50 protein-coding genes (2 of these 50 only partly in view) are annotated in these 57,671 nt (G+C 50.4%); 41 read left to right on the top strand and 9 right to left on the bottom strand.

What is annotated here, in order from left to right; translation table 11 throughout:
• Both tgt and yajC read left to right on the top strand, forming a co-directional pair.
• Window positions 1-234 carry the end of a tRNA guanosine(34) transglycosylase Tgt gene (gene tgt / locus ACX93W_RS08065; protein ID WP_459391779.1) on the top strand. Its footprint begins 900 nt before the window's first position, so only the last 234 of its 1,134 coding nucleotides appear in the window; its start codon lies off the left edge, out of view; it ends in the stop codon at window positions 232-234.
• Window positions 235-248: 14 nt separating this feature from the next.
• A complete protein-coding gene (yajC, locus tag ACX93W_RS08060) occupies window positions 249-566 on the top strand; it encodes a preprotein translocase subunit YajC (protein ID WP_459391778.1) in 318 nt (105 codons plus the stop codon).
• A gap of 145 nt (window positions 567-711) precedes the next feature.
• Here yajC and ACX93W_RS08055 read toward each other — a convergent pair whose 3' ends face one another.
• Entirely contained in the window at window positions 712-1,104 is a 393-nt protein-coding gene (locus ACX93W_RS08055) for a TIGR04086 family membrane protein (protein WP_459391777.1), read from the bottom strand.
• 452 nt (window positions 1,105-1,556) lie between these two features.
• On the opposite strand from ACX93W_RS08055, the gene ACX93W_RS08050 reads away from it, so the two are divergent.
• On the top strand, window positions 1,557-2,252 hold the full coding sequence (locus ACX93W_RS08050; RefSeq protein ID WP_459392032.1) for a YetF domain-containing protein: 696 nt from the start codon (window positions 1,557-1,559) through the stop codon (window positions 2,250-2,252).
• A gap of 102 nt (window positions 2,253-2,354) precedes the next feature.
• On the opposite strand, the gene spoVB is transcribed toward ACX93W_RS08050, so the two are convergent.
• The gene (spoVB, locus tag ACX93W_RS08045; protein WP_459391776.1) at window positions 2,355-3,944 is read right to left on the bottom strand and encodes a stage V sporulation protein B; all 1,590 of its coding nucleotides are present in this window, start codon (window positions 3,942-3,944) and stop codon (window positions 2,355-2,357) included.
• Between the two features lie 165 nt (window positions 3,945-4,109).
• Here spoVB and ACX93W_RS08040 point away from each other — a divergent pair, with 165 nt between their 5' ends.
• The 13 genes from ACX93W_RS08040 to ACX93W_RS07980 all read left to right on the top strand — a co-directional run bounded on the left by ACX93W_RS08040 (window position 4,110) and on the right by ACX93W_RS07980 (window position 19,039).
• The gene (locus ACX93W_RS08040; protein WP_459391775.1) at window positions 4,110-4,352 is read left to right on the top strand and encodes a post-transcriptional regulator; all 243 of its coding nucleotides are present in this window, start codon (window positions 4,110-4,112) and stop codon (window positions 4,350-4,352) included.
• Between the two features lie 81 nt (window positions 4,353-4,433).
• Window positions 4,434-5,675, top strand: coding sequence for a protein translocase subunit SecD (gene secD / locus ACX93W_RS08035; RefSeq protein ID WP_459391774.1), 1,242 nt, complete (start codon window positions 4,434-4,436; stop codon window positions 5,673-5,675).
• Window positions 5,665-6,579, top strand: coding sequence for a protein translocase subunit SecF (gene secF, locus ACX93W_RS08030; RefSeq protein ID WP_459391773.1), 915 nt, complete (start codon window positions 5,665-5,667; stop codon window positions 6,577-6,579). Before secD ends, secF begins: the two co-directional genes overlap by 11 nt.
• A gap of 21 nt (window positions 6,580-6,600) precedes the next feature.
• Complete coding sequence (locus ACX93W_RS08025; RefSeq protein ID WP_459391772.1) at window positions 6,601-7,020, top strand: cation transporter dimerization domain-containing protein; 420 nt, start codon at window positions 6,601-6,603, stop codon at window positions 7,018-7,020.
• Between the two features lie 33 nt (window positions 7,021-7,053).
• On the top strand, window positions 7,054-9,072 hold the full coding sequence (recJ, locus tag ACX93W_RS08020; RefSeq protein WP_459391771.1) for a single-stranded-DNA-specific exonuclease RecJ: 2,019 nt from the start codon (window positions 7,054-7,056) through the stop codon (window positions 9,070-9,072).
• Window positions 9,073-9,124: 52 nt separating this feature from the next.
• Window positions 9,125-9,655 (top strand): adenine phosphoribosyltransferase, encoded by a 531-nt coding sequence (locus tag ACX93W_RS08015; RefSeq protein WP_459391770.1) that lies wholly within the window; start codon window positions 9,125-9,127, stop codon window positions 9,653-9,655.
• Window positions 9,656-9,832: 177 nt separating this feature from the next.
• Window positions 9,833-12,016, top strand: coding sequence for a RelA/SpoT family protein (locus ACX93W_RS08010; protein ID WP_459391769.1), 2,184 nt, complete (start codon window positions 9,833-9,835; stop codon window positions 12,014-12,016).
• A gap of 11 nt (window positions 12,017-12,027) precedes the next feature.
• The gene (gene dtd / locus ACX93W_RS08005) at window positions 12,028-12,471 is read left to right on the top strand and encodes a D-aminoacyl-tRNA deacylase (protein ID WP_459391768.1); all 444 of its coding nucleotides are present in this window, start codon (window positions 12,028-12,030) and stop codon (window positions 12,469-12,471) included.
• 137 nt (window positions 12,472-12,608) lie between these two features.
• Window positions 12,609-12,770, top strand: coding sequence for a hypothetical protein (locus tag ACX93W_RS08000; RefSeq protein WP_459391767.1), 162 nt, complete (start codon window positions 12,609-12,611; stop codon window positions 12,768-12,770).
• 642 nt (window positions 12,771-13,412) lie between these two features.
• Window positions 13,413-14,669: a histidine--tRNA ligase gene (gene hisS / locus ACX93W_RS07995; RefSeq protein WP_459391766.1), complete on the top strand. Its 1,257-nt coding sequence runs from the start codon at window positions 13,413-13,415 to the stop codon at window positions 14,667-14,669.
• A 107-nt stretch (window positions 14,670-14,776) separates the two neighbouring features.
• On the top strand, window positions 14,777-16,591 hold the full coding sequence (aspS, locus tag ACX93W_RS07990) for an aspartate--tRNA ligase (protein ID WP_459391765.1): 1,815 nt from the start codon (window positions 14,777-14,779) through the stop codon (window positions 16,589-16,591).
• A 20-nt stretch (window positions 16,592-16,611) separates the two neighbouring features.
• Entirely contained in the window at window positions 16,612-17,373 is a 762-nt protein-coding gene (locus ACX93W_RS07985; protein ID WP_459391764.1) for a tRNA threonylcarbamoyladenosine dehydratase, read from the top strand.
• A gap of 352 nt (window positions 17,374-17,725) precedes the next feature.
• Window positions 17,726-19,039, top strand: coding sequence for a replication-associated recombination protein A (locus tag ACX93W_RS07980; protein WP_459391763.1), 1,314 nt, complete (start codon window positions 17,726-17,728; stop codon window positions 19,037-19,039).
• Between the two features lie 237 nt (window positions 19,040-19,276).
• Here the strand turns inward: ACX93W_RS07980 and ACX93W_RS07975 are convergent, their stop codons facing one another.
• Window positions 19,277-20,365 carry a copper resistance D family protein gene (locus ACX93W_RS07975; protein WP_459391762.1) on the bottom strand — a complete coding sequence of 363 codons (1,089 nt, stop codon included), beginning with the start codon at window positions 20,363-20,365 and terminating at the stop codon, window positions 19,277-19,279.
• On the bottom strand, window positions 20,362-20,982 hold the full coding sequence (locus ACX93W_RS07970; protein ID WP_459391761.1) for a copper resistance CopC family protein: 621 nt from the start codon (window positions 20,980-20,982) through the stop codon (window positions 20,362-20,364). The genes ACX93W_RS07975 and ACX93W_RS07970 overlap by 4 nt, the downstream gene beginning before the upstream one ends.
• 283 nt (window positions 20,983-21,265) lie before the next feature.
• On the opposite strand from ACX93W_RS07970, the gene ACX93W_RS07965 reads away from it, so the two are divergent.
• Window positions 21,266-22,675: a hemolysin family protein gene (locus tag ACX93W_RS07965; RefSeq protein WP_459391760.1), complete on the top strand. Its 1,410-nt coding sequence runs from the start codon at window positions 21,266-21,268 to the stop codon at window positions 22,673-22,675.
• 24 nt (window positions 22,676-22,699) lie between these two features.
• On the opposite strand, the gene mnmA is transcribed toward ACX93W_RS07965, so the two are convergent.
• Entirely contained in the window at window positions 22,700-23,827 is a 1,128-nt protein-coding gene (gene mnmA / locus ACX93W_RS07960; RefSeq protein WP_459391759.1) for a tRNA 2-thiouridine(34) synthase MnmA, read from the bottom strand.
• Window positions 23,828-23,980: 153 nt separating this feature from the next.
• Between mnmA and cymR the strand changes: the two genes are divergently transcribed.
• From cymR to ACX93W_RS07940, 4 genes are read left to right on the top strand one after another with little or no spacing between them, the layout of a single operon-like run.
• The gene (cymR, locus tag ACX93W_RS07955) at window positions 23,981-24,400 is read left to right on the top strand and encodes a cysteine metabolism transcriptional regulator CymR (protein ID WP_459391758.1); all 420 of its coding nucleotides are present in this window, start codon (window positions 23,981-23,983) and stop codon (window positions 24,398-24,400) included.
• A gap of 12 nt (window positions 24,401-24,412) precedes the next feature.
• Window positions 24,413-25,570 (top strand): cysteine desulfurase family protein, encoded by a 1,158-nt coding sequence (locus tag ACX93W_RS07950; protein ID WP_459391757.1) that lies wholly within the window; start codon window positions 24,413-24,415, stop codon window positions 25,568-25,570.
• A 14-nt stretch (window positions 25,571-25,584) separates the two neighbouring features.
• On the top strand, window positions 25,585-26,121 hold the full coding sequence (locus ACX93W_RS07945) for a PRC-barrel domain-containing protein (protein WP_459391756.1): 537 nt from the start codon (window positions 25,585-25,587) through the stop codon (window positions 26,119-26,121).
• A gap of 12 nt (window positions 26,122-26,133) precedes the next feature.
• On the top strand, window positions 26,134-26,343 hold the full coding sequence (locus ACX93W_RS07940) for a hypothetical protein (protein WP_459391755.1): 210 nt from the start codon (window positions 26,134-26,136) through the stop codon (window positions 26,341-26,343).
• A 115-nt stretch (window positions 26,344-26,458) separates the two neighbouring features.
• Here the strand turns inward: ACX93W_RS07940 and ACX93W_RS07935 are convergent, their stop codons facing one another.
• On the bottom strand, window positions 26,459-28,003 hold the full coding sequence (locus ACX93W_RS07935) for a copper amine oxidase N-terminal domain-containing protein (protein ID WP_459391754.1): 1,545 nt from the start codon (window positions 28,001-28,003) through the stop codon (window positions 26,459-26,461).
• A gap of 747 nt (window positions 28,004-28,750) precedes the next feature.
• On the opposite strand from ACX93W_RS07935, the gene ACX93W_RS07930 reads away from it, so the two are divergent.
• A complete protein-coding gene (locus ACX93W_RS07930) occupies window positions 28,751-29,989 on the top strand; it encodes a saccharopine dehydrogenase family protein (protein WP_459391753.1) in 1,239 nt (412 codons plus the stop codon).
• Window position 29,990: 1 nt separating this feature from the next.
• Window positions 29,991-31,118: a carboxynorspermidine decarboxylase gene (gene nspC / locus ACX93W_RS07925; RefSeq protein ID WP_459391752.1), complete on the top strand. Its 1,128-nt coding sequence runs from the start codon at window positions 29,991-29,993 to the stop codon at window positions 31,116-31,118.
• 72 nt (window positions 31,119-31,190) lie between these two features.
• Here nspC and ACX93W_RS07920 read toward each other — a convergent pair whose 3' ends face one another.
• A complete protein-coding gene (locus ACX93W_RS07920; RefSeq protein WP_459391751.1) occupies window positions 31,191-33,185 on the bottom strand; it encodes an acyltransferase family protein in 1,995 nt (664 codons plus the stop codon).
• A gap of 325 nt (window positions 33,186-33,510) precedes the next feature.
• Here ACX93W_RS07920 and ACX93W_RS07915 point away from each other — a divergent pair, with 325 nt between their 5' ends.
• From ACX93W_RS07915 to ACX93W_RS07860, 12 genes are all read left to right on the top strand, one after another.
• Window positions 33,511-34,581, top strand: a complete 1,071-nt coding sequence (locus ACX93W_RS07915) for an AI-2E family transporter (RefSeq protein WP_459391750.1) — start codon at window positions 33,511-33,513, stop codon at window positions 34,579-34,581.
• Window positions 34,582-34,922: 341 nt separating this feature from the next.
• Window positions 34,923-37,556, top strand: a complete 2,634-nt coding sequence (gene alaS / locus ACX93W_RS07910) for an alanine--tRNA ligase (protein ID WP_459391749.1) — start codon at window positions 34,923-34,925, stop codon at window positions 37,554-37,556.
• Between the two features lie 54 nt (window positions 37,557-37,610).
• The gene (locus tag ACX93W_RS07905; RefSeq protein WP_459391748.1) at window positions 37,611-37,880 is read left to right on the top strand and encodes an IreB family regulatory phosphoprotein; all 270 of its coding nucleotides are present in this window, start codon (window positions 37,611-37,613) and stop codon (window positions 37,878-37,880) included.
• A gap of 14 nt (window positions 37,881-37,894) precedes the next feature.
• A complete protein-coding gene (gene ruvX, locus ACX93W_RS07900) occupies window positions 37,895-38,311 on the top strand; it encodes a Holliday junction resolvase RuvX (RefSeq protein WP_459391747.1) in 417 nt (138 codons plus the stop codon).
• Window positions 38,312-38,319: 8 nt separating this feature from the next.
• Window positions 38,320-38,616 carry a DUF1292 domain-containing protein gene (locus ACX93W_RS07895; RefSeq protein WP_459391746.1) on the top strand — a complete coding sequence of 99 codons (297 nt, stop codon included), beginning with the start codon at window positions 38,320-38,322 and terminating at the stop codon, window positions 38,614-38,616.
• A complete protein-coding gene (locus ACX93W_RS07890) occupies window positions 38,616-38,930 on the top strand; it encodes a DUF1292 domain-containing protein (protein ID WP_459391745.1) in 315 nt (104 codons plus the stop codon). Before ACX93W_RS07895 ends, ACX93W_RS07890 begins: the two co-directional genes overlap by 1 nt.
• A gap of 166 nt (window positions 38,931-39,096) precedes the next feature.
• The gene (gene mltG / locus ACX93W_RS07885) at window positions 39,097-40,221 is read left to right on the top strand and encodes an endolytic transglycosylase MltG (protein ID WP_459391744.1); all 1,125 of its coding nucleotides are present in this window, start codon (window positions 39,097-39,099) and stop codon (window positions 40,219-40,221) included.
• A gap of 43 nt (window positions 40,222-40,264) precedes the next feature.
• Window positions 40,265-41,197 carry a peptidase U32 family protein gene (locus ACX93W_RS07880; RefSeq protein WP_459391743.1) on the top strand — a complete coding sequence of 311 codons (933 nt, stop codon included), beginning with the start codon at window positions 40,265-40,267 and terminating at the stop codon, window positions 41,195-41,197.
• A gap of 50 nt (window positions 41,198-41,247) precedes the next feature.
• On the top strand, window positions 41,248-42,504 hold the full coding sequence (locus tag ACX93W_RS07875) for a peptidase U32 family protein (protein ID WP_459391742.1): 1,257 nt from the start codon (window positions 41,248-41,250) through the stop codon (window positions 42,502-42,504).
• A gap of 225 nt (window positions 42,505-42,729) precedes the next feature.
• The gene (locus tag ACX93W_RS07870) at window positions 42,730-44,910 is read left to right on the top strand and encodes a methyl-accepting chemotaxis protein (RefSeq protein WP_459391741.1); all 2,181 of its coding nucleotides are present in this window, start codon (window positions 42,730-42,732) and stop codon (window positions 44,908-44,910) included.
• A 153-nt stretch (window positions 44,911-45,063) separates the two neighbouring features.
• The gene (locus ACX93W_RS07865) at window positions 45,064-47,241 is read left to right on the top strand and encodes a methyl-accepting chemotaxis protein (RefSeq protein ID WP_459391740.1); all 2,178 of its coding nucleotides are present in this window, start codon (window positions 45,064-45,066) and stop codon (window positions 47,239-47,241) included.
• Between the two features lie 151 nt (window positions 47,242-47,392).
• The gene (locus ACX93W_RS07860; protein WP_459391739.1) at window positions 47,393-49,225 is read left to right on the top strand and encodes a peptidoglycan D,D-transpeptidase FtsI family protein; all 1,833 of its coding nucleotides are present in this window, start codon (window positions 47,393-47,395) and stop codon (window positions 49,223-49,225) included.
• 54 nt (window positions 49,226-49,279) lie between these two features.
• Here the strand turns inward: ACX93W_RS07860 and ytvI are convergent, their stop codons facing one another.
• Window positions 49,280-50,518: a sporulation integral membrane protein YtvI gene (ytvI, locus tag ACX93W_RS07855; RefSeq protein WP_459391738.1), complete on the bottom strand. Its 1,239-nt coding sequence runs from the start codon at window positions 50,516-50,518 to the stop codon at window positions 49,280-49,282.
• Window positions 50,519-50,702: 184 nt separating this feature from the next.
• Here ytvI and ACX93W_RS07850 point away from each other — a divergent pair, with 184 nt between their 5' ends.
• The gene (locus ACX93W_RS07850; protein WP_459391737.1) at window positions 50,703-52,097 is read left to right on the top strand and encodes a polysaccharide deacetylase family protein; all 1,395 of its coding nucleotides are present in this window, start codon (window positions 50,703-50,705) and stop codon (window positions 52,095-52,097) included.
• A gap of 159 nt (window positions 52,098-52,256) precedes the next feature.
• On the opposite strand, the gene ilvD is transcribed toward ACX93W_RS07850, so the two are convergent.
• A complete protein-coding gene (gene ilvD, locus ACX93W_RS07845) occupies window positions 52,257-53,942 on the bottom strand; it encodes a dihydroxy-acid dehydratase (RefSeq protein WP_459391736.1) in 1,686 nt (561 codons plus the stop codon).
• 249 nt (window positions 53,943-54,191) lie between these two features.
• Here ilvD and ACX93W_RS07840 point away from each other — a divergent pair, with 249 nt between their 5' ends.
• The 5 genes from ACX93W_RS07840 to ACX93W_RS07820 form a co-directional block, all read left to right on the top strand.
• Window positions 54,192-54,899, top strand: coding sequence for a response regulator transcription factor (locus ACX93W_RS07840; RefSeq protein ID WP_459391735.1), 708 nt, complete (start codon window positions 54,192-54,194; stop codon window positions 54,897-54,899).
• Window positions 54,889-55,995 (top strand): sensor histidine kinase, encoded by a 1,107-nt coding sequence (locus tag ACX93W_RS07835; RefSeq protein WP_459391734.1) that lies wholly within the window; start codon window positions 54,889-54,891, stop codon window positions 55,993-55,995. The genes ACX93W_RS07840 and ACX93W_RS07835 overlap by 11 nt, the downstream gene beginning before the upstream one ends.
• A gap of 100 nt (window positions 55,996-56,095) precedes the next feature.
• On the top strand, window positions 56,096-57,049 hold the full coding sequence (locus ACX93W_RS07830; protein ID WP_459391733.1) for a D-alanyl-D-alanine carboxypeptidase family protein: 954 nt from the start codon (window positions 56,096-56,098) through the stop codon (window positions 57,047-57,049).
• A 116-nt stretch (window positions 57,050-57,165) separates the two neighbouring features.
• Window positions 57,166-57,477, top strand: coding sequence for an urease subunit gamma (gene ureA, locus ACX93W_RS07825; protein ID WP_459391732.1), 312 nt, complete (start codon window positions 57,166-57,168; stop codon window positions 57,475-57,477).
• A gap of 162 nt (window positions 57,478-57,639) precedes the next feature.
• Window positions 57,640-57,671, top strand: the 5' portion of a protein-coding gene (locus ACX93W_RS07820) for a MarR family winged helix-turn-helix transcriptional regulator (protein WP_459391731.1). Its footprint extends 418 nt past the window's final position; 32 of the gene's 450 nt are visible here — the first part of the coding sequence; the start codon lies at window positions 57,640-57,642; its stop codon lies beyond the right edge, outside the window.

Genomic DNA, 57,671 nt, shown 5'->3' with positions numbered 1-57,671 from the left:
CTGGATCCCAATTGCACATGCTACACATGCACCAATTACTCCAGAGCCTATATCCGCCATCTGCTGAAAGCGGATGAAACGTTCGGCATCAGACTGACTACGTATCATAATTTGCACTTTTTGCTTCAACTTATGCGGGATGTGCGACAAGCGATTATGGAAGACCGGCTGCTTGATTTCCGTGATTCCTTTTTCGAGTCGTACGGACTGCATAATAATGATAGAGGCTTTTGAAAGGGGTGAAAGATATGACAATCTTTACAGCAGCTGGGGCAGGAGAGCCGGTGGGCATCTTCAATATGATATGGCCGTTTCTTCTTATGTTCGCCGTATTCTATTTCTTCCTAATTCGTCCACAGCAGAAGAAGCAAAAACAGCGTACTTCCATGCTTAATCAAATCAAAAAAGGCGATAAAATTACGACAATTGGCGGTCTGCATGGCACTGTCGTTGAACTGACCGACGATACCGTCGTTATTCGCGTAAACGACACAACCAAGATGACGTTTGAGCGCAGCGCAGTCAACACGATTGTAAGCTCCGCGCCAACTGCGGCAACTGAGTAATAACGCAAGAAATACATACGGAAGCCTTCCTCTGCAACGGCACATGCGCTTTTAAGGCGTATGCAAGCCGATTAACGAAGAAGGCTTCTGTTTTTTCTCCACTTGCAGACTTTGACTGAGAAAGTTGTTCTGTTTGTTCTGCCCTTCAACGGCGAAGGTTAACCCCTACCATTCCGCCGAGCGCCCCCGTGAGCAGCGCCGTTCCCAGCATAATCAGGCTATCCCACGAAAATCCGCCGTTTGCAGCAAGAAAACTGACGATGATGACAACAATACCGTACAACAGCCCCAGCATGCCCCCGTTATACCAGCCCTTTTTCTCCGAGCGTTTTCCTGAAGCAAATCCGCCCGCAAGCGAACACAAGCCGTGAACAATAAGCGCATAGGAGCCAAGCTCGGTTTCCCTCATTGAGGTAAAATGCAGCAGCAGCGAAAGCGTCAAAGCCCCGGCGGCAAGCCAGATCAACGCAAATACGATTCCCGCAAGCAGCGGATAACCGATAACGGGGGCCTTTGGATTGGATTTAACGGAACTCATGTTCATCCTCCTATTCTTGAAACAGCATTTTTGAACGACCTCATCAAATGAGGTTCAAAAAGTTCGGTTTTCAGTGCCAAGAAGATGGAATGAAGCTAGAAATTGAGGACCGGAGCGTAGTGGCAGCTACGTGAGGACCGGAAATTTCGGCTGAATTCCATATTCGACGCCGGTTATGCCGCTAGGCATATTCCGCAAAGGAAAGCGGACTTTTTGAACGACCTCTTAGTAGTACAACTTATGGCATAGCAGGTCCAAATAGTACACGTCCTGGCAGAAATTCGCGCTATTGGTCCTGCATGAGGGAAGCAATGGGGGGTGAGAATAGCCTTACATGGTTGAGCCGGCAATGCAGATGGGCCAACCTGCGATGATGGAGGAGGCGCTGAGCTTTGGAGACATGGAATCTGCTGATTCGGACGGTCGCCATCTATTTTGTCGTATTTCTGATCATGCGGATGATGGGCAAAAGGGAAATTGGCAAGCTGTCCGTGCTTGACCTCATCATTTCGGTCATGGTTGCCGAAATCGCGGTTATTGTCATTGAAGATATAGATCGGTCGATGTGGGACGGGATCGTTCCTATGCTTGTTTTGCTTGTCATACAGGTTGGCACGGCCTTGTTGTCCATGAACAACCGGAAAGTAAGACTGCTGTTTGACGGGACGCCCAGCGTTATTGTGGAGAAGGGAAAGATCAACCGCGATGTTATGCGCAAGCAGCGCTACAATCTGGACGACTTGCTGCTGCAGCTCAGGGAGAATAAAATCACGTCCATTGCCGATGTCGAATTCGCCATTCTGGAAACCAGCGGGAAGCTTTCCGTCATACCGAAGGCGCAGGATGAAGGCTCCGATTCCGATATGAGCGATGACGGCAATGACCAGGCAAACGGTGATGAAGGTAAGGAAGGGACATCCGGCAGCAAGCTCATTCCGCCCGGTTTTCGCTATGAGATATTGCCCATTCCCCTCATTATGGATGGCAAGGTGCAGGACGAAAATTTGCAAAAGATACAAAAAACGCGCTTTTGGCTAAAAAATGCAGTTCAGGAACAAGGCGCTCATGATTTCAAGGAAGTATTCCTGTGTACAATTGATCACAGAGGAAAGCTTTTTGTCGACATTCACCGTAAAAAAAGAGGCTAAGGCGTGTCTGGAAACTCGTTCAAGGGCATCTATCACAGCCTTTGAAGGCAAACTCCGTTGTGCAAAAAGATGATAAAAGACGCCCGCAAGCGGTGTTTGCAATCACGTCTTACGCCTAAACAATGACCCCAGCCACGGAATCCGGGTTAGATCATGCCTGTCGATGAGGCCAACAAGCACCATAAGCAGCAGGTACAGAACAACCCCGGCTAAAGAGGCGGCGATTAGCGATATCCATTCTGCGGAAAGGGACATTGCGCCCATGAGCCAGCGGGAGGCGGCTGCCATGATGACCATGGCGGCTCCGACTTTGAAGAAGTCTGGAAAGCTCATCCTGAAGCCGATATAACGCATCACGCTGTAGGCATGCAGCAAGGTAACGAGCACAATGTTAATACTAATTGCGATAAGCGCCCCATTAATGCCAAGCTCCGGCTTTGAAGCTAACTGAATAATGAGCACCAGCTTAACGACGGCTCCGATAAAAGTATTCAGCAAGGCTGCGCCCGGCTTGTCCAGAGCCTGAAGCGCAGCCTGAAGCGGCGCCTGGAGATAGATGAATATCGCAACGGGAGCGAGCAGCCGCAGCATTGGGGCGTATTCGCCATGATCATAAATGATTTCGCAAAGCGGCTCCGCAAAAATCGCCATAACAACAACAAAGGGCGCGCCGGAGACAAGGGCAATCCGCATGGACTGATGAAGCCGTTTATGAATAAGAGCGTGATCGCCTCGAGCCGCCGCCTCTGACAGAGAAGGAACAAGCGATACGGCTAAAGAATACGTCAATGCAGTGGGAAGAAGCACCAGCGGAATAATCATTCCTTGAAGCGCTCCGTATTGCGCGGTGGCGAGTCCCGTTGCGATACCCGCGATAGCTAGGCTTTTGGCCGTAAAGATGGACTCCAGCAGATAAGATACCGATCCTACCAGCTTGCTGCCCGTTACGGGAATGGAAAGCCTCAAAAGGCGGCGAAGCACAAAGGACGGAGAATAAGCGCGGCCCGCAAGCTTTTCGCCGCCGGAGCCGGCCGGAACATCCGAGTCCCGGTCTTCCCGGGATTTGGCGGATACATATTTCCAGTACAACACCAGAAGGGCGGCTATTTCTCCCGCCACAACGCCAAGCATGGCGCCGGCAGCAGCCCATTCCAGCCCTTTGGGAAGCAGCGCCCAGGCAAACGCCATCGACCCGATAATCCGCACCACCGTTTCAACGGTTTGCGACACGGCGCTCGGAATCATATTTTGTTTTCCCTGGAAATATCCCCGGTAAACAGAGGAGACGCCAATAATTAGGAGCAGCGGCGACATCATTAAGAAAGTGTAGTATACCCGGGTATCCGGCATCAGATGGCGAATAATAAACGGAGCAAACAGCAGCATGCCGATTGTCAGCAAAACAGCCAGCGTAAGAGCCAGTCCCATTGCCGTGCGGAAAATGGATTGAACGCGGCGTTTATCTCCCTGAGACTCCGCTTCCGCGATCCATTTGGCCACCGCGAGCGGTATGCCTCCGGTTATAAAAGTCAGAAGCACGATCAGAAACGGATAGGAGAGCTGATAGATTCCGACTCCTTCCGCGCCGATGATTCTTGGCAGCGCGATTCTCGGCGCAAAACCAAGCAGCCGGTTGATAATTCCGGCGGCCAGCAGGATCATAGCGCCTTTAATAAACGATTGCTTTGTCATGGCGGATTTCTCATCTCCTTGTCCCGGTCCGTCGCAGACTTGTACTATCACTTTATGCGCGGCGGATGACTTTCCATGTCATCCATTTTTGTCCTTCTAGCCGCCAGCAGGAGAATGGCAGGCGCAGAGCGAATAGATAGAGGATGAAATGTCGGGAGGTGCGTCATGACTGAGGAAGAGGAATTAAACGCGGTAATCGAGGAACTGTGCAGAAGCAAGGCGGAAGAATTCCGGCTTCTGGGATACGAGCATGTGGTAGGCAAGGACATTTGGGATTGCATAAGCGCCCGCTACGCCAAAACCGGCCAGCCCGCCCTGCATAGAATCGTCAACGATATTTTGTCGCTGAAATCAACGCAGTTTATGAACGCCTTGACGCTAAACGCGATGAAGGGAACCGGATTCTGACGAAGACGGTTCTTTCTTTTTGACTCGTTTTTAGTGCATCTGTATAATGGGAATATTGAGAACTTAGGAGGGAACAGACATATGTTCGGGAAGAGACTATTTGCCTTCCTCGGTGTAGCGGTTATTTTGTTCGGCGTAATAGCCTGGACAAGCCCTGCGCTTGTGAAAAATGTGAAGTTAGGGCTTGATTTGAAAGGCGGCTTTGAGGTGCTGTATGAAGCAGAACCTTTCGAAGGCGATGCCACGGCCTTGACGCAAGAATCGCTTAAACAGACGGCTAACAGTTTGCTTAAGCGGATCGACGCAAGCGGCATCGAGGAGCCGGAAATTACAACGGAGGGTACCAACCGCATTCGCGTGCGACTGGCAGGCGTTACCAATGAAGAAGAAGTGCGCGATCTTTTGGCCAAACCGATCAATTTGACCTTCCGCGCCCCAGACGGTACGGTAAAGCTTGACGGACGGGATTTTGTGGAAAACGGCGCAGGCATCGGACATGACAGTCTGAATAAGCCGATGGTTACCATCGAGCTGAAGGACGCAAGCAAGTTTGAACAGGTAACAACGGAATTGCTGGGCCAATACCTGGCCATTTATCTGGACGAGGAAGAGATTTCCGCTCCCCAGATTTCGCAGGTAATTGCAAGCAAAAGCGCCACCATTACATTGGGGCAAAATGGCACGATGCAAGAAGCTCGGGAACTGCGCGATCTGATCAACATGGGCGCGCTGCCGCTTAAGCTGACCGAAAAGTACGCGCAAAGCGTTGGCGCCAAGCTGGGCATGGAATCGCTGAAGGACACCGTTACGGCGGGCGTTATCGGCTCTCTGCTCGTTCTGGTGTTTATGGTAGTCATCTACCGTCTGCCGGGCGTCGTGGCGGCGGTAACGATTATTTCCTACGCATGGCTGCTCCTGCTGGTCATGGAATTGCTGAACACAACCTTGACGCTCCCGGGCATCGCGGCCTTTGTACTAGGCGTCGGGATGGCGGTGGACGCCAATATTATTACGGCGGAGAGGATCAAAGAGGAAATCCGCAGCGGCAAAAGCATGTTTTCGTCGCTTAAAACGGGCTCCAAAAACTCTTTCCGTACGATTATGGACGCCAACCTTACCAGCATCATCGCCAGCGCCGTGCTTTATTTTATCGGCGACGGCGCGATCAAAGGGTTTGCTTTAACCCTGATTTTCAGTACGCTCGTCAGTATCTTGACCAATATCTATCTGGCGCGCGCTTTGCTGACCCTCCTTGTACGCAACAACAAGCTGCTCAAGCCGGGATATTTTGGCGTAAAGGAGAGTGACGTTCGTGCGCTTTGAGACGAATATCCGTTATGATTTTATTAAAAACAGAGGGAAGTTCTTTTATTCCTCGCTGGCAGTAACGATAATCGGCATTTTGTCGCTTTTCATTTTTCAGCTGAATCTGGGCGTAGACTTTAAAGCGGGCACCAATATGGATGTCGCTACCGAAAACTCCCTCACAAAAGCGGAAGTGGACGGCGTATTGAATGACGCTGGCTTTCCCCATGCGCAAGCAACGGTTGGCGGAGACAATAACCGGATCACAATCCGCTTCGATAACGTATTGGAGCAGAGCGACACCAAAAAGGTTCAGGATGCTCTGACCGCCAAATTCGGGGAAATCTCCGCCGAAGTTCACGTTGTTTCGCCTGAAATGGCTCAAGAGCTTGGAATTAAAACGATTTGGGCGATTCTGATCGCAAGCTTTGGCATCATGCTTTATGTAATGATTCGCTTTGAATGGCGTTTTGCCCTAGCTGCCAATATATCCATTCTGTATGACAGCTTTTTTGTCATTGCAATGTTCTCGATCTTCAGGCTGGAGGTTGATCTGCCGTTTATTGCCGCGGTATTGACGGTATTGGGTTACTCCATCAATGACAAAATCGTTATTTTTGACCGTGTTCGCGAGAATCTGAGATTTTCGACGATCAAAAACGAAAACCAGCTGGCGGAGCTTGTTAACGCAAGTATCTGGCAAACGATGGCGCGCAACTTGTACACGGTATTGACGGTTGTCCTGATTACCGTATGTATTTTCTTCTGGGGCAGCCCGTCGATCAAGCTATTTTCGCTGGCGCTTCTTATTGGCTTGGTGAGCGGCGCTTATTCCACGGTAGCCATCGCTGGTCCGCTGTGGTTCGTATTTAAACGCAAGCAAAAGATTAAACCGAAGGCAGCCAAAACAACGGCGCCTTGATCTCAAGCACAGGAGGTAACTATGTCAATCGGAAAGCGAGATGCAAACAGTCGTCCCGCGAGTAGGAAAGGTATATGGGAAGGCGTGCTTGATATTTTGTTTCGGAGTGTGGGAAGAGGCCGGAAGGAAGCGGAAGGACAGGAGGAGCCTGCCGAAGAGCTTATGCAGCTTGTCCAGCGTGTCGAAGGCGTCGTAACGGTTCAGTCGCTCAAGGCAAAGGAGCAAGGGCATTATGTCGTTGCCGAAATCGTCATTAGCGTCAATCCCCGGATTACGGTGCTGGAGGGGCAGGAAATCGCCAAACGGGTCAAGCTGCTGCTCATGCATCGCTTTCTCCATTTGTCCGAGGTTTTGATTTACGTTGAGCCTTATGATCCCGGTTATCCTTACAAATCCAATCATGATCCCAATCAGGAGCAGATGCCGACTCTGCTTCAATAACGACAGGCAGATTTTGCCGCGGAAGGGGGCGTCATGGTGATTAACAGAAAAACCCGCTGGGCTGTCGCGCCTTGGAGCGATAACGATGACCACCTGGCGGGCGAGTTGTCGCGGGAGCTTTCGCTCCCGCCTTTGGTTGCCCGTTTGCTGCTGCAAAGGGGCTACAGGGATGTCAAAGCGGCGGAAGCGTTTCTGAATGGAGACGCTTCTCTGCTGCATGATCCCTATTTGCTTTCAGGTATGAAGGAAGCGGTGGAGCGCATTTCCGCCGCAGGAGCAGCGGGAGAGAAGATACGCATCTACGGCGACTATGACGCAGACGGCGTATCCAGCACCTCGCTGCTTTGCCGTGTGTTCCAGCAATTGAACTATCAGTATGATTATTATATTCCACACCGTTCGCTGGAAGGTTATGGCTTGAATGAAAAGGCGATCAAGCTGGCGGCAGAGGAAGGCGTAAAGCTGCTGGTTACGGTTGATACCGGGATTAGCGCTTACGAGGAAGTGGAATACGCTAAGTCCTGTGGGCTGGACGTTGTGGTGACGGATCATCACGAGCCTCCCGAACGTTTGCCGGATGCTTGCGCTGTCGTGAATCCCAAGCAAAAGCATTGCAGCTATCCCTTTAAGGGGCTTGCCGGAGTTGGCGTCGCCTTTAAGCTGGCAACTGCGCTGATGGGCAGGCCTCCGCTGGAGCTATGCGATATCGTCAGCCTTGGGACCATAGCGGATTTAATGCCGCTGCTGGATGAAAACCGCGTTTTCGTGCGATACGGCCTGCAGAGAATGAAAGAGGAGCCGTCTATCGGGTTCAAAGCGCTGGCGGAAGCTGCCGGCATCGAGCTTCCGACGTTAACCTCCACCGGAATTGCCTTTGGCATGGCGCCACGGATTAATGCGGCAGGACGGTTGGATCATGCCAAAAGAGCGGTGGAGCTGCTTGTTTCCGACGATTACGATACCGCCATTTTGGCCGCAATCGGCCTTGACGCTTTGAACAAGGAGCGACAGCGCATTGTGGAAGAAACCGTCAAGGAAGCGGAAGCCAAATGGGCTGCGCGTCTGGAAGCCGCGCGCGAGGCTGACGAGGAAGAACCGTCCGTTATTATGCTTGCCGGCGAAGGCTGGAATGTCGGAGTGATCGGAATTGTTGCTTCCAAGCTGCTGGAGCGTCATTACAAACCGGTTGTTGTTCTGGGCATAGATACCCAAACCGGCATGTGCAAAGGGTCCGCCAGATCGATTGAAGGTTTTGATCTGCATGCAGCGCTCACGGAATGTTGTGAACTGCTGGATCACTACGGCGGGCATCAGGCAGCTGCAGGTATGAGTCTGCACCGCGACCGGCTGGAGGAGTTTGAGGGGAGCATGTCCGCACTTGCAAAAGCTTGGGTAAGCCAGGAGCAATGGATACCCAAATCTCAAGTGGATCTGGAATGCGAACTGGAGGAAGCGACATTAGCGACGATTTCTCAGTTGGCGCTGCTGGAGCCGTTTGGCATTGCCAATCCTTCTCCACGTCTTCTGTTCCGCAATGCGGAAGTCGCGGATAAACGGGCTATCGGCAAAGAAAGCAAACATTTGAAGCTGGCGGTGGGCAAGGGCAACCGGCTGCTTGATGTTATTGCATTTGGCAGGGGCGAAGCCGCTGCTAAGCTTCCCTATGGCTGCCGCTTGGATATGCTGGGCGAGTTGTCCATTAACGAATGGAATGGATTCCGCAAGCCGCAGCTGCAGCTTCATGACATGCACATGGAAGAAGAATTGCCGGAGAAGTTCCCTTCCCGGGAAGAGTTCGGTGCCGTATACAAGCGGCTTCATGCAATTGGCCGGGCGAAGCTCCGCGGTTTGCCTGAACGGCTTGCGGCCGAATCGGGATTAAGCCTTGCGGCGGTGCAGTTTATGCTGGAAGTTTTTCAAGAGCTGAACTTTTTGAGTGTGGCGGACGGCATGTTTACCATGTCGAATTCTCCGCGCAAAAGGGAGTTATCCACTTCCGCCCGGTATCAGAGCGTTTGGGAACACTTTAGCGGCAAAGCCGCCCCTGTATAGAAGAAAATACATCCATAAAATCTATAGCTTCTTTAAGGAAGGGTTGACTACAATGTCAAATCAAACATATAACTTCAAGGATTTTATTCGCGTTATTCCGGATTTCCCGCAGCCCGGCATTCGTTTCAAGGACATCACCACCCTGCTTAAGGATGGAGCTGCCTACCGTGCCGTCATTGCCGAAATGCGCGATGCGGTCAAGCACCTGAACATTGACATCGTGGCAGGACCGGAAGCGCGCGGATTTGTTGTTGGCGCTCCGCTGGCATTGGAACTGGGCGTCGGTTTTGCGCCTATTCGCAAAAGCGGCAAGCTGCCCGGAGAAACCATCACGGCGAGTTACGACCTGGAATACGGCAAAGACGTGTTGGCCATGCACAAGGATGCGATCCAGCCGGGTCAACGAGTGCTTATCGCAGATGATCTACTGGCAACGGGAGGCACTATCGCCAGCTCCATCAATCTGGTCAAACAACTGGGCGGCGAGGTTGTAGGCGCATCCTTCCTAATCGAGCTGTTGTATCTGAATGGCCGCGAGAAGCTGGACGGCGTCGACGTATTTTCCATCATGACTTATGAATAAGGGGGCGTAACGCCTCTTTTGACCACAACAGACCTCTAGACGAGCCGCTTCATTTTGAGTGGCTTCGGTAGAGGTTTTCTCATATTGTGAAGGATTAAAGTTGACGCGACGGCGTTATTAAAGGCATAATATTAGAAAACTCGGTTGCAGACAGAAAAGATTGGAAAGGGACGTACCATGGGCATTGAGCAATTACTTGAGAAGGCATCTCTTTATATGAAAGAGCAGGATCTCATTCGGATCAGGGAAGCCTACGATTTCGCTGAGCAAGCCCATCACGGACAAGTGCGGAAATCGGGAGAGCCGTATATTCTGCATCCGGTCACGGTTGCGGATATTTTGGTGGACATGGGCATGGATGTGCTGTCCATTATCGCAGCTCTGCTTCATGATGTCGTTGAGGATACTACGGTCGATCTGGAGACAGTGCGCGCAAAGTTTGGCGAAACATGCGCAATGCTGGTTGACGGGCTTACGAAGCTGGAAAAAATCCGCTTCCTGTCCAAAGAAGAACAGCAAAACGAAAACTACCGTAAAATGTTCGTTGCCATGGCGCAGGACATTCGCGTTATTCTGATCAAGCTTGCCGACCGTCTTCATAATATGCGAACGCTAAAATACCAGTCGGAAGAATCGCAGCGTAGAATCGCGTATGAAACGCTGGAGATTTTTTGCCCTATCGCGCATCGTCTCGGCATCTCTGCTATCAAGTGGGAGATGGAGGACATCGCGCTTCGTTATTTGAATCCGCAGCAGTATTACCGGATCGCCAATTTGATGAAGAAGAAGCGGGCGGAGCGGGAGCAGTTTATCGATGATGTAATCGGGGCAATCCGCGAAAAACTGGACGAGATGGGAATCGAAGGCGATATTTCCGGACGTCCCAAACATCTTTACAGCATTTACAAAAAAATGACGGAGCGCAACAAGCAGTTCAATGAAATTTACGATCTGCTGGCGATCCGCATTTTGGTTGAAAATATTAAGGATTGTTACGCTACGCTTGGCATTATTCATACGCTTTGGAAGCCGATGCCTGGCCGCTTCAAGGATTATATCGCCATGCCAAAGGCGAATATGTATCAGTCGCTGCATACAACCGTAATTGGTCCAAAGGGCGAACCAACCGAGGTGCAAATCCGTACCTGGGATATGCATCGCACGGCGGAATACGGCATAGCGGCGCATTGGGCGTATAAGGAAGGCATGGTTGTGCCGGACGGCAACTTCGAGGATAAAATGTCGTGGTTCCGCGAAATTTTGGAGTTGCAAAATGAAACCCGCGACGCCTCCGAATTTATGGAATCGCTCAAGATGGACTTTTTTGCCGATCTTGTTTTTGTATTTACGCCAAGCGGCGAGGTTATCGAGCTGCCTGCGGGATCGGTACCGCTCGATTTTGCATACCGGATTCATACGGAAGTCGGCAACCGGACGATTGGCGCCAAAGTGAATGGCAGAATCGTGCCGTTGGACCATAAGCTGAAAACCGGCGATATCGTTGAGATTTTAACGTCGAAGCATTCGTACGGCCCAAGCCAGGACTGGATTAAAATAGCCAAATCCTCCCATGCCCGCAGCAAAATCCGTCAATGGTTCAAAAAGGAAAAGCGCGAGGAAAATGTGGCGAAAGGCCGCGATTTGCTGGAACGCGAGCTCAAGCGGCTCGGGCTTGAAGCTTCCGCCTTTATGTCCGACGACAAGCTGCAGGAAGCCGCAGGCAAATTTGCTTTCCATGACATTGAGGATATGATGTCGGCCATCGGCTTTGGCGGTATTACGGCCGCACAGATTTGCACCAAGCTGACGGAAAAGCTCCGGAAGGAGCAGGAGGAAGCCAGCCAGATCGAGCTGACGAACGAAAAGAAGGAGCTAAAAGCCTCCTCCTCTGGCAGAAAAAATCGGCCTAACCATGGCGTAACCGTCAAAGGCGTCGATAATTTGCTGGTTCGTTTCTCCCGCTGCTGCAATCCCGTTCCCGGCGATGCCATCGTTGGCTATATAACGCGCGGACGCGGCGTTTCCGTGCATCGTATGGATTGCCTCAACATTCCGTTTGGAGCGGAAGGAGAGGATGCGGAGCGCGTCATCGAGGTGGAATGGGAAGAATCGGTGGAAGCCAACTATAGTGTGGATATCGAAATTACCGGACATGACCGCAGAGGCTTGCTGAATGAAGTGCTGCAGGCGGTGTCCGAGAGCAAAACCAACATTAGCGCCGTAACGGGCCGATCCGTGAAAAACAAAATGGCGCTCATTCATATGACGGTGCTGATTCGCAATATTGAGCATCTGTCATCGGTCGTGGAGAAAATAAAACGGGTGCAGGATATTTACTCTGTGCAACGGATTATGCAATAAGGGAGATTGACATGAAGGTAGTCGTGCAGAGAAGCAAGGCGGCTCGCGTAACCGTCAACGGCGAAGTAACGGGCTCCATTCCGTTTGGCCTCGTGCTGCTTGTGGGAATCGCTCCCGAAGATACGGAACGAGATGTTTTGTGGATGGCGGAAAAGCTGTCGGTCCTGCGAATCTTTGAGGATGAAAACGGCAAAATGAATCTGAACATCAAAGAAGTTGGCGGATCTATTTTGTCCGTTTCGCAATTTACGCTTTACGGTGATTGCAGCAAAGGGCGAAGACCCAACTTTATGGGTGCTGCACGTCCAGAGCAGGCGGAGGCGTTGTACGAGGCATTTAACGAGGCTTTGCGCAAATGCAACCTGTCCGTGGAATGCGGCCGCTTTGGCGCAATGATGGAGGTCGAACTGGTAAACGACGGCCCCGTCACTTTAATTGTGGAAAGCGGTGCTTAGGCGCAACCTTTCTATTGCGCTACGCAAGGCGACTCAGGGATACAGAAAAACAATCCTAATTTGATGGGGTAAAAAATCCGTTCCTGGCAACAATAAGATCAGCGAATTCAGTATGCGACTTATTGGGGGAACGGACAATGCGCCAATCGGGCAAGGAACAACAATGGCAGCGGTTAAGCGGTATGCTCCTGGAGCCGGGAGCCCGCGAGGCACGGGCGTTTATGCGGGCGGATGCGGAAACGGCTGAGGAATGGGAAATGTCCAAACCCGGCACAACTCGCAAAAGCGGGCGGGAATAACAGAGCGAGATAACTCAATTTAAAGGCGATTAAAACGCTTTCTAAACTGTAATATGACTGTAATGTTTCTCTAATGTCCTGTTAACAAATCAGGCCTATAATAAACCTCGACCCCCTTTTTTAAAATATAGTTTACTTTTGGGCCCGCATTGTTATGCGGGCTTTTTTCTGTCCACATTCATTCGCCTTGACAATTTACCGTGATGTCGGTAAAATATGAAATCATTATGCATATATCCGATTTGTTGACGGGACAAAGTAATTTTTCGCGGAATATCCAGAGAGGAATGCCTTAGGCTGCAAGCATTCTTATGCCGGTTAAATGAAAGAACCTCCCCGAGAACGGTTGGCGAACAGGGAGATATTTTGGCCAGAGAAGGCCAATTTTTTAACCTCGCCAAAGTCGATTTTGATTAAACAAAGTCGATTTTTGGTCTAAGCAAGGTTGAAGCCCACAGTAGCTCTCCGCGGCATGGACGGACGTTAACCGTCTTCAAGCGATGCGCTATACGTATGGCGCTTATCGGAATGCGGGTGGTACCACGGGAGATTTTAACTCTCGTCCCTTACGGCTAAAGCCGTCAGGGGCGGGAGTTTTTTTGTATGTAGCAAAAATCGGAAGTCTGACAAGGGGGGTTAACCATGAAGTTTCAAAAGTCGCCAGGCACGCAGGATATTTTGCCGGGATCGGTAGAGAAATGGCAGTTCGTTGAAGAAACGGCGCGTCAGTTATGCCGTCGTTACAATTTTCGGGAAATCAGAACGCCGATTTTTGAATCCACCGAGCTTTTTCAGCGCGGCGTTGGCGAAACAACGGATATTGTCGAAAAGGAAATGTACACGTTCACCGACCGCGGCGACCGCAGCATTACGCTTCGTCCAGAGGGAACGGCCGGTGTTGTCCGGTCTTATGTAGAAAACAAGCTTTACGGAGAGCCGGATGTTTCCAAGCTGTATTACATCGGCCCCATGTTTCGGTACGAGCGCGCCCAAGCAGGCCGCTATCGCCAATTTCACCAATTTGGCATCGAAGCAATCGGTTCCACAGATCCATCTCTGGATGCGGAAGTGATTGCGTTGGGTTACTCTTTTTACAGCGAGGTCGGACTGAAAGGCGTTACGGTTGAGATCAACTCCGTAGGCACGCCTTCGGTACGCGCTGCATTCCGCGAAGCTCTGCTGGCTTTTCTTGAGCCCAAGCGCAGCCTGTTGTGCAAGGACTGCCAATCCCGCATGGACCGCAATCCGCTTCGCGTGCTGGACTGCAAGGTGGACCAGGCGCATTTTGAGGGCGCTCCGTCCATTCTGGACAGCCTTGACGAGGAATGCCGCGTCCATTTCGACAAAGTCAAGCAAGGGCTGTCGGATATGGGTATTCCATATACGATTAATCCTCGCCTGGTTCGCGGTCTGGACTATTACACGCACACTGCCTTTGAATACAAGGCCCAAGGTATTGGCGCCATCGATACAATCGGCGGCGGCGGGCGCTACAATGGCCTTGTCTCCGACATCGGCGGCCCCGAGCAGCCTGGCGTCGGCCTTGGACTTGGTCTGGAGCGGACGATTCTGCTGCTGGAGCATCAAAATGTCGAGGTTCCCGGCAAGCACACCCTCGATGTTTATGTGGTGGCGCTAGGTGAAGCGGCTGACCGCGAGGCGACCAGGCTGGTGTATGAATTGAGGGGGCGCGGCATCAGGGTTGAACGCGATTACGGCGGCCGCAAGATGAAGGCGCAGCTGAAGTCGGCGGACCGGCTTGAAGCCCGCTACACGGCGATTTTGGGCGATGATGAATTAAACGCCGGCGTTGTTGCGCTGAAGGAAATGGCGACTGGCGAGCAAAAGCCGGTGCTAATCCCGTCACTAGCGGAAGTTTTGCTGGAAGGGCTGAAGTAGTCGAGATAGCAACAGCAAAAAAGCTGCAGGGATCATGCAAAGCAGAAGCATTATCAAGCATTATTGGGATCGCAACAAATCAATTAAACTATGGGAGATGACAGAACATGATGTTGAAAACACATAGCTGCGGAACGTTAACCAAAGCCGATGTTGGACAGACAGTAACACTGAACGGCTGGGTACAGCGCCGTCGCGACCTTGGCGGCGTATTGTTTATCGATTTGCGCGACCGTACGGGCATTGTACAAATCGTATTTAACCCTGACTTTTCCGGCGATGCATTGGCTATCGCGGACCGTGCGCGCAACGAGTTTGTTTTGGCCGTTAAGGGCAATGTAGTCGAGCGTGATCCTGAAACGTACAACGCTAACCTTGCAACTGGCGAAATCGAAATCCGCGTAACGGAAATCGAAGTGCTGAACGCGGCCAAAACCCCTCCGTTCCCAATCGAAGACGGCGTGGAAGTGGATGAGTCGCTTCGTTTGAAGTACCGCTACCTGGATCTGCGTCGCCCAGAAATGCAGAAAACGCTGTTGCTTCGCTCCAAAGCGGCGAAAATTTTCCGCGATTTCCTGGATGGCGAAGGTTTCCTGGAGGTTGAAACGCCAATTCTGACCAAAAGCTCCCCTGAAGGCGCACGCGACTATTTGGTGCCAAGCCGGGTACACGAAGGCGAATTTTTTGCCCTGCCGCAATCGCCGCAAATTTTCAAGCAGCTGCTGATGGTAGGCGGCATCGAGCGTTATTATCAAATCGCACGCTGTTTCCGCGACGAAGATTTGCGCGCTGACCGCCAGCCGGAATTTACGCAGGTCGACATCGAAACATCATTCCTGTCCCAGGATCAATTGTTGGGCATGATGGAAGATCTCGTTGCGAAGCTGCTTCGCGAAACGTCGAATGTTGAGCTTGCGCTTCCGTTCCAGCGCATCACTTATGCGGATGCCATGAACAAATACGGCTCGGACAAACCGGATCTTCGTTTTGGACTGGAAATCGAAGACATCACCGATATTGTATCCAGCAGCGACGTTAAAGTGTTTGCAAGCGTTGCGGCGGGCGGCGGCGTTGTCAAAGCGCTGAACGCTAAAGGCTGCGCAAGCTGGAGCCGCAAAGAGCTTGACGATCTTCAACCGTTTGCGGCCCGTTACGGCGGCAAAGGTTTGGCTTGGATTACCGTGAAGGACGGCGAATGGCGCGGCCCGATCGTTAAATTCCTGAAGGAAGAAGAAATTGCTGCTTTGACGGAGCGTCTGGGCGTTGAAGAAGGCGATTTGCTGACCTTCTCTGCTGACAAGCCAAAAGTAGTTGCGGATGTACTCGGCAACCTTCGCCTGAAGCTTGGCCGCGATCTGAAGCTTATCGACGATTCCGTCTTCAAATTCGCATGGGTTGTAGACTTCCCGCTGCTGGGCTGGGACGAAGAAGAAAAACGATATGTGGCGGAGCATCATCCGTTCACTCGTCCGAACGAAGACGATCTGCATTATTTTGACACCGATCCAGGTAAAATCAGAGCTCAGGCGTATGACCTGGTGCTGAACGGATACGAAGTTGGCGGCGGTTCGATGCGGATTTACAAGCGCGACGTTCAAGAAAAAATGTTTGCGGCGCTTGGTTTCTCGAACGAGCTGGCTTATGAGAAATTCGGTTACCTCATGGACGCGTTTGAATACGGCACGCCTCCGCATGGCGGCATTGCGTTTGGTTTTGACCGTCTGGTTATGCTTCTGGCCGGCCGCACCAACCTTCGCGAAACGATCGCGTTCCCGAAAACAGCCAGCGCGACAGACCTGCTCTGCGATGCGCCTTCCACAGTTGAACTGTCGCAGCTTGAGCAGCTTCATATCCGTACCGTGCTGAAGCCGAAACCGGCACCTGCCGCAGCGGCAGCGCCGTCGGCTGAAGGCGAGAAATAAGCAAGGAGGCGGAAGAGTACATGCTGCATCAATTTTCACGAACAGAGCTTGCGATTGGTCCTGAAGGTTTGGAAAAGATGAAGGGCAGTACAGTCGCAGTGCTGGGTATCGGAGGCGTCGGCGGTATTGCCGCGGAGGCGCTTGCCAGAACCGGCATTGGCCGCATCATTTTGATTGACAAAGATGTTGTGGATATTACAAACATCAACCGCCAGGTGCATGCTTTGACTACAACGGTGGGACAGCCAAAAGCAGATTTAATGCGCGATCGGATCAAGCTGATCAATCCGGAATGTGACGTCGTGTCGCTGCGTATGTTCTACACCGAAGAGACCTACGAGCAAATTTTCCAGTACCCGCTGGATTATGTAGTTGATGCGTCGGATACAATCATCTACAAGGTTCATCTCATCAAGGAATGCCTGAACAGGGGAATTCCGATCATTTCCAGCATGGGCGCAGCTAACAAAATGGATCCGTCCCGCTTTAAAGTTGCGGATATTTCAAAAACGCATACGGATCCGGTTGCCCGCGTCGTACGCACCAAGCTGCGCAAGGACGGGATCAAAAAAGGCGTCAAGGTTGTCTTTTCGGATGAAGATCCAATTAAGCCGCGCGAGGATGTAACGCAACGCATCGTTCCGGAAAACGCTCCGGAAATCCGCAAAGCGAAGCAGCCGCCAGCAAGCAACTCGTTTGTGCCGCCCGTTGCGGGGTTGATCATGGTCAGTGTAGTCGTAAAGGATCTTCTTGAGACGATAAGCACGGATGCAGAGCAATAAACTCGTCATAAGCAACCTCTATTCCCGCATTAGCGTGTGGTGATGGAGGTTGCTTTTTTCATAATGAACATAAGGGTTGGAGAGAAACTCGTTTCATCAAAGCTGCATTTTAAATTTAAAGGCAATAATGAAGCTCAAATCAAGGAGTTGAGGGATTGGGCGGAGATGAATGGCATAAAAGTAGTGAAGGGCAAAGTATACAGATGGTTGTAAAGAAAAGAAGGAGTGAAGCTGACTTTAGCTTACTGACATCTTGATGAAATAGTCTGTTCGTGTTTGCGCTGGCGAACGCTTGTGCGGATATGCTATGATTCTATTAAGTTGAACTAAGCGGCAAAGGATTGAGCATGTAATGGATTTGTTTAGCTATCAGGAAGAGCAGGCGGAACATGCGCCGAGGGCCAGGCTGCTGGCCGACCGAATGCGCCCGCAAACGCTGGATGAATATATCGGACAAGAGCATATCGTCGGCGAGGGAAAGCTGCTGCGAAGGGCGATAGAGGGGGATCAGGTTTCCTCCATACTGCTGTACGGCCCGCCGGGTTGCGGCAAAACCACGTTGGCTCACATTATTTCCAAACGCACGGAAGGCGATTTCGTCAAGCTGAATGCGGTAGATGCCTCCGTCAAGGACGTGCGCGAGGTGATCGACAGGGCACGCAGCAACAAAACGTTGTACGGGAAAAAAACCATTTTATTTTTGGACGAGGTGCATCGTTTCAATACGTCAAGACAGGATGCGCTCCTGCCCGCCGTTGAACAAGGCATCATCATTTTTATCGGGGCTACGACCGAAAACCCTTTCCACCATGTGAATGGGGCGTTGCTGTCTCGTTCCACGCTGTTTCAACTGGAAGCGCTGGAGAAAAGACATGCTCTGGAGTCCATGAAAAGAGCGTTGGAGGATGCAGGGCGCGGATTAGGTTTTATGACGCTGCAAGCCGACGAGGAGGCGCTTGATCACATCGCGTCGATGGCGGGAGGCGATATCAGGCGGGCGCTCAATGCGCTGGAGCTTGCGGCAGTTACAACGCCTTCCGAGTTGGACGGCTCCGTCCGCATTACGCTTGAGGTGGCCCAGGAATCCGTTCGTAAGCCAAGCATACGCGCCGATCAATCCACTCAATACGATGTCTTGTCGGCCTTTCACAAAAGCGTCAGAGGCTCCAGCGACGCCGCCTTGTATTGGTTTCTCTATGCGGTGGAAAAGCTTGGCATGGACCCCATGACCTTTATCCGGCGCCTTATCGTCGCCTGCAGCGAGGATATCGGGCTGGCTAATCCGCAAGCGATGGTTCAAGCCGTCACCGCGATGGATGCTTATCACAAAATCGGTTGGCCGGAAGCCAAATACAACATCGCCCAGGCGATATTGTTTGCGGTGGAAAGCCCAAAATCCAATGCAACCGCCATAGCGATCGGCAATGTCATGTCGGCGATCGAGCGCAACGGAAACGCAGAAGTGCCGCTTCATCTGCGCGATACCCACTATAAGGGAGCCACCAGCTTGGGGCACGAAGGTTATCAATACCCGCATGATTTCCCCAACCACTATGTAAAACAGCAATATTTGCCGGATACTTTCCGCAATATGACGTTTTATAAAGCAACCGCACAAGGCATGGAGGACAAAATCAAGCAAAACCAGGAGCGGCGTTTGCGCTAATGTCTCTGCACCGGTACAAATCGCTGGAACCACCGATGTTTGCGGATTCCTACAGATGTCTACTTGCGTCTGCAATTGTTTCCGGGTTTCTAAACCGGAGTCATCTGGAGTCATCGTTGTCCGGATATCTAGTCAAAAACGGCGTTTCACACCTTGCGGGAAGCAAGATGCGAAACGCCGTTTTGTTGTTTTGACGGTGTAAGCGGCTCCGGTACCCGTGCGCGCCTCAAAGCCTCGTTAAGCCGAGAGGCTGAACATAGCTCCCAGGTAGGCAAACACGGCGCATAACACGCCCATGGACAGGGCTATCCATGGTCTGCTGGAGCGATGGCACCAGATAACGCCGCCAGCCATAAGCAAAGCTGCGGCAAACATGAGCAGGCCTTCTAGCGTCCATGTAAAAGAAAGGCTTACATCTGGGCTAAAGGAACCACGGAATAGGCTGGTAAACCATGCTGAAGGAGCTTCGTATTGCAGCGTTTCCTTCACGTTATGCGGCGGAGCCTGCTGTCCAAGCGATGCGGTTGCGGCCAGCACCAGCAAAGCGATAAAGCCTTCCGCCTTAAGCCATGGACGAGGTTTAAAGCCGCTTTCCGTTGCCGCTTTCCGCTTGTAAAGGAAGCCGTTGGTAAAGGCAAACAGCAGCAGAGGCAAAATAAGCAAATGTTTGATCAGTAGCATTTGACCGTAAGGCAGCATCCAGGAGTTTACATACTCCGGCGTTGTAAAGCTCATCAAGGTAAAGCCGGCGATTAGGGTCAGCAAAACGCATATGATGGCAACCGGCGAAAACCATTTCAGAAAGGCTGCCCAATTATCATCGTTTTTCGAAAACCAGCCGGCTACGAACAAAATGCCGATCCAAACGCTGAAGCCGAGAAAATGGGCGCTGTGCACAACAAGTCCCTTGAAGGCGCTCAGGGATGAGGCATGACCGGCATAGCCCAACCAGACAATGAGCAGAAACAGAATAAACAAGGCGACCTTTGGCATATGCTTGTCTTCCCGAAAAGCTTTCAAAGACAAAAGGATCATCAGACCAAGGGAGCCTAGCAGAGTCCAAATCCAGGCTTTGCCCGTGTTGACGTCAACCAGTATGCTCCGCAGCATTTCCATGTACGAAAGACCAAATTCGGTTGAAAAGCGCAGAGCGAGTTCATGAATCGGAACAAAAGACATAACGGGAATCAAAAGGGCGCAAACCGGAAGAAGCCAGGTAGGCGTCTCAATGAGCGGCTTGTTTTTTGCCGGCACGAGTCGGAGCGCCAGCGTTCCCGTCAACAGTGCGAAGCTGATGTAGAGCAAAGCCTCGCTGATATAAATCATGATTTACGTCTCCTCAGCAACAAAGCAACAACTACACCGACTGCAACTCCGATGACAGCAAAGATGATGATGTTTGTCGTTGAGCTTTTTTCATTCGAAGCTGTGGTTCCGGAATTTTCGTCCGATGTCGAAGCTCCGTTTCCTGTTGTTGCTCCGCCACCTTCAGCAGATGTATGCTCTGGCTCCGGAGACGGCTCCAAAGAAGGTTCTGCCGAAGGTTCGCTCGACGGGGTGGCTTCCGGAGCTGCTGTTTCTTCCTGCACCGGGGCATTAACCGTAAAAGCAAATGCGCCGTCTACGGTATGGCCGTCAGCGCCGATGATCGTCCATTGGACGGTGTAGGTGCCATTGTCCAGCGGCTGCAAAACCTTGCCCGTCATGGTGTCGTTGTCTACCTGGGCGCGTTCGGTTTCAACCTGATCGCCATTTTCGTTGCTGAGCTTGAAGTTGCTTAATTTTTCGATTTTCGTATTAAAGGTCATCTCGATGGCAGGCGGGGAGCTGTCCAGTACAGCGTCTGCGGCAGGAACCGATTGATCCAGACGAGAGTGGGCCAATGCAGCTCCCGGAAGCAGTAGAAGAAAAACCAGAATAAGCGGTAAAACACGTTTCATCATAAAATCCTCCTGTATTGCGTTGTGATATTTATTACAGTTCCATCTCTAGCATTATACCAAAAGTTAGGGCGGGCTGCTTTCCGATTGCCTTCTTTAACGCCAACAGAATTGAACAATTCATGAATCTTGGATGGGCCCTCGCGAATAAAAATGGGTAAGGCTGGCATCACATTGTGGAGGGAGGTACGCCAAGGTTGCTGCAGCTTGAGGAATTTCAGCTAATCCTGCACATTGGAACCGGATTTGCAGGCATCGCATAATTGGCAAACTTGGCGGACATAAGTTGGGGGAATGGGCTTCTGCGGGCTGGATGACGGCGCTGGCGTTTGCGCTGGCAGGCATCAATGCTTTTTTTGCGGCTGTACAACTGTCTTTGGCAAAGGCGCGTACGGGAATGGTCGAGGGAGGGGAGCGACGGGACGGGGAAAGTTTGAGAATCAGGCTGGCTCGAATGATGGCGGCCAATCAGGAACGGTATATCGCTCTTTGCCAACTATGCGTTTCCTTTGCCTGCTTGGGCATGGGCTTATTGGCGTCAACAATCGCCGGCAGATTCCTAACGCCTTGGCTGATTGGTCTGGGTGGCGTTCGAGAGGCATGGGCCATGCCTTTAGCTCATGTGGCTTCGTTTGGTTTGGCCGCTTTTCTTCTGCTCGCAGTCGGGGGGCTTGGTCTCAAGCTGGCGGAGCTGCATCGTTCTGAAACCGTACTCCGATTTACCGCCTTGCCCATGTATGGCGCTATGGCAATGCTTTCGCCGATTGTGGCGTTGCTGCTGGGCTTACGCAATGGATTGCTGCGTGTTTTTGGCTTTAATTTCTCCCGGGGAGACAAAGCGGCGAGTCCGGAAGTCAATCTGCGCAGCATGCTGGAGGAAAGCCGCCGGATCGGCCTTATGGAAGGCACTGAGCTTGCGGCGATGATGGATAATATTTTTAGCTTTAACGAAAAAACGGCACGTGAAATCATGATTCCCCGCACCGAAATGATATGCCTGAAGGCTGGATTGTCTCTTAAAGCAAACAAGGCGATTGCCATTCAATATATGCGTACCCGTTACCCCGTCTGCGAAAACGATAAGGATAACATCATCGGATTTGTGCATATCAAAGACCTGTTAAAGGATAGCCTGCAGCCAACCGACAGTATGAAGTCGATGATCCGGCCGGTTACGACGGTGCCCGAGGGTATACCCATTAGCTCTTTAATGGGGCTGATGCAGAAGAAAAGGAGCCAAATCGCGATTTTAATTGATGAATACGGCGGAACGTCGGGGCTTGTGACTTTGGAGGATATTATGGAGGAGATCGTTGGGGATATTCAGGATGAATTCGATTCCGGGCTTCCCGACATTGTCAAAATGGAAAATGGACAATACTCCATCAGCGGCTTGATGCTGATTGAAGAGGTCAACAGCTTTTTCGGAATGCAAATTCCAAGCGATGAATTCGAGACGGTGGGAGGGTGGCTGTATCATCAGCTGCCGTCACCGCCCATGCCCATGCAAAGTCTTATTTTGCAGCGGGATTATCACATTCAAATCCTTGAAACCAAACATTTGAGAATTTCTCGAATCGCGGTCGCAAAACATGGGAATGCCGTCAATCAGGAGGCTGCCGCTTTGCGGGAGAATGATGACCAGCCGGGCCAAGCGCAAAAAAGACCCACCCGAGGTCTTTTACGTTCGGAATGAGTCTCTTTGCTCGATGGCAGATATTTATAATACAGGCTCGGCGCTTGCTTTGTGCACGATGTCTATCGTTCCGCCTCCAAGGCATTCTTCGCCATTGTACAACACAACTGCTTGTCCCGGGGTAATGGCTTTTTGGGGGTTGGCGAAAACGATATGCGCGGTTCCGTCATCCTCCATGATCACTTCGACTTCCTGATCCGGCTGCCGGTAACGGAACTTGGCTGTACAGGACAGCGGTTTGGCATCCTGGCGCGGCACAATCCAGTTTAGGCCTGAAGCCGACAGGCTTTGTGAATAAAGACTGGAATGGCGTTCTCCCTGAACGACATACAGGATGTTTTTCTCCAGATCCTTATCCGCTACAAACCATGGCTCGCCTGAGCCTGTGCCGGATCCGCCAATGCCAAGCCCTTGGCGTTGGCCCAATGTATAATACATAAGACCGTCATGGCGTCCTTTTTTCTCTCCGCTGGCGATATCGATCATATCTCCTGGCTGCGCGGGCAAATACCCGCTCAAAAATTGCTTGAAATTCCGTTCGCCGATAAAGCATACGCCCGTGCTGTCTTTCTTCTTGGCGGTATGCAGTCCAGCTTCCTCCGCAATGCGGCGTACTTCCGACTTGGGCAGATGGCCGATGGGGAACATGGCTTTCTGCAATTGCTCCTGGCTTAGAGCGCTCAGGAAGTAGGTTTGGTCTTTGCCGGAGTCCACGCCTCTCAAGAGCTTGACCGTGCCGTCAGCCGCGCGCTCCACTCTTGCGTAGTGGCCAGTGGCCAAATAATCCGCATTTAGCTCCAGCGCCTTGTTCAGAAAGTCGCCGAATTTGATCTCGCGATTGCACATGACGTCTGGATTGGGCGTTCTGCCGCGCTTGTATTCATCCAGGAAATAGGTGAACACCTTGTCAAAATATTGGCGTTCAAAATTTACCGTATAATAAGGAATGCCGATTTTGTCGCAAACGCGCCGCACATCCTCGGAATCTTCCTCCGCTGTGCAATGTCCGAATTCATCGGTGTCATCCCAGTTTTTCATAAATATCCCGATTACATCATAGCCTTGCTGCTTCAGCAGCAGCGCCGCAACCGAGGAGTCCACTCCGCCGGACATGCCGACCACGACTCTTGTTTCCGCTATGCTTTTGCTCATTTCCATCACCGCCTTGTTGATTAAAACAGATTTATTGTATCATAGATGCGAAACTTTTTCATGAAATGACAACCTTTTTTGCACACGGAACGTCTGGTGTATGTTAACATATAAAGATAATGGGAATACAGAGAAATAGAGAGAGGTGCTACTTTGAAAATATCGACGAAAGGCCGTTACGGCCTCACAATTATGATGGAGCTTGCAGCCAAATTTGGCGAAGGACCAATATCGCTTAAAAGCATTGCAGAAAGAAACAGCTTGTCCGAGCATTACCTGGAGCAACTGGTTGCTCCGCTTCGCAACGCGGGACTTGTAAAAAGCATTCGCGGCGCATACGGCGGCTATATTTTGTCGAAGGATCCTGCGCAAATTACATCCGGAGATATCATTCGCATTTTGGAAGGGCCGATTTCCCCTGTTGATTTTACGGAGGAAGACGATCCGGCAAAGCGTAATCTGTGGCTTCGCATTCGCGATAGCATCGCGGAAGTGCTTGACACAACTACGCTTGAAAGCTTGATTGCTTACAAGGAAGAAGAACAAAAAGATTCCTACATGTTCTATATCTAGGCGGCGACAGCGATGAGAAGATATTATTTTGACCATTCGGCGACAACGCCGATGCATCCAGAGGTTGCCAAAGCTATGCTTGAAGTGATGCAGGGGCCGGGCGGCAACGGCTCCAGCACGCATGCCTTCGGACGGGCTGCAAGAAGCAGGATTACCGCTGCGCGGGATACTGTTTCGGCAGCCCTTGGCTGTAAATCAAGCGAACTGATGTTCACGTCCGGAGGGACGGAAAGCGACAACACCGCGTTGATCGGCGCTGCCCGGGCGCAGCGCAAGCGCGGCCACAGCCATCTGATTACTTCTGCTGCGGAGCATCATGCTGTGCTGCATACCTGTCAGTGGCTTCGCGACGAAGAAGGTTTTGAGCTTACGATATTGCCTGTTGACGAGTTCGGCTTGGTAGAGCTTGATAAGCTGAAAGAAGCATTGACTTCGAAAACCGCGCTTGTCAGCATTATGCATGGCAACAACGAAGTCGGCTCGTTACAGCGCATTGAAGAAATCGGAGAACTGGTTTCCGCATCGGGCGCGGTATTCCATGTTGACGCGGTTCAGACCTTGGGCTGGATTCCTTATTCCTTAAACCGTATGCCTGTTGATTTGATGAGCTTCTCTGCTCACAAAATCAATGGGCCGCAAGGCGTTGGAGCGCTCTATGTCTCTTCGGGGGTTCACCTGGACCCTCTGCAGCATGGCGGCTTGCAGGAAAGAAAACGCCGGGCGGGAACCGAAAACGTAGCAGGAATTGTAGGTTTTGCAAAAGCAATTGACATTTCTGTGAACGAAATTGAAAATAAGAAACCTTTTATGGACAAACTTCGTATGAGATGGATAGAGATGCTTACAGAGGGAATAGGCCCCTCGGGGGTTGTTGTCAACGGCCATCCGGATTTGCATCTGCCTCATATTGTCAATATTAGTTTTATCGGCATACCGACCGAAAGCATGCTGATGAATCTGGATATGGCGGGAATAGCGGCTGCAAGCGGCTCTGCCTGTACGTCGGGCTCTCTCGAAAAGTCGCATGTGCTGAAGGCAATGGGGGTTTCTGACGAAAGACTGGATTCTGCAGTAAGATTTAGCTTTGGATTGGGGAATACTTTGGAGGAACTGGAGCAAGCGGCGCAAATCGTTATTGAAATTGCGGGCCGCCTGTCCAAGCAACGATAGGAGGTCCCTCCAAAGTGATCAAACTTCAACAGTTGATCGGACTGCCCGTTCTGGCCATCCATTCCGGCAAATGCGTCGGGACGGTGAAGGATGCCTGGTTTGACGAGCATTGGCGGTTGAACGGACTTATACTGGAATTTGCCAGATGGTTTGCGTTTAAAGTCAGGGCAGTGGAATGGAGCGATATTTTAACCTGCGGCGAGGACTCCGTTATTATATCCGGAGAAGGCGCAGTTAAGGTGATGAAGCCTAAGCAGGTCAAGCGCGCATTTTATTCCGGAATCGTCAAGCTGAAGGATCTGCCGGTTATAACGGTGCATGGCGTTCAGCTTGGAGCCGTAAGCGATGTTTATTTTTTCCCGTTTCAGGGTACACAAATAGTAGGCTATGAGCTTACTGACGGTTTTGTTTCGGATCTGATGGAGGGGCGGAAGTGGCTGAAGTCGCCGAGTGATCCGGATGACGTATTGCTCGGGGAAGACGCGATTATTGTTCCTGCTGTCAGTGAAGCGGAATTGGAGCCTGTCGCAGCTTCCAATTTCAAGGGATAGGGAGACATGTATATGATGAGATGTCCAAATTGCAACTCAAAAGATATCGGAAAGATTGGTTCCCATCAATTTTATTGCTGGGGCTGCTTTATTGAGTTGACGGTAAACGGGGAAAAAATGTCGGTATACCAGGTTGAAGAAGACGGCACGTTAAGCTCGCTTGACGATCTGTTCTTTGACGATGAAATCGCTCATACGGAAACTCACAGTCATTTAACTTAAATTGACTTGTTAATTAACGTTATTTAACCATTTACAGAAAACCCTCTCTGATTCGCGATAGCGAGCTAGAGGGGGTTTTTGAGTCTTCGTATAATGGCTGACATACAAGACTAAGTCAATGCTTCTCTGCCCAGTTCAGATGGGCATTAAACCGGAGCTGCTTCAGTTCGGCAGCGCTTAGTTTAGGAAGGGAAGCTTCGGTTTCCACCAACACGAGCCTGGAATCGCTATTCCACCCAACCTTTGCTCCAAACGTTTCAAGCACGATTCGCGCCGGGATATACGTAAAGCCGTTGCGAATGACTGCTGGCGTGCCTAATTTTTGTCCCTTGCCGTTAACAAGAGCTGTCTCTGAACCAATAGTCAGCTTGATTTCACCTCCGTCTTTGCTTGCTGTAACGACACGGTTCACGGGATCCCAGGCAATTCTAGCGCCGAGCTTCGTTAATAATTCGCGGAACGGGACAAGCGTATTTTCGTTTTCGATAATGGGTTGATTGGTCAAATCAAGCAACTGATTGTTCCAGACGATAGCGGCCTTGTAGCCGGTTTTGCCAACCGGCACGACTTGATCAATGAGCCATGGACTTGCGGGAGGCATAGCCCTTGTCTCGGGGTTGCCCAAATAATCGACCCATTCGCCGGTATTGGCGTCAATAAACGGACCTGAGCCTGTATAAAAAACGGGAATTCCTTGCTTAGGGACAAAAGTGTATTCGGCCGTGGCGTTGCCCTTGCCATCCGGTCTGAACACCATTTCCACATCGTATAGGGACAATAATCTCATTTTTGCCAGTTTGACGCTGTAATCAGGGGAGTCGTCAATGCCCGTTGTAGTTTGGGTCGTCGTTTCGCTGATGCCGCTGAAGGCATAAACCAGCCGCTTATTGCTATCTTCAGTCCAGCTCAAAATAGGTTGGAACTTCTCGAACAGTCTTGCCTCCGCTTCCTGAATAGTACCCAAATTTTGCGGGATACTATAATTGGTTTTCGTCCAGGTTAGCTCATGGCCAGCGACGTCGCCATTCATGCGGTTAATCCAGACATACAATTTGTCGGGTGTTCGTCCGTTCTGGTATGCGCGATGTAGGGGGACGGTATGTAAATCCCTGTTCACCCAGCGGAGGGAATATTCCGATTCCTGAATGACGGTGTCCATCCATTGCTGATGGTCAAAAGGCCAGCTTTGCTGTTCCGCATATTGAATAGCGATATCAATGGCTTGAGCGTAACTGACCTTTTCGTTTGAAGTGTGTGATGGGGGAGCCATGAGATCCCCGCTAACGCTGTCTGCATTAAGGCTTTCCTTAAGAGCAATCAGCTCGCCGTCGGATGACCGAAGTTGGACAGTTCCTTCTTGAACATTACCGCTGCCATTTGAATAAAGATAATGGATCGACCAATTGTCTCCGCCTGCTTCGGGAGCGTTCGACACAATTTTGGCATCCTCGGGGATCAGGCCGTATTTTTTGGCCCGCGCGAGAGCATCGTTTCCATTGGCAAGCTTGGCGTTTTCCAGCTTCGTTGCGACCTCGGCGGCATAGGAAGCGGGGACAATAAGCGAGGCAGAGCCTCCAAAGGCAATGGATGCCGCGAGCAAGCTTTTGGCCAGAACGGCAGCGCCTTTTGGGATAAAACGGCCGTGAGTCGTTGTCTTCAACTTGGATCACTCCTGAAAAAATAGAAATATCTAACTTCTTATAAAGACGATTCCCAGGAGTGAAAGTTGCGTTTTGGCGTTGGGAGTACAATGGTAGGAGAATCCGCAAAGCAGGAGCCTTCGATTAAAGAATGACCGCAATGGCGCAGGATTTGGGGCGTCATGAGTGCTGTCATCAGCGTTTGGGTAATGCCGTTTTTTCCTTTACAATAAATTAATATGACAAAAATCAAAAAAGGGTCTTGTATTTTTCGTGTACGTCTGTTATTGTAAAACCTGTGATTTTGGAAAGCCGATATATCAATATGAGATGGATCTTTCCAGCAAATAACTTTGACCACTCCCACAAGGACGTTAAGGCCATACGGACAGCCGGGTCAAATGCCGATTGGCAACTTTAGTTGCCTTATTGATTGAGTTAAAAGCTCAAATTTTATAAGTTGGTTACTTTACAACCAGTGCATCTGCACATCAACTTGTGAAACGGTCAATAAGAGTGGTAAAGGCGAATTATTTGCTATATAGACTCTGATCCCAATATTGATATACAGTGAGAAGCTTTCCGTCAAAGGGACCTTCATGTTCTTTTGATTATGGAATTGTGAGCTTTTTAATATTGTATATCAAAGCAAGTGTGATGCGCGAATATGCCATTTTGCACTTGTTTTTTTGTTGCGAAAATTACGGTGCACGCGGCACGGGATGAAAAAATTGAAAAAATCCAACCAAAGTCAGGAGAATGAAACCATGGGAAAAGTACTAGTCATTGGCGCCGGCGGCGTCGCATCCGTAGCGATTCATAAATGTGTTCAAAACAGCGAAGTGTTCGAGGAAATCTGCATCGCAAGCCGTACCAAGTCCAAATGCGACGACCTGAAAGCAAAGCTTGACGGCGGCAAAACAAAAATCACGACGGCTCAAGTCGATGCCGACAATGTTGACGAGCTGATCGCTTTGATCAACGAAGTAAAACCGGATCTTGTCATGAACCTGGCGCTTCCTTATCAGGATCTGACGATCATGGACGCTTGCCTGGCGACCAAAACGCATTACATGGATACAGCAAACTACGAGCCGAAGGATACGGCAAAATTCGAATACAGCTGGCAATGGGATTACAAAGAGCGCTTCGAGCAAGCCGGCATTACGGCGCTGCTGGGCAGCGGCTTTGACCCAGGCGTAACAGGCGTATTTTCCGCTTACGCGCTGAAGCACTATTTTGACGAAATTGAATATATCGACATTCTGGACTGCAACGGCGGCGACCATGGCTACCCGTTCGCAACCAACTTCAACCCTGAGATCAACATTCGCGAAGTATCCGCTAACGGCAGATACTGGGAAAAAGGCGAGTGGATCGAAACCAAGCCAATGGAAATCAAACGCGAATACAACTTTGCGGAAGTTGGCCAAAAAGACATGTACCTGCTGTACCATGAAGAGCTTGAGTCGCTTGCAAAAAACATGCCTGGCCTGAAACGCATCCGTTTCTTCATGACCTTTGGCCAAAGCTACCTGATGCACCTTAAAGCTCTTGAGAACGTGGGCATGACTTCCATCGAGCCAATCGAATTCGAAGGCCAACAAATCATTCCGCTTCAATTCCTGAAAGCTGTTTTGCCTGACCCGGCTTCCCTTGGACCGCGCACAGTGGGCAAAACAAACATCGGCTGCATTTTCAAAGGCAAAAAAGACGGTCAAGACAAGACGTATTACGTCTACAATGTATGCGACCACCAAGAGTGCTATAAAGAAGTAGGTTCCCAGGCGATCTCGTACACGACTGGCGTACCGGCCATGATCGGAGCAGCAATGATTCTGACAGGCAAATGGAACAAACCAGGCGTTTACAACGTGGAAGAGTTCAATCCAGACCCGTTCATGGAAGAGCTGAACAAATGGGGCCTGCCATGGGTAGAGGATTTCAACCCGGTTCTCGTAGACGAACTGCCTGTAGAAGTAAAAGAATCGGAGCTTGTTCGTTAAGATGAAATTTGAGGAACTTCCGACGCCGTGTTTTGTTGTTGACGAGGAGCTTATTGAAAAAAACCTAAAAATCCTGAACGGCGTTATGACGCGTACCGGTGCAAAAATCGTTTTGGCGCAAAAAGCCTTTTCCATGACGGCAATGTATCCGTTGATCGGTCAATACTTGAGCGGAGCAACCGCAAGCGGGCTGTACGAGGCCCGTCTAAGCTATGAGGCAATGGGCAAAGAAAACCACGTCTTTGCTCCCGCCTACCGTCAGGATGAGATAGACGAAATTATTTCCATCTGCGATCACATTATTTTCAACTCCTTTTCGCAGCTGGAGAAATTCAAAGAAAAAGCGCTGAATGCAGGTAGAAAAGTCGGTCTGCGCATTAATCCGGAATGTTCCACGCAGGATGGGCACGAGATTTACGATCCGTGCTCCCCTGGCTCCCGATTCGGCACCAAAAGCGAAGATTTCCGTCCGGAACTTCTGGACGGCGTAACCGGACTTCACTTCCATACGCTGTGCCAGCAAAATTCTGACGATCTGGAAACGACGTTAAACGCCGTAGAAGAGAAGTTTGGACAATGGCTGCCGCAAATGGAATGGATTAATTTTGGCGGCGGTCATCATATTACGCGCGAAGATTACGATATTCCGAGATTGGAAACTTGCATCAAGCGCATGCAAGATAAATATGGTCTGGCCGTCTATCTGGAGCCTGGCGAAGCCGTTGCGCTGAATGCCGGCTACTTCGTAACATCCGTGCTGGACCTGCACAAAAACGGCATTGATATCGCCATCCTGGATACGTCCGCAACGTGCCACATGCCAGACGTGCTGGAAATGCCTTATCGACCGCCGCTCTACGGCTCCGGCGAGCCGGGAGAAAAGCCTTACACTTACCGTCTGGGCGGTCAAACTTGCCTGTCAGGCGACGTAATCGGGGATTACTCCTTCGACAAGCCGCTCCAGTGCGGCGACCGTCTGGTATTCGGCGACATGGCGATTTATTCCATGGTAAAAACTAACACGTTTAATGGCATGCCTCTGCCTGCCATCGCGATCCAAAGAAAAAGCGGCGATTGCGAAATTATTCGCCAATTCGGCTACAGCGATTTTAAAGAAAGATTGGCCTAATCGAACAGCCCCTTGCAGAAGGAAAACACAATTTCCATCTGCAAGGGGCTTTTTTTGCATAAGTCGCTATTTTTAGTTGAAGCTTCGTATGGTTTCAATCACACGAAAAAGTTCTTCTTTAAGAGGTTCCGCCAACGTAGCGGCAAATTGCGTGCTTAGATGAAATTTGTCGCGATAGACGACCACATTGTCAATGACAGCCTGACAGGTCTGATCGTCACAGAGGTAATCAGTCATATCTGCAAAGTAGACGTTATCGGGCAATCCCTCTGTATTTGCCCAAGGAAGATCAGCCGATAAAACCTCGTCTCTTGGCACGGAGCAATCATCCCCGCTGTACATTTCAACGCAGGAAGGCACGTCCTTAGGCATGGACGGCGTGTCTCTCACGGCAAAAATCGTTGTGATCCCCTCGAATTTTTTCCACATATCAACGTAACCATCCGGTATGGAGTCTTCGCGATCGACGTTGGCCGTAGTCATTAGCACATCGGGAGGATTTTCAAGCATCGCTTCCGCCGCAAGCTCATTCCATTCCATGCAGGTATCGGATAACCTCCCGCCAAAATCATCAGTCGTGAACCTGCAAGCATCTTTATTGTATACATCGATTCTTAGCTTGGATTCTTCAGCAAACTGCTCCAGAGCAGGAAACCAGTGTCCCGCGCGCGACCCGCCGACAAGAGCGATGATGAAGTCCGGGTTGTTTGTTTCACCGTAGGAGCACATCTTCATGCCGCTGCTTTTCATGCCGACGTAACAGACATCCTTGTAAAAGGTCGGCATTGTCTGAATATCGGCCAAGGAGGCAGATAACGAAGATGAAGCGGGATCGCCTTCATCATCCGATTGCTGCTGAAAAACGGACTGAACTGCTGCCTGTTCTTGCGAGCGGTCGGCATACATGCTCCAAGAGAGGTTTGCAAGAATAACCGGAAGCGCAAACGCAGCCAATAGAAATACGAGTTTTGTGTTGGATTGGCGAATGGATAGATTTCGAATAGGCGATTCCACAATTCGGGTCGTAAATAAGGATAGAACAAACGTTAGCAAAAGAATGCTGATTCCCGCCGGTATCGAAACGTCATCTTTCCTGAAATAGACCAAATAAAAGAGCAGGAGCGGCCAATGCCATAGATAGAAGGCATATGAAATACTGCCGAAAAACAAAAACGGCTTGGAGCCCAAAAGTCGCACGACTCCAAATCCAGAGCTGTTTTCAGCTGAAATAATGATAAACATCACACCCGAAATGGGAAGCAGCGCCGCATAACCCGGGAACACGGTGGACACTGGCAAAATGATGCCGGTTAGCGCAATGATGCAAAGGCCGATCCACCCCAATGTGGTGCCGATCGGTTTGCGCAGAGTCACATAAGGCAGCAGCAGCGCGACAATGCCGCCCAAACTAAACTCCCAGACACGCGCGAATGTATCGAAATAGGCCCAGGGCTGATTGATAGAAGTTATGTAAATCGAATAAGTGATCGATGCGGCAAAAATAGTCAACAATACAGCTAATAATGTTTTGCGCGGAGGCGTTTTGAGCCATTTGACCGCCATAATAAAGGAAGTATAAATAACAAGGGGCCAAACGACATAAAACTGGCCTTGAATGGATAAAGCCCAAAAATGCTGCAGCGGGCTTGCTTCATTATGTTGGGCCAGGTAATCGACAGCATCCAGTGCAAGGTTCCAGTTCTGAAAATAAGAAGCGGATGAAAACACTTCCGAAATAATTTGTCTCCATTGCACTTGAGGCAGAACAAAAAACGAAGCAAGCGTAACAAATAAAAGGATGATAAATGCATTTGGAAATAATCGTTTGCCTAATCCTAATAGATATTCAAAAAAACGAATGTGCCCCTCTTTCTCCATTTTTGATAAAAGAGATGTTGTAATTAAATAGCCCGAAACAATAAAAAAGACATCTACGCCGCCCGAAACGGAACCAACCCAGATGTGATAAACAGCCACTAGCATTGCGGCTACCGCCCGAACGCCTTCCAATTCGGGGCGGAATTTTTTGATGCCGGCCTTTAAATCGCCGGAACTGCTTGAACTCACTGCGGCTCACCCAATTCTGATAAATTTTGCACATTGACATACAACCAATTCGCCAAAAAGCGACGGTTTCCTGCTATATGTCCTAAAGAACAACCGCTTTGCCGACCCGAAGGAGGACAAAGCGGTTGTGATTTTCTTATATAATCGTTTCCAGATTGGCGGCAAGCTGGCGCAATGGGGGGATGGATGATTACGCCAACTTGTACATATACTGAACTATGTTTGCCGCGCGGGGGATTCGCGAATACTGGTTAAATGCCGTCGCGCCCGGAGTTGATGCCGCAAATCGGCAGACAGCGCGGAAGAGGGTTCAGGGGGTGACAGTGTGGAGCGTTTTACGGGAAACCGGCTTTTTGTATGGCTGGTATACTTGATTCTTGGCCTTATCGCCATTTATTTTCTATTGCTGCTAAAACCGTTGATTGTGACGGTATACGCTTTTTTGAAGGCCGTGCTGGGACCATTTGTAATTGCCATGATTATTTCTTACGTGCTGAATCCCATTGTTTCACTGCTGCATGAGAGGCGGGTGCCGCGGACCATCGCTGTGCTGCTGATCTATGCGGTGTTTTGCGCCGTCATTACCGTTTTGCTGCTGAATTTGATTCCTATGCTGGTGGGCCAAATGCAGGAGCTTAACCGCCATTTGCCGGAGCTGTCCATGCGCGCCCAAAGTATCGTGACGGACATTAACAACACGTCGTTTCTTCCCGGCAGCTTCCGCGACGGGGTGAGCAAAATGCTGATTGGCATCGAAAAATCGGCTTCGGAAGCGCTGCTTGGATTTGTCAATAATATCGGCGCTGTGCTAAACGCTGTTTTCATTGCTTTTATCATTCCGTTTTTGGCTTTCTACATATTAAAAGACTTTGAAGTGTTCGAGCGGGCCGTCATCACTTATGTGCCGAGGTCGCACCGCAAAAATACAGTCAGGCTGCTGAAGGATATCGACCATGCGTTAGGCAGCTATATCCGGGGACAGTTTCTGGTGTGCCTCATCGTTGGCGTTCTGGCGTATTGCGGTTATCTCATTATCGGCATGCCTTATGCGCTGCTGTTGGCCAGCATTGTGGCGATTACCAACATCATTCCTTATCTGGGGCCGTTTTTCGGCGCAGCGCCGGCGCTGCTTATGGCCTCCACCATATCGCTGAAAATGATGATTCTGGTGGCGGTCGTCAACACGCTGTGCCAGATCCTGGAGGGCAATGTCATATCGCCCCAGGTTGTTGGACGAACGCTTCATCTGCATCCGCTCCTTATTATTTTCGCCCTGTTGGCGGGAGGGGAGATTGCGGGTATTCCCGGCATGATTCTTGCCGTTCCGATTTTTGCGGCGTGCAAGGTCATCATCCAGCATATGTTTGCGTATTACGTCCGCAGAAAGATCATTTGACAGCTTTCGCGGCTGTGGCTATAATTTTGACTATATGCAATAAAGGTAAAAACGTTGACGAAATGAAGTAAGCCATTGCCCAACAGACAGAGAAAACGCTTCTGCGCGGAAGCCGTGTCCATGGTCTTCCTGCGTTGGTTGAGAGAGCGTTTATGATGAAGAATGGCCGAAAGCTCTTTTCGGAGTGTGAACGAACTTCACCGGCTGGACCCGTTATCCTCCAAGAAGGCGATTCTGCGATCAATAGCGCGGAATAACCAGGGTGGTACCGCGAATCTTTTCGTCCCTGTCTTTGACAGGGGCTTTTTTTATGCCTTAATTTAATCAGGGGGGAATTAAAAATGAAAGCAAGTGAAATCAGATCCAAATGGCTGGCGTTTTTTGAAAGCAAAGGCCACAAAATCGAACCAAGCGCATCGCTGGTGCCTCACAATGATCCGTCCCTGCTGTGGATCAACGCCGGCATGGCGCCGCTGAAGCCTTATTTTGACGGACGCGTCGTTCCTGAAAATCCGCGGATTGCCAATTCGCAAAAATGCATTCGTACCAACGATATCGAAAATGTCGGAAAAACTCGCCGTCACCATACCTTTTTTGAAATGCTGGGCAACTTCTCTATCGGCGATTATTTCAAAGAAGAGGTTATTGCATGGGCATGGGAATTTCTGACGGATAAGAAATGGATCGGCTTTGATCCCGAGCGCCTGTCCGTTACGGTTTACCCTGAGGATGAAGAAGCATTCAAATACTGGAATGAAATAATCGGCCTGCCGGAAGAGCGCATATATAAGCTGGATGAAAACTTCTGGGATATCGGCGAAGGCCCATGCGGACCTTGTACCGAAATCTTCTACGATCGCGGTGAAAAATACGGTGATTTGTCCGATCCGGAATGCTGGCCGGGCGGCGAAAACGAACGTTTCCTGGAAGTATGGAACCTCGTATTTTCGCAATTCAACCATAATAAGGACGGCAGCTACACGCCGCTTCCTAACAAAAACATCGATACGGGCGCTGGACTGGAGCGTTTTGCATCCATTCTGCAAGATGTGGATTCCAACTTCGACACCGACCTGTTCCGTCCGATCATCGACCGTACCTGCGACATTGCCGGCGTGACGTATAAGGCTAATGAAGATGCCGATGTTGCTTTAAAAGTAATCGCGGACCACATCCGGACGGTTGCGTTTGCTGTAGGCGACGGTGTGTTGCCAGGAAACGCTGGACGCAATTACATTATTCGCCGTTTGCTGCGCCGCGCGGTGCGCTACGGCAAGAAGCTTGGCATCGACCGCCCGTTCCTGTACGAGCTGACTCCGGTTGTTGGCGAAGTAATGGGTGTTTATTACCCTGAAGTGGTTGAAAAACAAGAGTTTATCGAGCGTGTTATCCGTACGGAGGAGGAGAGCTTCCACAAGACCTTGTCCGAGGGTCTTGTCCTTCTTTCCGAGCTGGTCAAAAACGCGAAGTCGGAAAACAAAGCAATCATTGCCGGTGCCGACGCTTTCAAGCTGTACGACACCTTTGGTTTCCCATTCGACCTGACTGAGGATTTTGCTTTGGAGCATGGCATGACTGTCGATCGCGATGGATTCGACGCCTCGATGGAAGAGCAGGTCAAGCGGGCCCGCGAAGCGCGTCAGGACTCAGGCAGCATGAAGGTGCAGGGCGGGCCACTGGCTGAAATTACGGATAAAAGCGAGTTTGTTGGCTATAATGAATTGGTAACTGAATCCAAAATTATCGCTATGCTGCTGGATGAAGAGCTGAGCGATATTGCCGGAGAGGGCAGCCGCGTAGCGCTGCTGCTGGACCGTACGCCTTTCTATGCCGAAAGCGGCGGACAAATCGGCGACAAAGGCACCATTTCGGGCGAAGGTTTTGTCCTTCAGGTCGAGGACGTGACCAAAGCTCCGCATGGCCAAAGCTTGCATCATGCGATTGTTGTTTCCGGCACTGCAGTTTCGGGAGCGGCAGTCAGCGCTGTGGTTAATCGCTCGCTGCGCGAGGATATCATTAAAAACCATACGGCGACGCATTTGCTGCACAAAGCGCTTAAAGAAACGCTGGGCGAGCATGTTAATCAGGCGGGATCGCTTGTTGAAGCCGAGCGCCTGCGTTTCGACTTCTCCCACTTCGGCAGCATTACGCAGGAGGAATTGGCGGCAATCGAGCTTAAGGTTAATCAGCAAATCTGGCTGGGCATAGATGTTGTCATATCCAGCAAGTCGCTGAATGAAGCCAAAGCGATGGGCGCAATGGCGCTGTTCGGCGAAAAATACGGCGATGTGGTGCGCGTAGTGCAGGTAGGCGATTACAGCCTGGAACTTTGCGGCGGCTGCCATGTCGGCAACACTTCGCAAATCGGCTTGATCAAGCTGCTTGGCGAAAGCGGAATCGGCTCCGGCGTTCGACGTATTGAGGCCGTAACGGGCAAACATGCTTATACTTTCTTTGAACAGCAAGGAGAACTGCTGAAGCAAGCGGCTGCATTGCTGAAATCGGGCGTTAATGATGTGCCGAAGCGGATTGAAGCCTTGAACGCCCAACTTCGCGAGTCGGCTCGCGAGAATGAGTCGCTGCAAGCAAAGCTGAGCCATATCGAAGCAGGCTCGCTGGAAACTCAAGCAATCAAGGTTGGAGAAATTTCGATTCTGTGCGCCCGCGTAAACGCGCCGTCCATGGATGCGCTGCGCAACATTGTGGACGAGCTGCGTCCGAAGCTGCCTTCTAGCGTTATCGTGCTTGGCGCCGTTCAGGACGATAAGGTTAATCTGGCGGCGGCCGTTTCGGCCGATCTGGTCAAGAAAGGCCTGCACGCCGGCAAAATTATTAAAGAAGCCGCTCAAAAATGCGGCGGAAACGGTGGCGGACGCCCTGATATGGCTCAAGCCGGAGGCAAGGATGTTTCTAAACTTGACGAAGCCTTGAAACTTGCGGAAGAACTGGTTATCGCAGGTGCGAATGTGATATAGTAGATTCAAGCCATACAACTTTTAAGACGGTTTTTGGAAAGTGAGGTGCTGTTGATGAGTTCCATGGACCAAACAATGAAGTTTAACGTGAAGGCGGAGGGGGAGGAAGCTTCTTCCGGGGACATTCTTCTGAAGGTGCACGAAGCACTGCTGGAGAAAGACTACAATCCAATCAACCAGATCGTTGGGTATTTGCTGTCCGGCGACCCCGCGTATATTCCGCGGCACAACAACGCCCGAAGCTTGATTCGCAAGAAAGAACGGGACGAATTGATTGAGGAACTGGTCCGGTTTTACCTGAAGCACAACAATGAACGACGTTAGGAGCCGGGCAAGGGATGAGGGTAATGGGACTGGATTACGGCGACCGTAATATCGGTGTTGCTGTCAGCGATGCTTTTCGCTGGACAGCCCAAGGATTGACGGTTGTTGAGCGAAGGCGCGACGAAGGTGAATTCGATGCTTTGGCGGAACTTGCGAAGGAGCACGAAGTATCCGAGGTTGTCGTTGGCCTTCCAAAAAATATGAACGGCTCCGTAGGCCCGCGTGGCGAAATTAGCATAGCCTTTGCCGAACAGCTCGGACAGAGGCTGGGTATACCTGTTCACCTTTGGGATGAAAGGCTGACGACGGTTGCTGCAGAGCGGACGCTGCTGGAAGCGGATGTCAGCCGGAGGAAGCGAAAGCAAGTGATCGACAAGATGGCGGCAACGCTGATCTTGCAAAATTTTCTCGACTCTAAAACGAAAAGGTGAGGGTAGATATGACAAAGGACGACGTTCAGTATGAAGAGCCGGAAATCATTTATATTCCGGACGAGAAAGGCAATGAAGAAGAATTCGAGGTCATCATGAAGTTTGAAGTTGACGGATCGGATCAAAAATATATGATGGTTGTTCCACTTATCAGCGAAGACGAAGAAGAAGACGAGGTATACGCCTTCCGTTATGAAGAGGACGGCGACGACCTCAAGCTTTATACGATCGATGATGAAGAAGAGTGGAGCATGGTAGAGGAGACGTTTAATACGCTTCTTGCCGAGCTGGAGGAAGAAAATTAATGACCAATGCAAGTCAAGGATCTCACAACCATGCTGAGTCTACGCTCCTGAGGGATGCTTTCGGCCCCTATGTGGAGCTTGAAACCGATGCGGGAGAGGAAACGTTTCATATCAAAGCGGAATTTTATATCGGCGATGTTCTTTATGCCGCGCTGCAAAGCAAAGCAATGGTCAAAGAAGACGAGCTGGAGTTTTTCCGCGTAGTTGAAGAAAATGAAGAGTTTCATTTGGAGAGCATCGAGGATGACGAGGAATGGGAGACGGCTGCTGAAGCCTATGACGACCAATTTTTTGGCGATGGCGAACAGCCATAGACCAGGCGGCATGGACAGGCAAGCTTCCATGTATTATGATAAAAAGGCCTTGTAAGCAATAATGCACGATGTGATGATATAGGGTTACAAACAGGGCGGCTGGCAACCGCTCTTTTTCAATGTAGGCGTGTTTGCAGTCTTATTTTACTGAAAAGGGTGTTGACTGTTGGCTAAAGAGGAAGAAACGCGGCCGAGCAAAGGGAAGAAGCGCAAAAAAGTAATCGGCAAGCCGCGGAGCTGGGTAATCTCATTATGGGTGGTAGCCTGCTTGTTATTTTTAATGGCGCTGGTTGCTGGCGGCGCAGGACTATATGTATGGGGCAAGCTGAAGCCGATGCCGGTTGGCGCAAGCAAGGAAGTGACCATTGCCAAAGGGATGTCGGCCAACAGCGTGTCTCGTTTGCTGGAGGAAAACGGCATTATTCGGAGCGGCTTTATTTTTGGCTATTATTTGCAGCTTAAGGATGAAGGCTCTCGCTTTCAGGCTGGCGTATACGAATTAAATCCCGGTATGGACACATCCGAAATTATTGCCAAGCTAAATTCCGGCGATACCATCGCGGCGGAGACATTCCGATTTACGATTCCGGAAGGTTATACGCTTCTGCAGATCGCAGACAAACTGGCGGCGGAAGGCATTGTGGACAAAACCAAGTTTCTGGAGGCGGCGGAAAGCGACTCGGTCTGGGGCGATGCGGAAGCGGTGCGTTCCATTCCGGAATCCGATAAGCTGCACAAGCGGCTGGAAGGGTATCTTTTCCCTGAAACCTATGAAATGAAAACGGGAAGCACAGAACAAGAGATTATCCTCCGTATGTTGAAGGAAACGGATCGCAAGCTCGGCATGCTGCCGGATGGCTGGCAGGATACTCTTGAAGAATCCGGAAGATCCATTCATGAGCTATTGACGATTGCTTCGCTTATTGAGCGCGAAGTCGTTGTTGACGAGGAGCGCAGCATTGTATCCGGCGTTATCTATAACCGGCTGAAGCTTCCGATGAGGCTGCAAATCGATGCAACCATCCAATATGCTCTGGATGTGCCGAAGCAAGTTTTGACCCATGCCGATTTGAAGGTTGACAGTCCGTATAACTCCTATGAAAACGACGGGCTTCCTCCGGGACCTATCGCAAGCCCGAGCTTAGCTTCTATCGAAGCGGCGTTGTACCCGGCTGAGACGGAATATCTCTTTTACGTGACCAAAAAGGATGGCTCCCAAACTCATTTGTTTGCCAAAACGTTCAGGGAACATCAACGGAATATCGATGCCAGCAACAAGAGCGCGCAATAACTGACGCAAACCGGCATCCATTCAGAGGATAAGGAGAACGATTATGGCTTACAAACCCGAATTGCTGGTAACGGCATCTACAATAGAGGAACTTAAGCTGCTGGCTGAAGCGGGAGCGGATGCTTTCGTTATTGGAGATGCCAGATTCGGCACTCGTCTAGCTGGCGACTTTACGGAAGAAATGATTCGGGAGGCGGTTGCTTTTGCCGCTCCAAGAAGCATTTCGATCTATGTTTCGATGAACAATCTGATTTCCAATGATCGGCTTGGCGAATTGCCCGGTTTTGTATCGTTTTTGCATGAGGCCGGCGTAAATGCCATTATATTTGGCGATCCGGCGGTTCTGATGGCGGCAAGGGAACATGCTCCCGGGATGGCGCTGCATTGGAATTCGGAGATGACCTCCACAAACTTTGCAACGGCGGAATATTGGTCTCGCCGCGGCGCTACGCGTTATGTGCTGGCGCGAGAGCTGAATATGGAGCAAATCGAAGATACGAAAGCAAAAAGCGATATGCAAATCCAAGTACAGGTGCACGGAATGACCAACATTTATCATTCCAAACGCTATCTTGTGGACAGCTATCTGGAGCATCAGCGCGATGGGGGCCGGCTTGGGGGCAATGGGCGCGAGCAGGGGCTGTATTTGACGGAAGCCGAACGTCCCGGTGAACATTTTCCGATTTTTGAGGATGAAGGCGGCACGCATATTATGAGCTCCGACGACATCTGCATGCTCGAAAATATTCATGAACTGTTGGCGGCTGGCGTTGACAGCCTCAAAATCGAAGGTATATTGAAGCCCGCGTCTTACAACGAAGCCGTCGTTAAAGCCTATCGCAAAGCCATTGATGCCTATCTATCGGAGCCGTCGGACTATGAATTCCAGGATGAATGGCTGGAGCCGGTCAGGGAGCTGCAGAATCCGGACCGCGAGCTTAGTTACGGGTTTTTCTATAAAGAGCAAGTATATTGATAGAATGGTTTGGAACACGAACTTGAAGGAATCAGGGAGGTGCGGACAGCATGAGCGCAACGGTGATAACGGCGCCGCGTTACCAAGGCAAAAGACATCGGCTGGATCGTCCGGAGTTGCTGGCCCCGGCAGGCAATTTGGAAAAGTTGAAATTTGCCGTTCATTATGGAGCGGATGCGGTTTATATTGGAGGCCAGAAATACGGTCTGCGATCCAACGCGGATAATTTCAGCTTTGAGGAAATGAAAGAAGGCGTGGAGTTCGCCAAGCAATACGGGGCAAAAGTGTTTGTCGCAACGAATATTTACGCGCATAATGAAGATATTGACGGAATCAGCGATTATTTGCGCAAGCTGGAAGAGGTCGGCATTGCCGCGATTATCGCCGCCGATCCCATCATTATCGAAACGGCCCAAAAGGTCGCGCCTGGACTGGAAGTTCACCTCAGCACGCAGCAATCTACCCTGAACTGGCAAGCGGTCAAGTTCTGGAAGGATGAAGGTCTGCCGCGCGTCGTGCTTGCAAGGGAAACGAATTTTCAGGAAATTGCCGAAATCAAAAAAAATGTCGATATCGAAATCGAAGCATTTATTCACGGAGCCATGTGCTCCTCTTATTCCGGACGCTGCGTGTTGTCGAATCACTTTACGGACCGCGATTCCAACCGTGGCGGCTGCTGCCAATCCTGCCGCTGGAAATACGATTTGCATCAGGAAGACGCTCCTGTGTACGGCGAAGGGCAAGATGCGTTTACGATGGGCTCCAAGGATTTGTGCATGATTCAGTATTTGCCGGAGCTGATCGAGGTTGGCGTGGACAGCTTCAAAATTGAAGGACGGATGAAAAGCATTCATTACGTGGCAACGGTTGTTAATGTATACCGCCAGGCCATTAATGCTTATTTTGAAGATCCGCAAGGTTTTGAAGTCAAGAAGGAATGGATCGACGAAATGAACAAGGCGGCCAATCGACCGCTCAACACGGGCTTTTTCCTGGATACTCCGGGAGCGGAGGATCACATTTACGGTCCCGAGGAAAAAGCGGCTCCTTATGATTTTGCGGCAATCGTACTGGATTATGACGACCGCACCGGTTTTGCGACCTTGCAGCAGCGCAATCACTTCAAGCCGGGCCAGGAGGTCGAGTTTGTTGGACCGGGTGGCACCTTCTTCAAACAAACGGTTACGGAACTGACCGATATCGAGGGTAATCCGCTGGATGCAGCGCGCCACCCTATGCAAGAGGTTCGCGTTCGCACGCTGAAACCAGTGAAGGCAATGGACATGATGCGCAAAAAAATCAGATAATGTATGAGCTCGCAGAATAAGCCTGCCCGCATAAGGGCGGGCTTTTTTGTATTTTGAACATTTTGACATATCCATTGCCGCTATTTAAAATAACTTTTTCTCATTGACAAGCTGAAAGCGATAACAAATAATAGAGCATATAGCCTATACATAATTCGGCAACATTCGCCAGCTGATCCAGACACTGGGTCTAATATGCTAATTAACGACTGGGGGCAATTCGACATGGCTGATCAAAAACAGAAAAAGGGAAAATCGTCGCAGGCTTTATCCATTGCCGGCAATGCCAAACCTGCAAGCGCTTCCGAAAAAAACGCCAAAAATAAACGGAACGCAAATGGCGCAAGCAATGACAAAAAGCTTGTCAATCCGCTAAAGTCTGTAGGGATCAAGCTATTTCTCGTCATATTCGGCAGTATATTGATTTGCGTATTGTCAGTAGGATTAATGGCCTATGCCAAATCCAAAGAGATTGTGGAGAAAAAGGTTTCGGACGCCAGTTTGCAAACGGTCATTCAAGTTGCGGAAAATCTGGATATTATGTTCAAAAATTACGAAGAACTGACGATGCAAATTTTGATCGACAGAGATTTTCATAGACTGACGCAAACCATGATGAACAGCAAAGAAGGAGATTTCGAAAAGTACGAGGCACAGCGGCTGGTAAACGAAAGGCTGCAAAACTATGTGCTTGGCAATAACAATATCCGGGGCGTAACTTTATTCCCGGTTAACGACAAGCTGCCGCTTCTTACGTTGGGTTCGTCCAACAATTCCAGAGCTTTGAATTTGATGGAAGCGCCATGGCTGAAGGAAACGATAGATATGGGCGGAATGCCCAAATGGATCGCGCCTCAGCTAAACGGAATGACAATTGAAGACAGACCTTCCACGATTGGGCTTGCTCGCTTGCTGAAAAGCAGCGACTCCGGCATCGGGAATTACGTCATACTGATGGAATTTAATATTGACTCTATTCGGAGCAGATACGAAAATGTCTCGCTGGCGGAAAATAGCGAAATTTCCATTATTGATTCCGCGGGCAATTATGTGGTCGCGCACGATAACAGCCTGATCGGCCAACCGGCCAATGCCGTTCCGCCCGCAGCAGATGGAGAAACGCAAGGCGCGCCTAAATTGACGACAACAGAAGGAGTAGAGGCGCTGGCTGCTTACGAAACCTTCAATTCGGTTGATTGGAGACTTGTTGGCACAATTCCGGTCGAGGAATTAGTCCGAGATGCCAGGGCAATCCAGGATCTGACATGGCTGACGCTGATCGTAGCAGCTATATTGGCCGTAGGCATCGGCGGGGTTGTTATTCTGACGATTGCACGCCCGCTTGTGGGGATGACTAAGTTGATGATGGAGGGAGCAAAAGGCAATCTGACGGTTCGTTCTGCCATGACCAAACGTCAGGACGAAATCGGCACATTGGGCAGAAGCTTCAACGACATGATGGAGCAAATTACAGGATTGGCGAAGCGCACAACAGAATCTGCGGAGGACGTGTTGGCCACGGCATCGCATTTGAGCGAGGCTTCCCGCAAAACATCCAGCGCAGCCAAAGAAATCGCTGTTGCAACCGAGGAAATCGCAGGCGGCGCAACCAGCTTGGCGGTAGAAGCCGAACGCGGCAATGATCTGACCTCCGTTATGCATGAGCAGATGAAGCAGGTTGTGGCTGCTAATGAGGAAATGGCTGTATCCGCAAGTCATGTCGAAAATGCCAGCGTTCAAGGAACGGCGCATATGGCTATGTTAATTGACAAAACGGGCGAAACCGAAAAAATGACCCGGTCCATGATGGAAAAGGTTGATTCATTAAAGGACAGCACGGGCTCCATCGTAAAAATATTGGATGTGCTGAACGCAATCACGAAACAAACCAATATTTTGTCTCTGAATGCAGCGATTGAAGCTTCCCGGGCGGGAGCGGCGGGCAAAGGATTTATGGTTGTTGCGGATGAAATAAGGAAGCTGGCGGATCAATCCAGACAATCCATTGACGTCGTAGGACAAATAACGGAAAAAATAGGCTATGAAATCAGAGAGACGGTACAGGTTTTGTCCGAAGCGTCGCCGCTGTTCCAGGAGCAAATCGGTTCCGTTAAGGAAGCCAGTGAAATTTTCGTCAGCGTTCAGAAACAGATGGCTGTTTTTGCCGAACGTCTGGAAGGCGTATCCCAATCCGTTCAGGGTCTGAACGAATCCCAAATCGTGCTGGCCGACGCAATGTCCAATGTAAGCGCCGTTGCAGAGGAATCTTCCGCTACCTCGGAAGAGGTTGCTTCGCTTAGTAACGAACAGCTGGGCATTAGCGAAAGTCTGGTACAGTTGTCGGAAAAATTGGACCGCGTTTCCAATGGACTCAAGGAATCTATTTCCCAGTTTAAAATTGACTAGATTGTAACAATTAGGAGCTGCCAAACTAACATTGGCAGCTCTTTTTTATTTGCTATTACATTGCCGAGGTCATCTGCCGATAAAGACATATACGACTATTTGCTTAGTTTGCAAGTCAAAGTCATAACATCAACGAAGGCGGTGTCATGCTTCATGTCAGGCTTGAAACAAAAGAAGTCCAGCAGTAAAAAGGTTGAATCAGTTGAAAAAAAGGGTGGTACTAAGCCCGCGAAAGGCTCGGTTGCGGCCATGTTCCGCGCCTCCATCCAACAATTGAAGGAAACCCGCTTTGGGAATCCCATTAAGTCTGTTGGCATCAGACTTCTGCTCCTGGTGCTTGCGGGAACGATTGGTTGCGTAGTTGCTGTAGGTCTTTCTAACTACTCCAAAGCCAGAGAATTGGTGGAAGAAAATGTATCCGAAGCCAGCTATCAAACGGTGAAGCAAGTCGCAAGCAAGCTGGGACTCGTTCTGCAGAACTACAGCGATCTTTCCTTGCAAATTATGATCGACAAGGATGTCAGAGATGCGCTGGAAGTGCTGAGTTATGCCAAAGAAGACGCATATGCAGCCATGGCGGCATCCAGGGAAGTCTCCGACAGATTGTCCAATTACGTGCTCGGCAATTCAAATATTTCGGGCGCTGCGATATTACCTACATATAAGGAAGGCGCGCCAATCTCAGGCGGTTTGGCCTCTATTGCTTCAACGGAAGATTTTACCGCCAAAGAATGGTTTCAACAAACGATAGAGGATGACGGCAAAACCAAATGGATTAATCCTCAGCCGGACGGAATTATCGTAGCCAAAGACGCAAGCTCAATCGCAATCTCCAGGCTGCTGAAAATTAACGGAACCGAAACGGGCTCCTATGTGCTTGTTATCGAGCTGCCGCTTGAAAAATTTATGGCCTACTACGGTGACGTTGATCTTGGTCAAGATAGCAGAATCGCTATTATGAATACGGCCGGAAAATACGTAGCAAATGATGATTTGTCGTTAGTCGGAGGAGATATCGGGGTTGTTGGATTGACAACAACAGGCGAAGGCGATCGCACCACGCTGAAAACAACCGATGATCTTGAAGTGCTGGCAGCCTATCATAATATCCCGGCAACAGACTGGCAATTCCTTGGTTTGATTCCAGTGGAGAGACTGGCGGAGCAAGCCAGCGTCATTCGAAATCATACCTGGTTGATGGTTGGTTTGGCTTCTCTTGTTGCGGTTGGTATCGGCGCTTTAATTATTGTCCTCGTAGGCCGTCCGCTCGTCAGAATGCGTAATCTGATGCTAGAAGGCGCCAAAGGAAATCTGACTGTGCAGTCCGTCCTGGACAAACGGTCCGATGAGATCGGAGATCTGGCAAGAAGCTTTAATGAAATGATGACGCAAATTAAAACGTTGGCCCAGCAAACAACAAAATCTGCTGTAGAGGTATTGTCTACGGCTACAGAGCTTAGCGAAGCTGCCAAAAAAACCTCCATCGCCGCCAAGGAGATTGCGGTCGCGACAGAAGAAATTGCCAACGGCGCTACCAGCCTTGCGGTTGAAGCCGAAAAAAGCACGGATCTGACGGTCCATATGGACAAACAGATGAAGGAAGTACAGTCGGCGAACAGCCAAATGAGCGTTGCCGCTCAAGAGGTTGAAAAAGCTGGCGAGCAGGGCACGACTTACATGAATCAATTGATTGAAAAAACAGGCACGACGGAGAGCATGACACGCTCCATGGTTGAGAAGGTTGACGCGCTCAAAGACAGCACCGGCTCTATCGTTAAAATTTTGGACGTTTTGAACAATTTGGCGAAACAAACCAATATTCTCTCGTTGAACGCTACGATTGAAGCGGCTCGTGCCGGCGCTGCCGGCAAAGGCTTTATGGTTGTAGCAGATGAAATCCGCAAGCTTGCGGACCAGTCGCGCCAGTCCATTGATGTTGTTGCACAAATTACGGCCAAAATTCAAGGTGAAATCGATGAAACGGTAAGTGTATTGTCTGATGCGTATCCGATGTTCCAAGAGCAAATTCAATCCGTTAAACATGCCAACAGCATTTTTGTTTCCGTACAGGAGCAGATGGCTCAGTTAGGCTTGAGACTGGAAGAGGTTACGGGTTCCGTATCGGAGCTGGCTCAATCGCAAGTGGTTATGTCCGATGCGATGACCAGCGTAAGCGCCGTAGCAGAAGAATCCTCGGCTACCTCGGAGGAGGTTGCATCGCTTAGCGGCGAGCAGCTATCCATTAGCGAAAGCCTGGTACGTTTGTCCGGTAAGCTGGATACGGTATCGCATGGTTTGAAGGATTCACTGTCCCGTTTCAAAATGGAGTAGTTCTCTATTGCCGGCGTCTATAAAAACCGGCGTCATAATGCCCTGCCGCTGCATTCTTGCAGCAGCAGGGCATTTATTGTTGGTCTGTTAAGCCAAAAGGCGTTTGGAATGGCCCGGCAGAGGAAAAACTGGACATAGAGGTGTTGACTTTATGTTCAGACGAGCGGCGATAACTGGAGTTGCCATAACGATAATGATGCTGCTATTCCTTGGTCGGCTTGCTTATGTACAGCTCATGCCGGGTACCCCTGTTTCAATGGCCGGCAAGGCGTCTCGTGAAAACTTGAAACGCCAGGCCGTTGTCCAACGGCAGCGCAGTTTAGTGCTGGATAGCGGGCGAGGCGATTTCACGGACCGTTTCGGAAGATCCATTACAGGCGAAAGCTATCAGGCTCTTGCCTTATTCCCTATTTCCCGCCAGGCAAGGGAACGCGAGGGCAAGCTGAATAAGCTTGCGGAGTGGCTTGGCGTAAAGCCGGAGGTATTGGAGCGAAGTTGGGGCGAGATGACTACAGCGGAGCTGTGGCGGGATGGCGATGCAAAAACGCCGATGCGGCTTAGCCCAAAGCAGGCGGAGGGCATAACAGGGCTGGATATGGATGGAGTTCGGGTAGTGCCCTATCGTTCCCGTTATCGTTCCGGCTTTGAAGCCAAGCACTGGATCGGTTTTATTGGCGAACATCCGGAGTGGCTGCTGAAGACGGAGGGTGCCGCCCTTCGGGAAGGCCGTCGCAGACTTGATGATCAGATCGGCGGCTCCGGGTTGGAAAAGTCGCTGGACTCCGTGATTCACGGGGTTGGGAAAAGCTTTGTTTCCTACTACATGGATGGACTGGGCAATCCGCTTCATGGTTTAAGCACTACATTTCATGAACCCGGAAATCCCTATTATCCGCTTCGCGTCGTCACAACCATTGATCTGGAGCTGCAAAACAAGCTGGAGGATTACGCGGATCGGCAGGGCTTGGCCAAAGGCGCGATTGTTGTGCTGGATGCCGCCAATGGAGATATCATCGCAATGGTTTCAAGGCCAAAGCTGAATCCGGGACAATTTGTCGCCGCAGATGGTTCCGAATGGGAAAACCATGCTCTGAAGGCGGTAGAGCCAGGTTCCATTTTCAAGCTGGTCACTGCTGCCGCAGCTTTGGAATACGGAGCGGTTAAAAGCGACGAGGTGTTTATTTGCAATGGCCATTATGGGAAATACGGCCTTTCCTGTTGGAAGCACGGCGGACACGGCGCGTTGACGTTGCGCGAGGGGATCGCGCAATCCTGCAATATCGTATTTGCGACAATCGCAGAGAGATTAAGCGGGCGGCAGCTGGAGCAGATGGCTGGTATGCTGGGGATGACGGGACGGATTGGCTGGCATGCAGATGAGTCCTTTGGGCCTTTTGCAAATCCTCTGAGATTGCTGGAGGAAGAGGAGAATGGCAGAGTGTTTGCGGGCGGGGGAGAATCGATTACCGATGGCGGCATATTAGCCCAAAGCGGGATCGGACAACGCGATGTCCGGCTATCGCCGCTGGCGGCGGCCAATCTCATCGTCACGCTGCTGGACAACGGAAGAGTAATGGAGCCGCGATTGGTAAGTTCGATTCTTTACGGGAACGGGCAAACGATGGTGAAGCTGCCCCGCCACCACAAACATACAGGGTCCGGCCGGCGGATATCTGCCTCCACGGCGCATGCGCTGCTTCAAGGGATGGAGGATGTTGTAGCGGAAGGAACAGGCAAGGGGATTAAAGCGGGAACCTGGCGGCTGGCAGGCAAAACAGGTACGGCGGAGACAACCTTGGGCAGCCAGAAAAAGGTGCATCAATGGTTTGCCGGATATGGACCTGTCGGCAAACCCCGCTATGCCGTTTCGGTGCTTGCGTCCGACAGGCCGGTGAGCAGCCCCCATCAAGCCACTGTGTTGTTTAGAGGCGTGATGGAGCTGGCGGCAAAACACGAAGCGGGCCGTCGGAGTGGCCCGCTTTAAGAGGTTGTTTGCTGAAAACTGCAGGTTTGGCAGAAGCGCTTTAAGAGTGTGGTTTTAGTCGTTGTTTGGCTCCTCGTCCTTTTCTTCCTTTTTGCCGTTTTTGGAGGGAAGGCGTTTCAAGCGTTCCAGAAATGATTCGCCGCGAACTGCTTCGGCTGGAGCAGGAGCTGTATGAACAGCCGCCGCTTCGGACTCAACATGCTCGTCGTATTCATCAATCGGTTTGCGAATCCACATTTTGAAATAACCTTGAACGTACAGCGACTTGATCAAAATAACAAGAATGGGCGAGAGGATGACGCCGGCAATGCCGAACAGCGACAACGACACGATCATGACGGCCAGCATCGTAAAGGCGGATACGCCCAGAGAGTCGCCGGTAATTTTGGGCTCCAGTATTTGCCGGGTCAATATAACGACCAGAAGCAGCACGGAAAGCCATATAGCCAGCGTCGTTTGTCCTACGATAAACAAATAGATAATCCACGGGACAAACAACGTGCTGACGCCGAGAAGCGGCAAAACATCAAAGATGCCGGCAACCAGCGCGATAACAAACGCATTTTCAACGCCTAGCGCGATCAGCGCTACCAGAATGACGAGGAACGTAACCGTAATCATTTTGGCCTGGGCTTTTATGTAGGAGGCAATACCCTTGAATACATTTTCGCGCAGGAATACAAATGCAGCCTTAAATGTTTTTGGCGTTTTGTCGGTCGCCGTTTTTCGCCACATTTTAATTTCGATGCTGAGAAAATAAGCAAGTATGACGCCAACGACCAAATTAAAAATAAAGGTAGAAAATGAAGATACATAACCAACAATCCCCATAAACACGCTTTGGGCGATTGCTCCTATTTTGGACGAGGCGTTATCCAGGAATTCCTTTGTGCTTTGGCCAAGATCGAAATCATCCGGAAGTTTGTCGAACTGTTTCTCCAGCGTTATGGTTAAATTATCGATCTGTTCGGCAAGCAGTTTCTGATATTCGGGGAACTTGTTTGCAAGCGCCGTGCCTTGTTTTGTTACAATGATGCCGGCTCCCGTAAAGGCCCCCAGGATGAGCAGGGTAAACAGCATGATGGATATGCCCGAAGCGATCGATTTTTTGATGCCCCATTTGTTAAGTCTGGCCGCAAGCGGTTCGATGCATATAAATATGACGAGAGCAAAAAAGATTGGAGTAGCAATGCGGTACAGAGAGCTGAACGCATACATGATGAGATACACCGTCAGTGCGATCAAGGCGATGTCAAACGCCGTTCTCCAATAACGTTTGTAGAATGAGAGCATGTTTTTCCCCGCTTTCCGTTAATAAGCATGAATCATAATATAGGTTCTGACAAATAGATTGTACTATAGATTTCAGGAAATGCGCCATTTTTTTAAGCGGTTATGATACAATTAGAGGTACTGTTGTTGCCGAATGCCTCTGACCATTCATTGACTATTTTATCCTAAACGGTGGGGAAGCAATATGGAAAATATAATACTATGGGGATTTTACGTAATGACGTTTTATGCGTTTCTCCCCGGGCTGATTAGCCGTACCTTCGGGTTTCGCGTTTTCAAAAAGGGAAAAACGGAGAAGGAGATTGCATTAACGTTTGATGATGGGCCGGATCCTCATTATACGCCGCTGCTTCTGGATTTGCTTGCCCGCTACAACGCGAAAGCGACTTTTTTTATTGTGGGGTCCCATGCGGAAGGACAGGACGAACTGCTGCGCAGGATTCATGAGGAAGGCCACGTGCTTGGCATACACAATTATGTGCACAAATCAAACTGGCTGATGCGTCCCAAAACGGTCAAACGCCAGATCGAGATGACCAACGATTTGATTCAGCGGGCAACAGGCCAGCGCTCCACCTTTTACAGACCGCCTTGGGGCATTATCAACCTCTTCGACTATTCCAATATGGGACATATGCAAATTATTTTGTGGTCGGCCATGTTTGGGGATTGGCGGTTGCGGCTTGGGGCCAAAAGGCTGGAGAAACGGATGCTCAAAAAGCTGTCGCCGGGCCAGGTGCTGCTGCTTCATGATTGCGGCATGACATTTGGCGCGGATAAAGACGCGCCCCGCAATATGCTGGAGGCGCTGGAAACCTATTTGGAACAGGGCAAACGAGCAGGTAATTCCTTTGTCGGAATTGACAAGATGATCGCGCTCACGGACGCCAACCGCAAGATGAGCCAATCTCTGTTTAAGCGGATTATTATTTCGTTATGGTTGTTATGGGAAAAGGCCTTTCATGTGGTGTTCCGGCTTAAGGTTGTCGGCAACGACAATCCGCCTGCCTTCCATTACCGGGTAACCAAATATGGAGGCGAATCCGTATCTTTCGAAGACGGCAGCAAAGTGGAGAAAGGCGATCGGATCGCGGAGCTTCACTTTGATAACCGGATGTTGTCCGGCCTTGCAGCCACGTCCAAATCGCCTTTGGCGACCGGCATTCGCATGCTTAGAGAGGTTGAAAGGGCGCTGCCGAGGTTGGCGAAGCAATTAAAGGCTGATCCCGATGCTGTCGGAGTTAAGGCAGTTTATGGCGTCACCATGATTCATAGAGGCGCGGAGCGGCTTGGCTTTCACGTCTACAAGCTGAAGGAAGGTTTGTTCGCGCGTTCCACACGCATTTATCTGCGCGTACTCCTGAAGGTACTTACGAATACAAAGCAATATGATAAATCCCGTAAGCGCAAAAGCGAAAATGGAATGGTATCGCCGCGAATGCTTCTGATGCCAATCCCCAAGCTATTGACCTACGCGGAAGAAGACGGGGAAGAAACTCATGCCAGCACGCCTGCAGGCGTATTGGAGGAAAATCTGGCTGTTGTCGTACAAGAATCCGCAAAAACAACAGCCCTATAGAGGATGTTCAAAAAGTCCGCTTTCCATTGCGAAACATGCCTGGCGGCATGGTCAGCGTCGAATATGGCACTCAGCCGAAATATCCGGTCCAAAAACAAACCCGGTTGCCTTGAACTTGATGTTCGGGGCAACCGGGTTTTTAAATGCTACTGCATCAAACTACATTTTCATAACGCCGCCAGTGCTGGCGGATGTAACGAGGTGGGCGTAACGAGCCAGATAGCCGCGTTTGATTTTGAGTTCAAAGCCCGGCCATTCAGCGCGACGTTTCTCGAACTCCTCATCGCTGATCAGAAGATCCATCGTGCGGTTGTTCATGTCGATCTCTACAATGTCGCCGTCGCGTACAAAAGCGATTGGTCCGCCTTCAGCTGCTTCAGGCGAAGCATGTCCGATGCTGATGCCGCGGGATGCGCCGGAGAAACGGCCGTCCGTGACAAGCGCAACTTTGGCGCCAAGTCCCATGCCGACGATTTGCGAGGTTGGAGCCAACATCTCAGGCATGCCGGGGCCGCCTTTTGGTCCTTCGTAGCGAATGATGACAACATGACCTTCTTTAATTTTGCCACCGGCGATACCGGCAAGCGCTTCGTCTTGGGAATCGAAGCAAATAGCAGGGCCTTTATGGTAGCCGCCAACGGACTTGTCCACCGCGCCTGTTTTGATGATGGCGCCGTTAGGAGCCAGGTTGCCGAACAATACGGCAAGCCCGCCGCGTTTGGAATGTGCGTTATCAATGGTATGGATAACATCCGTATCCTTGATTTCGCAGCCTTCTACGTTTTCGCGAAGCGTTTTGCCTGTTACGGTAATACAGTCGCCATGCAGCGCGCCTTCTTTTTTGAACAGCTCATTAAGCACGGCGCTAACGCCGCCGGCATTGTGCACGTCCTCGATATGGTAATCCGATGCAGGAGCGATTTTTGCAATATGCGGAACGCGCTCTGCAACTTCGTTAATGCGTTCGATCGGATAATCGATGCCAGCTTCATGCGCGATAGCAAGCGTATGAAGAACCGTGTTTGTGGAACCGCCCATCGCCATATCTACAGCAAACGCATTGTCGATTGCTTTTTCGGTTACGATATCACGCGGTTTGATGCCCAGCTCGATAATTTTCATCAACTGGCGTGCGGATTCTTTAACGAATTCTCTGCGCTCAGGCGATACAGCCAAAATTGTGCCGTTGCCAGGAAGCGCGATGCCCATAGCTTCAGCAAGACAGTTCATGGAGTTTGCCGTAAACATGCCGGAGCATGAGCCGCAAGTTGGGCAGCCGTATTGTTCCAGCTCAAGAAGCTGACTGTCGTTGATTTGGCCGGCTTGATAAGCGCCGACGCCTTCAAATACGCTGGACAGCGAGATGGAGCGGCCGTCCGAAGTTTTGCCGGCTTTCATTGGTCCGCCGCTAACAAACATCGTAGGAATGTTAACGCGAAGCGCGCCAAGAATCATGCCGGGCGTGATTTTGTCGCAGTTAGGAATACAGACCATGCCGTCGAACCAGTGGGCGTTAACAACCGTTTCAACCGAATCCGCGATGATTTCGCGGCTGGCAAGGGAATAACGCATGCCGATGTGACCCATTGCGATACCGTCGTCTACGCCGATTGTGTTGAATTCGAAAGGCACGCCGCCGGCTTCGCGGATCGCTTCTTTTACCAGCTTGCCAAACTCTTGGAGATGGACATGGCCCGGTACGATATCAATATAGGAATTACAGACCGCGATAAACGGTTTGTCAAAGTCTTCGTCCTTTACGCCTGCAGCACGGAGCAGACTGCGGTGCGGTGCACGGTCGAATCCTTTTTTAATCATGTCTGAACGCATTCTTTTTGCTGCCATATAGTAGGACCTCCCTAATTAATCACGATAAACAATACACATAATATTATCACAATGACGCTACCTTGGCTACATGAATACAACTGGGGATTATGCTGAAAACCGCCATATATTGCCCGATTTTTTAATAAAGTCTTAAAAATAACATAAGCTTTCTGAATTTGACGACATCCCGGTGTTTTTCCGATTCTTCTTCATGTATAGTGAAAATATTGGAACATAAGGGCGTTCTGCAGGAGGTTAAATGAGATGGACAGACGGATATTGATAGTAGATGATGAACGCGAAATCGCTGAACTGATCGGCATTTATTTGAAAAATGAAGGTTTTGCCACCGAGATGGCATTTGACGGCGAACAGGCGCTGGAGGCTTGGGAGAGAGAACCGTTTGACCTGGTTATTCTGGATATTATGATGCCGAAGGTGGACGGGCTTGAGGTTTGCCGAACAATTCGCAGGGATCATCATGTACCGATTCTAATGGTTAGCGCCAAAACGCAGGATATGGACAAAATATTGGGGCTTATGACGGGAGCGGACGATTACATGGCCAAGCCGTTTAACCCGTTGGAGCTGCTGGCAAGAGTGCGCTCGCTGCTTCGCCGTTCCTACCAGTACAGCAAACCGGGTAACGGCGAAAATCGGGAGCAGAACGAAAATCGGGAGCTTAGGCTTGGTTCCCTGCGCATCGACAAGCTGAGCCATTCCGCCGATGTCGATGGCAAGCCGCTGCATCTCACCTCGACGGAGTTTGGCATATTGCATCTTTTGGCTGGCCAGCCTGGACGGGTGTTTAGCGCAGAGGATATTTTTCAGCAGGTATGGAAAGAAAAATATTTTGAGTCCAACAACACCGTGATGGTTCATATCAGCAAGCTCAGGGACAAGCTGGAGAAGGAGCTGGGCGAAAAGCTGATTGTAACGGTATGGGGGGTCGGCTACAAAATTGAGGGATAATATCGTCTTTCGACTGGTGTCGCGCTCCGTGGTGAATCTCTTTTTGGCCATTATACTTGGCTTGATCAGCACAGCGTTGTTATTTATGGTCGCTTTTTTTCTGTCCGGCACGTTCAACTCGATGTCCTTTATTCGAGATGTAGGCGGAGCTTTTTTGAACATGTTTGGCGGCGTGAATTCGGGCTCGGTTATCATTATTAGTGTATTTTCGCTGCTCTATTTCACAATGCTGCAATGGGCATTGCTCGGGTACATCGGTAAAATCAATCAGAACGTCCAGCAAATCGCCGAGGGCAAACTAGGCATGAATCATCAAATTCCTGTAAAGGAGCGCAGTCCTTTTGGCTCAACCGCGGTTTATGTGAACCAACTGCTCGTCAGGCTTCAAACGGCGCTTGAGGAGGAACGGCGGGCGGAACAAGCCAAAAACGAGCTGATTACCAACGTTTCGCATGATTTGCGCACTCCATTAACCTCCGTTGTTGGGTATTTGGGCCTTATTGATCAGGACCGCTACCGCGACGAGGTGGAACTGCGCCATTACATCAGCATTGCTTACGACAAATCCCAGAGGCTGAACGACTTGATCAATGATTTGTTCGAGTATACCAGAATGCGCCATGACAACATTTCGCTGAAGCTGGAGGCTCTGAATTTGACGGAACTGCTCAAGCAGCTGCTGGTGCAATACCGATTGGCGCTTCAGGAGGCCGGCATGGAGGGATTCTTGCATGGATCGGATACGCAAGCTGTCGCCAAGGCGGACACGACCAAGCTGCTTCGGGTTTTTGAAAATCTTATATCCAACGGTATCGCCTACGGAAAGGATGGGGGGCGAATCGACGTTTATTTGACGGTTCTGGACAAAGAGGTGAGGGTGGACGTCGTCAATTACGGCGAGCCGATATCGGCATCCGATTTGCCGCATGTGTTTGAGCGCTTTTACCGGGGCGACAAATCGCGGACGCAATGGTCCGGCGGCTCCGGCCTCGGGCTGGCGATATCCAAAAGCATCGTGGAAAAACACGGCGGCACAATTGAAGCGTTCAGTGATTCCAGACAAACCTCTTTCCGTGTTTCCTTGCCGAGAATTTAAACTGATTTAAGGTTTTCTTATGATTCAATTACAGTCTCCTTAAGCTTCGCTCCCTATACTAGAACGTATAGAGCACAGAAGCGGAAGGAGACTTTTTTGCATGATTGGAATGTCTGACAAGCTGCAAATGTTAGAGAGACGCGAGAAAAAAAGAAGGAATGCTTTAAAGATGACTGCAATACTGGCGGTGATTGCGGCAGTGTGCCTCGGATTTCAGTCGGTTAAAGGATTGTCGCCGGAAGCCGGCGTTCAACTGGAGGCGGCTGCCGCCATTTTGATCGATGTTGAAAGCGGGGAGGTTTTGTATCAGCATAATGCCGACAAACCGCTTCCGCCAGCCAGCATGTCCAAAATGATGACGGAGCTTGTTGTGTTGGATCAAATCTACAGCGGGGAGCTTCGCTGGAATGACGAGGTTTACGCAAGCGCTTATGCGGGAGCCATTCCCGGTTCCAGAATGGGGCTGGCGGAAGGCGATAAGGTTTTGGTGAGAGAATTGTTCGAAGCCATGACGATTTATTCGGCCAATGACGCGGCAGTAGCGCTGGCCGAAAAAATCGGCGGCACGGAGGATGGTTTTGTAGCCAAGATGAATGAACGCGCGGACCGGATTGGCTTATCCTCCACCGCAGTTTTCGGCAATGCTTCAGGATTGTCCAAAACCGATATTGCAGGCATACCGGGATCGGCCAGTACGCGCGATACTATGCTCAGCGCCAGAGATACAGCCAAGCTGGCAGGCCATCTGATTGGAAGATATCCCGAAGTGCTTGAGGTAAGCAGCCGCAGCAGCGTCAAGGTATCCACCAGCAAGCGCGCATTGGGGGCGACCAATTGGATGCTGGCCGATCAGCCTTATGCCTATCCGGGCAGCGATGGCCTTAAAACCGGCTATACGCCCAACGCGGGTTATTGCTTTACCGGCACGGTCAAGCAGGGCGAGCAACGTCTCATATCGGTTGTTATGGGGACCGATTCCAAAGAGGCTCGATTTGCAGAGACCGCCAAGCTGTATCAGCTTGGCTTTGGACGGCAAGGTTCCAGAAGCGTATAAAACAACAAGTTCCATGAATATTCATTTTCATGTTATATAAATTAACATAATTCTGTTTACTTCCGTTATTTCCCCTTCTATAATGAAGAAAAACACGGAATGAAGAGGTGAAACGCATGGCATTGACGGCAAAAGAAAAGGAGCAGCTGCTGCTGGCCATTGCCGCAGATTTGGCCAAACGGCGTTTGAAGCGGGGGGAAATGCTCAATTACAGCCAAAGCGCGGCTTTGATCACAATGGAAATGCAGGAAAGCGCCAGAAGCGGGGCATCGGTTGAGGAGCTTCAGAAGCGCGGTCGTAATTTGCTTAGCCGAGAGCAGGTAATGCCAGGCATCCCGGAAATGCTGGCTGAGCTTCAAGTCGAGGTGCCCTATGTCGACGGTACGGTTACGATCAAGCTGTCCAATCTCATTCCCCGCATCCATTAATCATGCAATGGCGGATTGAGGCGTCAGATGCGCAGATAGCGCGGTGGCGCTTTTTGATTTTTTGCGACAAAAGCAACATCGGTTCGTTGACGCTGGGAAGGGTCAGAGCTATACTGATTAATTAATGATCGGAAAAGCTCAGAGGATGGGGAGTGTCGCGGCTTGGAGGAAATAAACGAAGAACGGCTGGCATT

Source organism: Paenibacillus sp. CAU 1782, assembly GCF_054551715.1.
This window is presented reverse-complemented; position numbering and strand designations above follow the sequence as displayed.

Bases quoted from the DNA above. Each gene is read 5' to 3' on its own strand.
- dtd (WP_459391768.1), top strand. From the start codon at position 12,028: ATGAAGGTAGTCGTGCAGAGAAGCAAGGCGGCTCGCGTAACCGTCAAC.
- ACX93W_RS07840 (WP_459391735.1), top strand. From the start codon at position 54,192: ATGGACAGACGGATATTGATAGTAGATGATGAACGCGAAATCGCTGAA.
- ACX93W_RS07985 (WP_459391764.1), top strand. From the start codon at position 16,612: ATGCTGCATCAATTTTCACGAACAGAGCTTGCGATTGGTCCTGAAGGT.
- ACX93W_RS08040 (WP_459391775.1), top strand. From the start codon at position 4,110: ATGACTGAGGAAGAGGAATTAAACGCGGTAATCGAGGAACTGTGCAGA.
- hisS (WP_459391766.1), top strand. From the start codon at position 13,413: ATGAAGTTTCAAAAGTCGCCAGGCACGCAGGATATTTTGCCGGGATCG.
- ACX93W_RS08050 (WP_459392032.1), top strand. From the start codon at position 1,557: ATGCGGATGATGGGCAAAAGGGAAATTGGCAAGCTGTCCGTGCTTGAC.
- secD (WP_459391774.1), top strand. From the start codon at position 4,434: ATGTTCGGGAAGAGACTATTTGCCTTCCTCGGTGTAGCGGTTATTTTG.
- ACX93W_RS07950 (WP_459391757.1), top strand. From the start codon at position 24,413: ATGAGAAGATATTATTTTGACCATTCGGCGACAACGCCGATGCATCCA.
- spoVB (WP_459391776.1), bottom strand. From the start codon at position 3,944: ATGACAAAGCAATCGTTTATTAAAGGCGCTATGATCCTGCTGGCCGCC.
- ACX93W_RS08055 (WP_459391777.1), bottom strand. From the start codon at position 1,104: ATGAGTTCCGTTAAATCCAATCCAAAGGCCCCCGTTATCGGTTATCCG.
- ACX93W_RS07940 (WP_459391755.1), top strand. From the start codon at position 26,134: ATGATGAGATGTCCAAATTGCAACTCAAAAGATATCGGAAAGATTGGT.
- ilvD (WP_459391736.1), bottom strand. From the start codon at position 53,942: ATGGCAGCAAAAAGAATGCGTTCAGACATGATTAAAAAAGGATTCGAC.
- ACX93W_RS07975 (WP_459391762.1), bottom strand. From the start codon at position 20,365: ATGATTTATATCAGCGAGGCTTTGCTCTACATCAGCTTCGCACTGTTG.
- ACX93W_RS07980 (WP_459391763.1), top strand. From the start codon at position 17,726: ATGGATTTGTTTAGCTATCAGGAAGAGCAGGCGGAACATGCGCCGAGG.
- ACX93W_RS08010 (WP_459391769.1), top strand. From the start codon at position 9,833: ATGGGCATTGAGCAATTACTTGAGAAGGCATCTCTTTATATGAAAGAG.
- ACX93W_RS08000 (WP_459391767.1), top strand. From the start codon at position 12,609: ATGCGCCAATCGGGCAAGGAACAACAATGGCAGCGGTTAAGCGGTATG.
- mnmA (WP_459391759.1), bottom strand. From the start codon at position 23,827: ATGAGCAAAAGCATAGCGGAAACAAGAGTCGTGGTCGGCATGTCCGGC.
- alaS (WP_459391749.1), top strand. From the start codon at position 34,923: ATGAAAGCAAGTGAAATCAGATCCAAATGGCTGGCGTTTTTTGAAAGC.
- ACX93W_RS07870 (WP_459391741.1), top strand. From the start codon at position 42,730: ATGGCTGATCAAAAACAGAAAAAGGGAAAATCGTCGCAGGCTTTATCC.
- ACX93W_RS07895 (WP_459391746.1), top strand. From the start codon at position 38,320: ATGACAAAGGACGACGTTCAGTATGAAGAGCCGGAAATCATTTATATT.
- aspS (WP_459391765.1), top strand. From the start codon at position 14,777: ATGATGTTGAAAACACATAGCTGCGGAACGTTAACCAAAGCCGATGTT.
- ureA (WP_459391732.1), top strand. From the start codon at position 57,166: ATGGCATTGACGGCAAAAGAAAAGGAGCAGCTGCTGCTGGCCATTGCC.
- ACX93W_RS07880 (WP_459391743.1), top strand. From the start codon at position 40,265: ATGGCTTACAAACCCGAATTGCTGGTAACGGCATCTACAATAGAGGAA.
- ytvI (WP_459391738.1), bottom strand. From the start codon at position 50,518: ATGCTCTCATTCTACAAACGTTATTGGAGAACGGCGTTTGACATCGCC.
- ACX93W_RS08015 (WP_459391770.1), top strand. From the start codon at position 9,125: ATGTCAAATCAAACATATAACTTCAAGGATTTTATTCGCGTTATTCCG.
- ACX93W_RS07850 (WP_459391737.1), top strand. From the start codon at position 50,703: ATGGAAAATATAATACTATGGGGATTTTACGTAATGACGTTTTATGCG.
- recJ (WP_459391771.1), top strand. From the start codon at position 7,054: ATGGTGATTAACAGAAAAACCCGCTGGGCTGTCGCGCCTTGGAGCGAT.
- yajC (WP_459391778.1), top strand. From the start codon at position 249: ATGACAATCTTTACAGCAGCTGGGGCAGGAGAGCCGGTGGGCATCTTC.
- ACX93W_RS07860 (WP_459391739.1), top strand. From the start codon at position 47,393: ATGTTCAGACGAGCGGCGATAACTGGAGTTGCCATAACGATAATGATG.
- ACX93W_RS07875 (WP_459391742.1), top strand. From the start codon at position 41,248: ATGAGCGCAACGGTGATAACGGCGCCGCGTTACCAAGGCAAAAGACAT.
- ACX93W_RS07970 (WP_459391761.1), bottom strand. From the start codon at position 20,982: ATGATGAAACGTGTTTTACCGCTTATTCTGGTTTTTCTTCTACTGCTT.
- ACX93W_RS07865 (WP_459391740.1), top strand. From the start codon at position 45,064: ATGTCAGGCTTGAAACAAAAGAAGTCCAGCAGTAAAAAGGTTGAATCA.
- ACX93W_RS07905 (WP_459391748.1), top strand. From the start codon at position 37,611: ATGAGTTCCATGGACCAAACAATGAAGTTTAACGTGAAGGCGGAGGGG.
- ACX93W_RS07890 (WP_459391745.1), top strand. From the start codon at position 38,616: ATGACCAATGCAAGTCAAGGATCTCACAACCATGCTGAGTCTACGCTC.
- nspC (WP_459391752.1), top strand. From the start codon at position 29,991: ATGAAATTTGAGGAACTTCCGACGCCGTGTTTTGTTGTTGACGAGGAG.
- ACX93W_RS07830 (WP_459391733.1), top strand. From the start codon at position 56,096: ATGATTGGAATGTCTGACAAGCTGCAAATGTTAGAGAGACGCGAGAAA.
- ruvX (WP_459391747.1), top strand. From the start codon at position 37,895: ATGAGGGTAATGGGACTGGATTACGGCGACCGTAATATCGGTGTTGCT.
- ACX93W_RS07930 (WP_459391753.1), top strand. From the start codon at position 28,751: ATGGGAAAAGTACTAGTCATTGGCGCCGGCGGCGTCGCATCCGTAGCG.
- ACX93W_RS08025 (WP_459391772.1), top strand. From the start codon at position 6,601: ATGTCAATCGGAAAGCGAGATGCAAACAGTCGTCCCGCGAGTAGGAAA.